At 55.1% G+C, this 57310-nt stretch carries 49 protein-coding genes and 2 tRNA genes; 16 read left to right on the top strand and 35 right to left on the bottom strand.

What is annotated here, in order from left to right:
* A partial coding sequence (locus H8S11_RS12715) for an InlB B-repeat-containing protein (protein ID WP_436233180.1) occupies window positions 1-2220 on the bottom strand: 2220 nt, incomplete at its 3' end.
* A 727-nt stretch (window positions 2221-2947) separates the two neighbouring features.
* Here H8S11_RS12715 and H8S11_RS12710 point away from each other — a divergent pair.
* Window positions 2948-5212, top strand: a complete 2265-nt coding sequence (locus tag H8S11_RS12710) for a glycogen/starch/alpha-glucan phosphorylase (protein WP_186853386.1) — start codon at window positions 2948-2950, stop codon at window positions 5210-5212.
* 41 nt (window positions 5213-5253) lie between these two features.
* Here H8S11_RS12710 and H8S11_RS12705 read toward each other — a convergent pair whose 3' ends face one another.
* The 3 genes from H8S11_RS12705 to H8S11_RS12695 all read right to left on the bottom strand — a co-directional run bounded on the left by H8S11_RS12705 (window position 5254) and on the right by H8S11_RS12695 (window position 9476).
* Window positions 5254-6783, bottom strand: a complete 1530-nt coding sequence (locus H8S11_RS12705; protein WP_186853385.1) for a DUF6056 family protein — start codon at window positions 6781-6783, stop codon at window positions 5254-5256.
* 19 nt (window positions 6784-6802) lie between these two features.
* Window positions 6803-8290 carry a DUF1846 domain-containing protein gene (locus H8S11_RS12700; RefSeq protein WP_186853384.1) on the bottom strand — a complete coding sequence of 496 codons (1488 nt, stop codon included), beginning with the start codon at window positions 8288-8290 and terminating at the stop codon, window positions 6803-6805.
* 136 nt (window positions 8291-8426) lie between these two features.
* Window positions 8427-9476: a sensor histidine kinase gene (locus H8S11_RS12695; protein WP_186853383.1), complete on the bottom strand. Its 1050-nt coding sequence runs from the start codon at window positions 9474-9476 to the stop codon at window positions 8427-8429.
* A gap of 368 nt (window positions 9477-9844) precedes the next feature.
* Between H8S11_RS12695 and gap the strand changes: the two genes are divergently transcribed.
* Entirely contained in the window at window positions 9845-10855 is a 1011-nt protein-coding gene (gene gap / locus H8S11_RS12690; protein ID WP_147573480.1) for a type I glyceraldehyde-3-phosphate dehydrogenase, read from the top strand.
* Window positions 10856-11040: 185 nt separating this feature from the next.
* Window positions 11041-11472, top strand: coding sequence for a hypothetical protein (locus tag H8S11_RS12685; RefSeq protein ID WP_186853382.1), 432 nt, complete (start codon window positions 11041-11043; stop codon window positions 11470-11472).
* A gap of 78 nt (window positions 11473-11550) precedes the next feature.
* Here the strand turns inward: H8S11_RS12685 and H8S11_RS12680 are convergent, their stop codons facing one another.
* The 12 genes from H8S11_RS12680 to H8S11_RS12625 form a co-directional block, all read right to left on the bottom strand.
* On the bottom strand, window positions 11551-14523 hold the full coding sequence (locus H8S11_RS12680; protein WP_186853381.1) for an S-layer homology domain-containing protein: 2973 nt from the start codon (window positions 14521-14523) through the stop codon (window positions 11551-11553).
* A 350-nt stretch (window positions 14524-14873) separates the two neighbouring features.
* Window positions 14874-15683, bottom strand: coding sequence for a P-loop NTPase (locus H8S11_RS12675; RefSeq protein WP_186853380.1), 810 nt, complete (start codon window positions 15681-15683; stop codon window positions 14874-14876).
* A gap of 110 nt (window positions 15684-15793) precedes the next feature.
* Window positions 15794-18094 carry a penicillin-binding transpeptidase domain-containing protein gene (locus tag H8S11_RS12670; protein WP_147573474.1) on the bottom strand — a complete coding sequence of 767 codons (2301 nt, stop codon included), beginning with the start codon at window positions 18092-18094 and terminating at the stop codon, window positions 15794-15796.
* 34 nt (window positions 18095-18128) lie between these two features.
* Window positions 18129-18641, bottom strand: coding sequence for a rod shape-determining protein MreD (locus tag H8S11_RS12665; protein ID WP_186853379.1), 513 nt, complete (start codon window positions 18639-18641; stop codon window positions 18129-18131).
* A gap of 41 nt (window positions 18642-18682) precedes the next feature.
* Window positions 18683-19525, bottom strand: coding sequence for a rod shape-determining protein MreC (gene mreC / locus H8S11_RS12660; RefSeq protein WP_147573472.1), 843 nt, complete (start codon window positions 19523-19525; stop codon window positions 18683-18685).
* Window positions 19522-20121, bottom strand: coding sequence for a Maf family protein (locus H8S11_RS12655; protein ID WP_186853378.1), 600 nt, complete (start codon window positions 20119-20121; stop codon window positions 19522-19524). The genes mreC and H8S11_RS12655 overlap by 4 nt, the downstream gene beginning before the upstream one ends.
* 36 nt (window positions 20122-20157) lie before the next feature.
* Complete coding sequence (locus tag H8S11_RS12650) at window positions 20158-21009, bottom strand: DUF2262 domain-containing protein (RefSeq protein ID WP_186853377.1); 852 nt, start codon at window positions 21007-21009, stop codon at window positions 20158-20160.
* 57 nt (window positions 21010-21066) lie between these two features.
* Window positions 21067-21516, bottom strand: coding sequence for a dUTP diphosphatase (dut, locus tag H8S11_RS12645; RefSeq protein ID WP_186853376.1), 450 nt, complete (start codon window positions 21514-21516; stop codon window positions 21067-21069).
* Window positions 21517-21540: 24 nt separating this feature from the next.
* Window positions 21541-22800 (bottom strand): acyl-CoA reductase, encoded by a 1260-nt coding sequence (locus H8S11_RS12640; protein ID WP_366461180.1) that lies wholly within the window; start codon window positions 22798-22800, stop codon window positions 21541-21543.
* Window positions 22797-23921 (bottom strand): LuxE/PaaK family acyltransferase, encoded by a 1125-nt coding sequence (locus H8S11_RS12635; protein ID WP_186853374.1) that lies wholly within the window; start codon window positions 23919-23921, stop codon window positions 22797-22799. Before H8S11_RS12635 ends, H8S11_RS12640 begins: the two co-directional genes overlap by 4 nt.
* 21 nt (window positions 23922-23942) lie before the next feature.
* Entirely contained in the window at window positions 23943-26027 is a 2085-nt protein-coding gene (locus H8S11_RS12630) for a U32 family peptidase (RefSeq protein WP_186853373.1), read from the bottom strand.
* A gap of 68 nt (window positions 26028-26095) precedes the next feature.
* Window positions 26096-26407 (bottom strand): cell division protein ZapA, encoded by a 312-nt coding sequence (locus H8S11_RS12625; RefSeq protein WP_186853372.1) that lies wholly within the window; start codon window positions 26405-26407, stop codon window positions 26096-26098.
* A gap of 413 nt (window positions 26408-26820) precedes the next feature.
* Here H8S11_RS12625 and H8S11_RS12620 point away from each other — a divergent pair, with 413 nt between their 5' ends.
* The 4 genes from H8S11_RS12620 (at window position 26821) to H8S11_RS12605 (ending at window position 29558) form a co-directional block, all read left to right on the top strand.
* Window positions 26821-27759, top strand: coding sequence for a DnaD domain protein (locus H8S11_RS12620; protein ID WP_186853371.1), 939 nt, complete (start codon window positions 26821-26823; stop codon window positions 27757-27759).
* A gap of 4 nt (window positions 27760-27763) precedes the next feature.
* Window positions 27764-28768 (top strand): ATP-binding protein, encoded by a 1005-nt coding sequence (locus H8S11_RS12615; protein ID WP_186853370.1) that lies wholly within the window; start codon window positions 27764-27766, stop codon window positions 28766-28768.
* A 59-nt stretch (window positions 28769-28827) separates the two neighbouring features.
* The gene (locus H8S11_RS12610; protein ID WP_186853369.1) at window positions 28828-28998 is read left to right on the top strand and encodes a hypothetical protein; all 171 of its coding nucleotides are present in this window, start codon (window positions 28828-28830) and stop codon (window positions 28996-28998) included.
* 131 nt (window positions 28999-29129) lie between these two features.
* Window positions 29130-29558 carry a CBS domain-containing protein gene (locus H8S11_RS12605; RefSeq protein ID WP_147573462.1) on the top strand — a complete coding sequence of 143 codons (429 nt, stop codon included), beginning with the start codon at window positions 29130-29132 and terminating at the stop codon, window positions 29556-29558.
* Window positions 29559-29687: 129 nt separating this feature from the next.
* Here the strand turns inward: H8S11_RS12605 and H8S11_RS12600 are convergent, their stop codons facing one another.
* The 3 genes from H8S11_RS12600 to prfB all read right to left on the bottom strand — a co-directional run bounded on the left by H8S11_RS12600 (window position 29688) and on the right by prfB (window position 32849).
* Window positions 29688-30680, bottom strand: a complete 993-nt coding sequence (locus tag H8S11_RS12600; RefSeq protein ID WP_147573461.1) for a hydroxymethylglutaryl-CoA lyase-like TIM-barrel protein — start codon at window positions 30678-30680, stop codon at window positions 29688-29690.
* 257 nt (window positions 30681-30937) lie between these two features.
* Window positions 30938-31615, bottom strand: coding sequence for a TIGR00266 family protein (locus tag H8S11_RS12595; protein WP_147573460.1), 678 nt, complete (start codon window positions 31613-31615; stop codon window positions 30938-30940).
* Between the two features lie 112 nt (window positions 31616-31727).
* On the bottom strand, window positions 31728-32849 hold the full coding sequence (prfB, locus tag H8S11_RS12590; protein WP_186853368.1) for a peptide chain release factor 2: 1122 nt from the start codon (window positions 32847-32849) through the stop codon (window positions 31728-31730).
* Window positions 32850-33338: 489 nt separating this feature from the next.
* On the opposite strand from prfB, the gene H8S11_RS12585 reads away from it, so the two are divergent.
* Window positions 33339-33425: transfer RNA gene (locus tag H8S11_RS12585), tRNA-Leu, on the top strand.
* A 3-nt stretch (window positions 33426-33428) separates the two neighbouring features.
* Window positions 33429-33504: transfer RNA gene (locus tag H8S11_RS12580), tRNA-Met, on the top strand.
* 221 nt (window positions 33505-33725) lie between these two features.
* Here H8S11_RS12580 and H8S11_RS12575 read toward each other — a convergent pair.
* Together H8S11_RS12575 and H8S11_RS12570 are read right to left on the bottom strand one after the other, a co-directional pair.
* Entirely contained in the window at window positions 33726-33995 is a 270-nt protein-coding gene (locus H8S11_RS12575) for a site-specific integrase (RefSeq protein ID WP_186853367.1), read from the bottom strand.
* A gap of 1147 nt (window positions 33996-35142) precedes the next feature.
* Window positions 35143-36030, bottom strand: a complete 888-nt coding sequence (locus H8S11_RS12570; RefSeq protein WP_186853366.1) for a LysR family transcriptional regulator — start codon at window positions 36028-36030, stop codon at window positions 35143-35145.
* Between the two features lie 150 nt (window positions 36031-36180).
* On the opposite strand from H8S11_RS12570, the gene H8S11_RS12565 reads away from it, so the two are divergent.
* From H8S11_RS12565 to H8S11_RS12540, 7 genes are all read left to right on the top strand, one after another.
* Window positions 36181-37422: an NAD/NADP octopine/nopaline dehydrogenase family protein gene (locus H8S11_RS12565; protein ID WP_186853365.1), complete on the top strand. Its 1242-nt coding sequence runs from the start codon at window positions 36181-36183 to the stop codon at window positions 37420-37422.
* 83 nt (window positions 37423-37505) lie between these two features.
* Complete coding sequence (gene gltS / locus H8S11_RS12560; protein ID WP_186853364.1) at window positions 37506-38705, top strand: sodium/glutamate symporter; 1200 nt, start codon at window positions 37506-37508, stop codon at window positions 38703-38705.
* A 656-nt stretch (window positions 38706-39361) separates the two neighbouring features.
* Window positions 39362-39487 (top strand): hypothetical protein, encoded by a 126-nt coding sequence (locus H8S11_RS14110; protein ID WP_279287590.1) that lies wholly within the window; start codon window positions 39362-39364, stop codon window positions 39485-39487.
* 28 nt (window positions 39488-39515) lie between these two features.
* Window positions 39516-39923: a tautomerase family protein gene (locus H8S11_RS12555; RefSeq protein WP_186853363.1), complete on the top strand. Its 408-nt coding sequence runs from the start codon at window positions 39516-39518 to the stop codon at window positions 39921-39923.
* Window positions 39904-40113: a tautomerase family protein gene (locus H8S11_RS12550; RefSeq protein WP_186853362.1), complete on the top strand. Its 210-nt coding sequence runs from the start codon at window positions 39904-39906 to the stop codon at window positions 40111-40113. Before H8S11_RS12555 ends, H8S11_RS12550 begins: the two co-directional genes overlap by 20 nt.
* Window positions 40114-40185: 72 nt before the next feature.
* Window positions 40186-40350: a hypothetical protein gene (locus tag H8S11_RS12545; RefSeq protein ID WP_186853361.1), complete on the top strand. Its 165-nt coding sequence runs from the start codon at window positions 40186-40188 to the stop codon at window positions 40348-40350.
* 51 nt (window positions 40351-40401) lie between these two features.
* Window positions 40402-40866: a hypothetical protein gene (locus H8S11_RS12540; RefSeq protein ID WP_186853360.1), complete on the top strand. Its 465-nt coding sequence runs from the start codon at window positions 40402-40404 to the stop codon at window positions 40864-40866.
* Between the two features lie 225 nt (window positions 40867-41091).
* Here the strand turns inward: H8S11_RS12540 and H8S11_RS12535 are convergent, their stop codons facing one another.
* The 14 genes from H8S11_RS12535 to H8S11_RS12470 form a co-directional block, all read right to left on the bottom strand.
* Window positions 41092-41760 carry an aspartate/glutamate racemase family protein gene (locus H8S11_RS12535; protein WP_262670027.1) on the bottom strand — a complete coding sequence of 223 codons (669 nt, stop codon included), beginning with the start codon at window positions 41758-41760 and terminating at the stop codon, window positions 41092-41094.
* Window positions 41757-42617, bottom strand: coding sequence for a hypothetical protein (locus H8S11_RS12530; RefSeq protein WP_186853359.1), 861 nt, complete (start codon window positions 42615-42617; stop codon window positions 41757-41759). The genes H8S11_RS12535 and H8S11_RS12530 overlap by 4 nt, the downstream gene beginning before the upstream one ends.
* A 15-nt stretch (window positions 42618-42632) precedes the next feature.
* Entirely contained in the window at window positions 42633-43574 is a 942-nt protein-coding gene (locus H8S11_RS12525; RefSeq protein ID WP_186853358.1) for an aminopeptidase, read from the bottom strand.
* Between the two features lie 12 nt (window positions 43575-43586).
* Entirely contained in the window at window positions 43587-44258 is a 672-nt protein-coding gene (locus tag H8S11_RS12520) for an AroM family protein (RefSeq protein WP_186853357.1), read from the bottom strand.
* Between the two features lie 109 nt (window positions 44259-44367).
* Complete coding sequence (locus tag H8S11_RS12515) at window positions 44368-45453, bottom strand: S-methyl thiohydantoin desulfurase family protein (RefSeq protein WP_186853356.1); 1086 nt, start codon at window positions 45451-45453, stop codon at window positions 44368-44370.
* Between the two features lie 44 nt (window positions 45454-45497).
* On the bottom strand, window positions 45498-46811 hold the full coding sequence (locus H8S11_RS12510; protein ID WP_186853355.1) for a cytosine permease: 1314 nt from the start codon (window positions 46809-46811) through the stop codon (window positions 45498-45500).
* Window positions 46812-46829: 18 nt separating this feature from the next.
* On the bottom strand, window positions 46830-48518 hold the full coding sequence (locus H8S11_RS12505; RefSeq protein ID WP_186853354.1) for a nitrilase-related carbon-nitrogen hydrolase: 1689 nt from the start codon (window positions 48516-48518) through the stop codon (window positions 46830-46832).
* Window positions 48519-48833: 315 nt separating this feature from the next.
* A complete protein-coding gene (locus tag H8S11_RS12500; protein ID WP_186853353.1) occupies window positions 48834-49622 on the bottom strand; it encodes an IclR family transcriptional regulator in 789 nt (262 codons plus the stop codon).
* A gap of 1204 nt (window positions 49623-50826) precedes the next feature.
* The gene (locus H8S11_RS12495; RefSeq protein ID WP_186853352.1) at window positions 50827-52329 is read right to left on the bottom strand and encodes a tripartite tricarboxylate transporter permease; all 1503 of its coding nucleotides are present in this window, start codon (window positions 52327-52329) and stop codon (window positions 50827-50829) included.
* A gap of 11 nt (window positions 52330-52340) precedes the next feature.
* Complete coding sequence (locus H8S11_RS12490) at window positions 52341-52763, bottom strand: tripartite tricarboxylate transporter TctB family protein (RefSeq protein ID WP_186853351.1); 423 nt, start codon at window positions 52761-52763, stop codon at window positions 52341-52343.
* 113 nt (window positions 52764-52876) lie between these two features.
* Window positions 52877-53917 (bottom strand): tripartite tricarboxylate transporter substrate binding protein, encoded by a 1041-nt coding sequence (locus H8S11_RS12485; protein ID WP_186853350.1) that lies wholly within the window; start codon window positions 53915-53917, stop codon window positions 52877-52879.
* 23 nt (window positions 53918-53940) lie between these two features.
* Entirely contained in the window at window positions 53941-54759 is an 819-nt protein-coding gene (locus H8S11_RS12480; RefSeq protein ID WP_186853349.1) for an RraA family protein, read from the bottom strand.
* 44 nt (window positions 54760-54803) lie between these two features.
* A complete protein-coding gene (locus H8S11_RS12475; protein WP_186853348.1) occupies window positions 54804-55634 on the bottom strand; it encodes an RraA family protein in 831 nt (276 codons plus the stop codon).
* A gap of 205 nt (window positions 55635-55839) precedes the next feature.
* Window positions 55840-56601, bottom strand: a complete 762-nt coding sequence (locus H8S11_RS12470) for an IclR family transcriptional regulator (RefSeq protein WP_186853347.1) — start codon at window positions 56599-56601, stop codon at window positions 55840-55842.
* Between the last annotated feature and the right edge of the window lie 709 nt (window positions 56602-57310).

Below are 57310 nucleotides of genomic sequence, written 5' to 3'. Positions count from 1 at the left end.
CCGGAAGCCGGCGGCGGGGCAGGTATCCTGGTGGTCGATCTCCACGAAGGAGGCCTCAATGGTCACCTTGGACCGGGGCATCTTGAAGGTATACTTGCCGTCGCCCTTGTCGGTCAGCTCGATCTCGTCCCCGTTCTTGTCGGTAACGGTCAGCTCGTCCAGCTCATAGCCCTCGTCGGCCTTGACAGTGATGGTCACCGTCCGGCCGCTGGAGGCGCTCTTGGGGGACACGGTCACGCTGCCGTTTTCAATGTTCTTGTCCACGCTGACGGAGTAGCTGCTGGAGCCGCCGCCTCCACCACTGGAGGAGGGGACATAAGTGTTCAGATCTTCAGGGCGCATAGTAGGCGCGGTGTAGTAAGGACCTAGTTGTGTGTTTTCATTTGTCCCTTCTTCTGTCGTGTCATCTCGTACTAGCAGGATCTTTCCCTGGCCTTCGCCAATGATCTCATCAGGATTTAAGCCATTCCAATAGCAATAGCTCAGGTCGATGTCCTGCTCCGCGCCCAGCTCGGTGACCTTGATGATCTCCTCCTGCATGGTATCGCAGATAAAACTGTTTTTGGTAATATCCAAGGTAGTGGCGTCGGACAGATTGGACAGTCTCATCGCGCGGCCGTCCCTCTCGCCAGTGCCATGAGTGGCCCACTGGTCAAATTTGTTGTCAGAGATAACAACAGTTTTGATTCCGTTAGAACCTGATAGGGTGATTCCATTGAATCCCATATTCGCAAAAATGTTATTCGTAATTGTAGCTGTGCCGCAGACTGTGGCATACACGCCGCCGTTTTTAGTGCTATCCTGGGCACCGCTGAATTGATTTTGGGTGATGGTCAGCCCGCTGATAGGAGAGTCGCCATTATTGATATGGATGGCATAGATATTGTCGCCGGTTATATTCCGGAACTCATTGTCACGGAAAACCAAAGCCCCTACCTGGTCCAGATCGGTGGTTTGGGTCCAGGCCGTCAGGCTGATTCCTTTGCCGTCGAATACCAGGTCCTCGATGGTCATATTCAGTCCACTGGCCGACCCTCCGGCGAAGGAAATACCGCCGGTCAAAATGGCTGTATGGTCCTCCGGGCCCTGCACTGTAATGTTTGTTAAGGGCATAGTGATAGCTTCCGAATGGGTGCCAGGCAGGATCTGGACCGTGTCTCCGTTCTGAGCGGAGTTAAGTGCCAGCTGCAGACTAGCATATTTTACATCGTCGCTCTCCGCGAGCCAGGAAGTTCCATTGTTGGATACGACCACATTCTCATCACTTCCAGAGAGATTGTCATAGGCGTAAAGCGATTTGCTGGGGGCCTCTATCTGGTCCAGTGTTGTAGTGGAAATGTTATTTACAGCATGTACTTGCCGTTCAGGGATATTGTCGCCCACCGGGATCTCTGTAAACTGCAGGTTTCCAATGATGCCGCCCGCAAATGTGCTGGAGGAGATAGACTCCGCCCAGTTTTCATTTCCAGACACCACAGCGGAATTATAGACTGTACCTACGATGCCACCACCATCGTTTCCGCCGTCGATGCTGCCACTGTTTATGTTATTCATAATCTCAATGACTGCTTTTTTAGGATAGCTGGCAGCTGCGCCGTTATAACGCACCCAGCCCACGATACCGCCTGTACCATAGGCATCTGCATTGTTGTTGGTGATGTCAGCGGTATTCATACAGCCAATCACACTGCCATAATTCTGCTGTTCCGCAACGATACCTGCAACATCAGCCCCATTCCCCTGGATAGGTGCAGCGTTGGTACAGTTGCTCACCTTAGCAGAAGACAAGCCCGCAATGCCGCCTACGGCACCCGCGGTGCCGGTCACAGTACCATAGTTGTGGCAACCGATGATACTCATTTCACCGTCTTCAGCAGTATAGTAGGCAGCACCGACAATGCCGCCTATATTGGCGCCGGTGCCGGAGATTGAGGCGTAGTTCGTACAGTTAGAAATCGTCCCGGACTTGGTCATACGACCGACGATGCCACCATTTCCGCGGGCTGCCGCAACTTGAGAGCTATCGCTGTCCGCAGTTCCTATGGTACAGTTGCCTACAGTACCGCCTTCGCAGAGCATACCAACTATGCCGCCCGCCATCTCGCTGGTAGGCACATTAATAGTTACGTTGGTCAACGTCAAATCCTTGATCTGTCCACCAGCTACAATGCCGAACAGTCCAATGGCGTAGTCCGCCTCATTTGTAGCGTTGATTGTCAAGCCGGAGATCGTATGGCCATCCCCGTAGAAAGTACCTCTAAAAGGGTTGGCATTTTTATAACCAGCCCCGTCGCGAGTTCCTGTGCCGATTGGCGTCCAGTTACTTTCGGCAGATAGATCAATATTATTGCTCAGAAGGATTGTCTTCCCCTCAAAGGTATTACCTCCATTGACCATCTCGCGGAACGCGACGAGGTCCTCAGCTGACGCAATGATATACTCTCCATTACTGTCAGGAGACAGTTCAACTGCAAAGATATATGTAGGAAAAATAAATATTATCATCATTAAAGCCATTATCTTTGCCAATATTCTTTTTTTCATCGTATTCAAATTCCTCCCCAATCCGATTTAAAAATGTGTACTTTTTGGAATCGAAGATTATGATAAAATTTGTAGCTAAATAGTTGCTTTTTCCTTGCGTGAATGCTATATTTTCTATTGAGAAGGTGTGCTTCCTCAAATTTGGAAAAGTACACTTTTTTATTTTTTGCGTTCTACTCCTTAAAATATCCACAAGACCAGCGCCATGGATTTCTCATAAAAAATTCCATCTGCAAGGTGTTGATTTTCAAAAATAGGTAGAAAGTTCTAATATCTATGTAAAATTTGGGAAAAATCTTTTCAAAAGATTTGACGTGCCATGGTTCTTACTGATATACTGTTGGCCGAATTGGAACTTGTTCCCATTTCCGGCCCCCCTTGGGGCCAGAGAGGAGATCCTATCATGGAATTGAAAGAGAGGTTTTGGCAGCTGACACAAGAGCGGTTTGGCCGCGCCCCGGACCAGTGTGACGACGGCCAGCTCTATGAGGGGCTGCTACTCCTTACCCAACAGATGGCTCAAAGCCTCCCCGCTCCGGACAGCGGCCGGAAGCTGTACTATTTTTCCGCCGAGTTTTTGATGGGCAAGCTGTTGTCCAACAATCTGCTGGCGCTGGGCCTCTATGACCCGGTGAAGAAGATACTGTCCGACCTGGGCCGTGACCTGGGGATCATTGAGTCTATGGAGCCGGAGCCCTCTCTGGGCAACGGCGGCCTGGGCCGGTTGGCTGCCTGCTTTCTGGACTCTATCGCCGCCTTGGGGCTGCCTGGGGACGGGGTTGGACTCAACTACCACTATGGCCTGTTCCGGCAGAAGTTCGTCCATAACAAGCAGGCGGAGGAGCCGGACCCCTGGATTCAGCCGGACAGCTGGCTCATCGCCACCGGCCGGACCTTCTCTGTCCCATTCGGTGGTTTTGATTTGACTGCGGTCCTCTATGATATCGTCGTTCCTGGCGCGGGCAGCGGGTGCGCCAACCGCCTCCACCTCTTCGACGTGGAGCGGCCCGCTCCTCAGCCCTGGGTAGGCATCAGCTTCGACAAGGAGGACATTGCCCACCGCCTGACCTCCTTCCTCTATCCCGATGACAGCGACGAGGCGGGCCGGCGGCTTCGGGTCTACCAGCAGTACTTCATGGTATCCGCCGGCGCCCAGCTCATACTGACGGAACTGGAGGAACGGGGCTTTTCTCCCCGTCAGCTCTCTGATCATGTGGTCATCCAAATCAACGACACCCACCCCTCTATGGTCATCCCGGAGCTGATCCGCCTGCTTACGGACCGGGGACTGTCTATGGATGAGGCCATTGATCAGGTGTCCCGCACCTGTGCCTATACCAACCACACAATTTTGGCGGAGGCACTGGAAAAGTGGCCCCTTTCCTTTCTCCAGGATGTGGCGCCTCAACTGGTCCCTATTATCCAAGAGCTGGACCGCCGGGTCCGGGAGGACCATCCAGATCCCCGTGTGGCCATTCTGGACAGCCAAGGGCTGGTCCACATGGCACACATGGACATCCACTACGGCTTTTCCGTCAACGGGGTGGCCGCTCTCCACACCCAGATCCTCAAAGAGTCTGAGCTGAAGCCCTTTTACGACCTCTACCCCCAGAAGTTCAACAACAAGACCAACGGCATTACCTTCCGCCGGTGGCTGGAGGCCTGTAATCCCAGCCTGGCGGGCCTTATCGACCAGTGCATCGGCGGCGGCTGGCGGAAGGACCCCCGGCAGCTAGAGGACCTGTTGAACTTCGGGGACGATCCGGCGGTGCTGGAGCGGCTGCTGGCTATCAAGCAGGACAACAAGAATCAGCTCTGCCGCCTGTTGTGGGCCGAGCAGTCCATCGCCCTGGACCCACAGTCTATCTTTGACATCCAGATCAAGCGGCTCCATGAGTACAAGCGGCAGCAGATGAACGCCCTGTATATCATTCGGAAGTATCTGGATATCAAGGCGGGCCGGCTGCCCCAGCGGCCGGTGAGCGTCCTCTTTGGGGCCAAGGCCGCCCCGGCCTATACCATGGCAAAGCACATCATCCATCTGATCCTCTGCCTCCAGCAGCTCATCGAGCGGGACCCCCAGGTCCGCCCATGGCTCCGGGTGGCCATGGTGGAGAACTACAATGTGACCTGGGCGGAGCGGCTGATCCCCGCCTGTGATATCTCGGAGCAGATCTCCCTGGCCTCCAAGGAAGCCAGCGGCACCGGGAACATGAAGTTTATGGCTAACGGGGCGGTCACACTAGGAACGATGGATGGAGCTAATGTAGAGATCGCCCAGCTGGTGGGGCCAGAGAATATCTACACCTTCGGCGTACAGAGCGGCCAGGTCATCCAAATGTACGATGAAGGAAGCTATCGGCCGCTGGACCTCTACCACCGTCCGAGCATCGAGGAGCTGGTGGACTTCCTGGTGTCCCCGGAGCTGCTATCCATCGGGGACCCTGCCTGCCTGTCGGCCCTGTGGAATGATATGAAGTGCAAGGACTGGTTCATGGCGCTGCTGGACACAGAGGACTACATCGCCGCCAGGGACCAGTGCGTGGGTGACTACGGCGACCGGCAGGGCTGGGCCAAAAAGATGCTGGTCAACATCGCCAGGTCGGGCTACTTCTCCGCTGACCGGACCATCCAGGAATATGATCAGGACATCTGGCGCCTGAAATGAAAGACCGCTCCCCCGGCATTGCTGGGGGAGCGGTCTTCCTCTTAGGGCAAGGAGGGGGTGTAGTCCTTGGAGGGGAAAAATTCCAGCCTCCGTTCCCACTGTTCCGGGTCAACATCCGGCCAGCACTCATAGGAGCCGGCGGGCAGGATGACCAGCGTTACCTGGTCGGGGATGTGATAAAACTGGCGGTAGTAGTCGGCGTACTCCACATTCCAGGGGTTTCGGGTGTGCCAGACCACCCTCTCGTACCGGTCGGTAGGCAGGATCAGGGTGTCGTTTCCCTGTTCCACCGCCTGGGAGGTGAGTTCCTCCCGCAATGTTGTACAGCCCAGCACTGTCCAGTGCATCCACCCCCAGCAGATCATCAGAGCCGCCAGCGCCCCACTGGTCAGGAGCTGGACGGGCCAACGGGCGAGCAGCGGGGCGGCCATATCGGCGGCGGTCAGAATCAGCATGGCCATGGGGAAAAAATACAGCCGCTGGCCCAGGGTAGTGGTAGCGGCCAGGGGGAGTAAGGACAGTGGGGCGGCCAAGCAGAGGAGGAACCGGCCGAGCTTTACACTAGGTTCTGTCCGCTGAACCAACGGGGCCAAAAGGACCAGGGCCCAGATCAGGGCGCTGACGGCGACTCGAACGGGAGTGTCGTATTCCTCAGTCTGGAGGAGCAGCCCGTGGTAACCCAGCGGCAGAAGCCCCAGAAGCGCCAGGGGACGGAGCCGGCTGTTCCAGAAGCCGAGGGCAAGGATGACCGCCGAGGGCAGGGCGATATGGGGCCCCCGCAGGAAACTGATAGGCAGCAGGCGGACGAAATACTGTTCCAGGATACCAGTCAAAGCCGCTGGGAGGCCCCCAGACCAGTCGAAGGTCAGGTCACGCAGACCGTTGAGGGCGGAGCCTTCCAAAAGTAGCTGGGAAAAAGAACCGCCGCCAAAGATGATGGCCGCTGCCAGGGCGGAGCCTAAGAATCCCGCCCACAGGGGCAAACGCGCGGATTTGTTTCCCAAGGAGCAGAGGGCGGTCAGCAGAGCGGCCCCCAAAAACAGCAAGGTCAAATTTTCCACGAACAGCCCCATAACCACCTCAAGGGCAAGGAAAAGAACAGCCCAGAGCAGACGATGTCCGCCCCTATCCACGATGCGGCGTACCAGAAGCAGCCATACCAGAAATAAGAGGGTGGGCACTACATAGTTGCCAAATCCGGACACCCATGCGTAGGTCTCCTGCCACATGACGGGCGGCATGAGCAGCAGCCCCGCGCTGGAGGCCAGATAAATGGGCAGGAGGGACCGCTCCTCCCCACGAGCCGCCAGTCGGGCCATTAGGAGAGGGATAGCGAACATGGTCAGCCCCATGATCAGAGTTTTGACCAGCGGAGAATGGCACATGGCAACGGCAAAGAAATTACCCACATACCGGCTGTTCAGCGATCCCTGGAGCCACCAGCGCAGCCCCTGGTCCATGCCCCACTGCAGATCGTCCGTGGTACTGTATGGCACCGACCAGGCAATATACAGATAGAATACCAGCGCCCCCAGAAGGAGCGCTGTCTCTGCTGAACTTCGTTTGGACAAGCCAACGCCACCCTTCATGTTACCGGTGATAGAGTTTGTTGGTCTGGTACTGGGGCTCACAGGTGAGCTGAAGGCCCAACTTTTTATAGGTCACCGCGTCGGCGGGGGAGAGGATGACGGTGCAGTGGGCCTGACATCCCCCTAATTCTTCCAGATGATCCAGGGCCCTGGCGGCCTTGGGATCGGCGTTGGCCGAGGAGGCCAGGGCGATAAGCACCTCGTCACTGTGGAGACGGGGGTTGGCTGAACCCAGATGCTTGACCTTCACGGTCTGGATGGGCTCGATGGCGGACTGGGCAATGAGATGGATTCCGTGGCCTCCCGCGCCGGATAGATATTTCAAGGCGTTAAGCAGGGCGGCGGCGGAGCAGCCCATCAGCTCTGAGGTCTTTCCGGTGACCATAGTGCCGTCTGCCAGCTGGATGGCCATGGCGGGCTCGCCGGTCTCCTCGGCCATGTGGGCGGCCGCTGCCACCACAGGGCGGATATCGGGGGTGACGCCGGCCTGCTGCATCAGAAGCTCCAGCTTGTATACCGTGTCCTCCGAGCCACGGCCCTGGCGCTGATCGCACAGGGCCTCATAGTAGCGGCGGACGATCTCCTGACAGGCGGCCTCCCGGCACACCGGATCGTCAGTGATGCAGTTGCCTGCCATATTCACCCCCATATCAGTGGGGGACTTATAGGGGCAGCTTCCGGTAATCTTTTCAAACATGGCCGCCAGAACGGGGAATACCTCCACGTCCCGGTTGTAGTTGACGGTGGTCTGCCCATAGGCCTGAAGATGGAAGGGATCGATCATATTCACGTCGTCCAGGTCCGCGGTCGCCGCCTCGTAGGCCAGGTTTACCGGATGCTTCAGCGGAAGGTTCCAGACGGGGAAGGTCTCAAATTTGGCATAGCCGGCCACAATGCCCCGCTTGTGCTCATGGTAGAGCTGGGAGAGGCATGTGGCCATCTTCCCGCTCCCCGGGCCGGGGGCGGTGACCACCACCAGGGGATGGCTGGTCTCCACATAGTCATTTTTTCCAAAGCCCTCGTCGCTGACGATCTTTGTGATATTATGGGGATAGCCGGCGATGGGGTAGTGGCGGTACACTTTGACGCCTAACTGCTCCAGCCGGGACTGGAAGGCGTCGGCGGCAGGCTGGCCGGTATACTGGGTCACCACCACGCTGCCCACGAACAGGCCCCTGCCCCGGAAAATATCGATGAGGCGCAGTACCTCGCTGTCATAGGTGATACCCAGGTCCCCACGGACCTTGTTCTTTTCGATATCGCCGGCCTTGATGGCAATGAGAATCTCCGCCTTGTCCTTCAGCTTCTCCAGCATCCGGACCTTGCTGTCCGGCGCGAAGCCGGGCAGGACGCGGGACGCATGGTAGTCGTCGAAGAGCTTGCCCCCGAATTCCAGATACAGCTTGCCCCCGAATTGATCGATCCGGTCCTGGATATGCTGGGACTGGAGCTGCAGATACCGCTGGTTGTCAAAGCCTGTCTTGCTCACAAAAGACTCCCCCGTTCTTTCCTAATACAAACAAGATATTTTACCCCTGGGCGGCGGGGACCGTCAAGGGGTTTCGAGAATTATCGGGCATAAAAGGGGCCCGGAACTCTTATTCCGGGCCGTCCGCAAAAGAATTTTAGTCCAGCCCTTCCTGACCAAAGAGCTGAGGGGGCAGCACGTCGGACAACTCTACCAGCAGTGGGGATAGGCCGCCATCCTGCTGTACCTCCGGTGTGCGCACCGCAAGCCGCTCCTGGGCACCAGCAGGCAGAGAGATGAGAATGACCGGGGCCTTCTCACCCCACTCCACCAGCATGGTCCCCCTGTGGAGGGCTGCGATGTGCCGGACTACCGACAGGCCCAGTCCGGCCCCCTGGCCGGGCTTGGGGATAGCTTGATCAGTGTCCTGCTGCAACAGGGCCGCCAACTGCCGGTCAGAGGGCCGCTCCCCGCTGTCTGTGAGGGAGAGTACAGCGCGGTCACCCTGACGGCGCAGAGAGAGGAGCACCACACCACCCCTCATCGTCTGTACCGAGTTGGAGATCAGCCCCAGCAGCATACGCTGAAGGAGGGGGATATCTCCCTGGATGAGCAGAGAGGGCAGGTCAGAGCGGTACTCCAGGTGGGTGTCCTGCTGAAGCAGTTGGCCCGCGTCCCGGGCGATCTGGCGGCACAGCCCAGCCAGGTCTAATACGGACGGTCGGAAGGGGATGCCGTCCGGCCCGGCAGCCGAAGTGACAAAATCTAGGTTGTTCAGCAGTCGGAACATCCGGTGGTAGCTCTTGCTGAAATTCTCCCGGGCCGCGGTAGAGAGCTTCCCCTCTCCCCCCTCTGTCATGGGTCCGATCTGGGTCAGAAATTCCGCCATCAGCTGCCGCATCTGCCGGATAGTCCCCTCCAGCTGCAGGTCTGTCAGCGACGTCTGTGGGGCGGGGTGGAACAAAAATAGCTGTCCCTCTCCTGTGTCTGTACGGCTGAAGGCATAGGTGGTCCGTCCGGCGGTAAACGTGCCAACCCCCTTAGGGCCATACCGGGGCAGGTCCAGATAACCGGGCACCGGTCCGTCGATCTCCAACTGGGGCAGATAGTGGGCCGCCATGGGATTGATGGCCGTGATCCGTCCCAGCACGACATAGACCGCCGCCTCTGGCAGATTTTCTAAAATAGACAGGTTTAATTCGATCATGTCGCATCCTTTCGGTCAGGGTTTCTTAAGGCGCGTACCGAAGATAGCCGCACGGTTAGGATGTGCTGCCTGCGCCGCTATCATGACGCATTTCCAGTATATCAAAAATTTCCACTGGCAACAAGAGAAAAGTCGAAAAACAGCCTCTTTGGGGAAAGCGGCGGATAAGCCCCGCCTTAACGCCAAAGAACCTCCGAAAATCCTACCTAGTCCTCGCTTAACTTGTCGAATTGCCAATTTTATCGGAAAAGTATTAGAAAATCCTCCCGAAATATATGAAAAAAGTCACTATCAAAAGGCATTGAAACGGGGTATAATACCAGTGGAAGCAATAGATATTGATTCTTTGAAAAAAAGGAGTTTTCAACATGAGCATCAAAGTTGGCATCAATGGGTTTGGCCGCATCGGCCGTATGGTGTTCCGCGCCAGCCTGAACCACCCCGAGATCGAGATCGTTGGCATCAACGACCTGTGTCCCGCCGACTACCTGGCTTATATGCTGAAGTATGATACGATGCATGGCCACTGCCAGGCCGAGATCGGCTACACTGAGAGCGCCATCATCGTCAATGGCAAGGAGATCCCTGTCTCCGCCGAGCGCAACCCCGCTGACCTGCCCTGGGCTAAACTGGGCGCCGAGTATGTGGTGGAGTCCACCGGCCTGTTCCTGACCAAAGAGAAGGCCCAGGGCCACCTGGATGCCGGCGCCAAGAAGGTCGTTATGTCCGCCCCCTCCAAGGACGACACTCCCATGTTTGTCTGCGGCGTCAACCTGGATAAGTACACCCCCGACATGAAGTTCGTGTCTAACGCCTCCTGCACCACCAACTGTCTGGCCCCCATCGCCAAGGTTCTGAACGATAACTGGGGCATCACCGACGGTCTGATGACCACTGTCCACTCCACCACCGCCACCCAGAAGACCGTGGACGGCCCCTCTCTGAAAGACTGGCGCGGTGGCCGCGCCGCCTCCGGCAACATTATCCCCTCCTCCACCGGCGCCGCCAAGGCCGTGGGTAAGGTCATCCCCGAGCTGAACGGCAAGCTGACTGGTATGTCCATGCGTGTTCCCACCCTGGACGTGTCCGTGGTGGACCTGACCGTTAACCTGGCCAAGCCCGCAAAGTATGAGGAGATCTGTGCCGCTATGAAGGCCGCCTCCGAGGGTGAACTGAAGGGGATCCTGGGCTACACCGACGAGGCTGTGGTGTCCAGCGACTTCCTGGGCGATCCCCGTACCTCCATCTTCGATGCCGACGCCGGCATCGCCCTGACCGACACCTTTGTGAAGGTCGTGTCCTGGTACGACAACGAGATCGGCTACTCCAACAAGGTCCTGGAGCTCATCAAGCACATGTACTCTGTGGATCACAAGTAAGATTTTTCTGATTCGATCAGGGCGCCGCAGCCGCGGCGCCCTTTTTCTTTTTTTGAATATAGAAGTATTATAATTTCCAAAAAATGTATGAAACCGTCCCACTCCGGGGCGGTTTTTTGTGTTAGACAGAGGGAAAGGCCTCACGCCCCAATCAAAGATTTCAAACACAGAAAGGACGATGGACTATGGCAAGCAGTTACACGGAACATTTCCAGCTCAATCAATGGGCGGCGGAAGACCCCGTCCTCCGGGAGGACTTCAATGCTGACAACGCAAAGTTAGACAAAGTAATTCCAAGAATCGTCACCGGGACCTATACCGGCGACGGGACGGCAGACCGGACAATCTATCTGGGGTTCCGTCCCAAGGCGGTGCTTTTATTTCCAGAAGATGGAACGACCTGCTTTTACTACTGTCCACCAAACTATTTTACCTGTCAGGGCGGCTTGATCTTAGACGGATACCCTCTGCGGTTAAAAAATGACCGCTGCAACATCATTTGCGCGGAAATCACGGACACCGGGTTTGCCGTCAAAATTTTCTCGGACCAGAGCAAGGCTGCCAATATTGCCACCAACCGAAATGGGACGGTATACCATTACCTTGCACTAGCCTGATATGAAAGAATCGCCCCCAGGCCAACTGGCCCAGGGGCGACACGTTATGGTTGTCTTAGATTGCTGACCAATAAAAGCTTAGGAGAAGATCATGGCGCTGGAACCGGTCAGAGTATAGGTGTTGTTGTCCATGCCCTGGAAGGTGACAACGACAGTAGCCTGATAAGTATGGCTGCCGGAGATAGCCACATTGGGCAGTGCGCTGTCGTCGAGGGAACTCAGAGTAGCACCAAGAGAAACCTTCTCATCCTTAGCGCTGCTGACAGTCTTAGCGAAGTCTTTCCCGTCAACAGTCAGAGTGGTCTTCACAGTGACATTCTTGGCTTCCCAACCAGAGATGTCCTTGCCATCAATGGTAGGAGCGGTGATGGTCATAGCCAGACTGCCGGAGTTCGTCAGCCCGACGGTCACAGAACCATCGGTGGTCACCACGGGGTCCTTGCCGCCCTCAGTGATGCCCTTGTCGTCGGGTACGACAACCAGGACAGTCTCGGCCAGAGGAGCCTGGTCATACTCGTTGTCCACGGTCATGACATACACGCCGGTGGTGTCAGCGGCGCGAGTGGTATCGGCCTCGATATCAGAGATATCGCCGGTGCGCAGCAGGTCCACATCGCCATTGGCCTTCAGCTCCACCACCACGAAGACGGTGTTGTCGTCATAGGCAAAGGTCTTTTTGGCGTTGCCGCCGAAGGTGATGCCAGTGTTCAGGGTCAGCACGCCGTCCTTGGCGGCGGTAGCCCAGTTGGCAGCGGCCTTACCGGCGTTGCTCTTCAGATCGAACTTGGCGGTCCAGGTCTGGACATAGTCATCGCCATCGCGCTTGTCGATCAGGTACATAGCCTTCTTGGCATTCTTAGCCAGAGTCTCGCTGGCGGTATAGAGGTCTTCGACCTTCTCGCCGTTGGCGTCATAGGCGTCGATGAAGCGATAGACGGTCTTGTTGTTCTTGTCCTTCTCAGCCTGATAGCCGGTGCCCTTTAGGATGATGTAGTCCTCGGCGTCGGCATCGCTGGTGAAGTTACCATAGATGAAGACGACCTCAGCCACGTTGTCGCTGTTCAGAACCAGCTTTACATCAGCGCCGGTCTTGCTGGATACGTTCTTGTAGCCGACCCAGGAGTTGTTATTCTCCACGTCTACGAACACGGTATTGTTGTTGGTAGCCTGCCCATTCGCAGTGCCGGTGGCGGAGATGGAGGGAACATCCTTCTTCACAGTGGCGCTGGTGCCGGCCTTCTCGGCGACGACCTCCAGGTCATAGCTGCTGGAGCCCTTGGTGAACTTGTAGATGGTCTTCTCAGCAACGGTCTTGGTGGTGCTATTGTCGCCACCATTCTTAACGGCGTCATAGGACTTGCCGCCGTCGATGATCTGGTCCACGGTGATGGTGTCCTCAGTGCCATCATAGAAGACGACCTTGGCAGAGGGCTCGCTGTTGAAGACAGTGCCCACTTCCTTCACGAACAGGTAATCCTCGGCAGTAGCGGTATCACCCTCGAAGGCCACGGCGTAGCCGTAAGCATCCAGATACAGGGTGGCTTCCTTGTCGATGACGGGGTTGGCGTCGGCGACGCTGTCCTCCAGGTTGTACAGGCCGGTGCCGATACCGTTGGCGGCGACAGCCTTGGTGTAAGCGTAGTTGTAGCTGTACTTGGTGCCGTCCAGAGTGGCGTAGTCGGCGTTCTTCACAGCAGTGACCTTGCCGGCTACAGTTTCGGCTACAGCCAGGGACTCGATCTCGCCGGAGGAAACAGAAGCGGTGTAGATGACGATGTCGTCCTTCTCAAACTTCTGATCGGTGGTGAACTTGTTGTCGGGGGTGTAAGCAGAACCAGCGCCGTTGTTTACCTTGGTCTTAAAAGACACGGTGACCTCGTAGTCGCCCTCGTCGCCGGTGACCTTGGTGACCTTGGCTACGCCGGTGTCGATCAGGGTCAGAACGACGGTCTCCTTGTCGGAGTCCACGAAGACCTCAGTCAGGACGCCCTTGTCAGCGGTCAGCACGCGCTCGCTGCTGGTCTTGCTGTGAGCGATAGCCAGGTCGCGGGCAGCGTGAGGGGCGGCGTTGGTGTCCTCGGCAACCAGGCCGCCGTTCTGGTAGATGGCCCAGTCGTAGTTATCAAAAGCGGCGGAGCCGACAGCCTGGTACAGAGCCTTCTCGGTGACCTTGACAGTCCAGGTCTGCTCGGCGGAGTCGGCATACTTGCCGATCTCGCTGGACTTATAGGTCCAGACGTTGGCGGGACGGTTGAAATCGTCGCTGCCCTCGTCCTTTTTCAGGTCGCCGTTGTACAGCTTCTCGCCCAGTTCCACGATGGAGCCCTTAGTAGAGCTGGTGGAGGAGGTGGGCTGCAGATCGCTGATGGCGCGGGCATAAGCCTTGTCGCTGGTGACATAATTGTAGGTGACCTTGCCGGCCTCTACGATCACACCGTCGGCGTTGACCTTGATGGTGTCGTCGTCAGCCTCGACCATGCCGGACTCCAGAGCGTTCAGAACCAGTTGAGCCAGGTCGTTGCGGGTCATGGCCTCGGTAACGCCGGAGTCCACATCTTCAAACAGCTCGATCTTGCCAGCCTGCTTGATGGTGGCGAACTGCCAGTCGTCCTCGAAGTCGGACTGATACTGGAAGTAGCCCAGGGCCTTCATCAGCATCAGAGCGGCCTGGGAGGTAGTGACGGAGTCGCTGCCGCCGAAGGTCTTGGCGTCGTAGCCGGCGATGATGCCGTTGGTGTAGCAGGCGGCCACATAGGGTTCAGCCCAGGAGGGCACATCAGTGAAGGGGCTGGTGCCCTTGTAGTTGGCTACGCGGTAGTCCAGCAGGTTGGACATGACCACGGCCATCTCGTTGCGGGTGACCTTAGCGTTGGGGTTGAAGTTGCCGTTCTCGTCGCCGGTCATGATGCCGACTTCCTGGAGAACTTCGATGGCTTCCTGATTCTGCTCGGAAGACACATCGGCGTAGCTCGCGCCGGTGCCGACTACCATCAGGCCCATGACCATGACGGAAGCCAGAGCCAGGCTAAGAGCCCGTTTCAGGTTTCTCATTCGGGATTCCTCCTTAAATTTTTTCGGGGACTTTTCTGACAAAATCCCCATTTTTTCGAGGCTTTGAGGACTTTTTAGGGCATTAGCCCTGTATAACGCCCCTTGCACAGCAAAAAAGGTGAGGAAAACCCGCTAAGAGCAAATAAAAAAGGGCGCTTTTCCAAAGAAAAAGTGCCCTTGGTAGACATCTGGTAGACACCCAGAAAATGGAAAAGCGGGAAAGCCACGTTTCCCAGCGCTTTCCCGCTTTTTTTGGTAGACATTTGGTAGACATAGCGCGCCTACCAGAAAAAAACGCCGGTCCATAGGACCGGCGGACAAAGGGATTCTGTATGACATTTTACTTGACCTTAGCCATCCAGGCGGGCCGCAACGTCTTCCAAATAATTCCGTTCGACCTGTTCAATCTTTCCGGTGTCAAAGGCGGCGGCAAGGCTGGGATCAATAGGCAACTGGGCCAGCACAGGAATCTCCAGTTCCATCGCCACTTTTTCCAAATGGCTGTCCCCGAAAATCGCGTGCTTCTTGCCGCAATCAGGACACTGAAAATAGCTGTAATTCTCTACCAGCCCAAGGACGGGAATATCCATCATCTTAGCCATATTTACAGCCTTTGTCACGATCATGGATACCAGATCCTGAGGAGAAGTGACGACAATAATACCGTCCACGGGAAGGGACTGGAAAACAGTTAGAGGCACGTCGCCAGTGCCGGGGGGCATATCCACGAACATATAGTCCACATCGCCCCAGACCACTTCTTGCCAGAACTGTGTGACTACGCCGGCAATGACGGGTCCACGCCATACCACGGGGTCCGTTTCATTTGCGGTGAGCAGGTTCAGGGACATGAGCTTGATGCCGCCGGCCGTGACGGCGGGGTCGATGCCGGCGTCGCTTCCTGTGGCCTTCTCATGGATGCCAAAAGCGGTTGGGATAGAGGGGCCGGTGATATCGGCATCTAAGATGGCTACCTTACGGCCCTTTCTGGCCATAGCGACGGCCAGACTGGCGGTGACGGTGCTCTTGCCGACGCCGCCTTTCCCGCTGACAACGGCGATAACCCGCTTTACACTGGACATGGCGTTGGCAGGGACACGCATATCCCGGGAGGAGCAATCGGCGTTGCAGCTGGAGCAGTCATGAGTACATTCAGACACTTGGAACATCTCCTTACAATCATACGGGCCGGGCCCGAGTATAGTCGTTCTCTCAAAGTGTACCCCTTTTCTCTCCGCCCGTCAAGACAGAGGCAAAAAAGGACCGGAAACTACCGGATCAAAGTATTTTCCATGGGGATCTCATCCATGCTGCCCTTGGTTGAGAAGTAATAGGAGAGAATATCGGCTGCCATGGCGCCCAGTTCTGAGCCGCTTCCGCCGTGTTCCACCACCATGGCCAAGGCGATCTCCGGGTCATCATAGGGGGCGAAGCAGACGAAAACGGCATTGGACTCCGTCTGGGCGCTGACCTGGGCGGAGCCAGTTTTGGCGCCCACCTGGACAGGCAGGTCCTGAAAGTAGCGGCGTACCGAGCCGTCAGTGGTCAGGGCCAGCATTCCGGCCTTGACAGCCTCTAGATTTTTGTCCTGTATCTCAATGGTGCTGAGGACCTCCGGCTCATAGGTTTCCACGATTTGGGAGTAATCGCTGGATTTGATTTCCTTCAGCAGGTGGGTGGACTTTCGGGTGCCTCCATTGACCAGTGTGGAGATATAGCTGGCAAGCTGGATAGGGGTAAATTGGCTGCTCTCCTGGCCGATGGCCACAGATAGGACCGAGCCCTCGTACCAGGTCCCGCCCATGCTCTCAGTATATTCGGGGCCAGCCATGACGCCCGAGGACTCCTCCAGCTCAATGCCCGTCTTTTGGCCAAGGCCAAAGCGGGTGGCGTAGTCTACCAACAGGTCGATGCCAAGCCGCCGTCCCACGTCGTAGAAAAAGTAGTTGCATGATACCTCGATAGCCTCGCTGACGTTGATGAGCCCGTGATACTTGCCGTACTGGCGGTAGTACCAGCACTGGGGAGGAGTGCCGGGGTAGTAGGTGTAGCGGCCCAGGTCCCGTATTTGGGAGTCGGGAGTGATAATGCCCTCCTCCAGTGCTCCGATAGCGGTGACCATCTTAAAGGTGGAGCCGGGGGCGTAGGTGCCTGTAAGTGCCCGGTTGACCAGGGGAGTGAGGGGATCTGTAGAATTTTTCTCCCAGTCACGGGAGTAGTTGGCCAGGTCGAAGGTAGGATAGGAGGCGGAAGCCAATACATCAAAGCTGTTTACATCTAGCACCACGCAGGCCGCGCCCTCCACCTCCTCACTGACCAGATTGGGCAGGGAGGAGGCCAGAGTGTCCTCCACCTTTTTCTGCAGGTCAATATCGATGGTGAGCACAATATTGTCCCCTGGCTTTGGCTCGGTGATCCAACTCTCTGACAAGATCTTTCCGCTGGTGTTCCGATCCACGGCCCGGATCCCTGGGGTACCCCGCAGGAAGGACTCGAAGGCCTTTTCCACCCCCTCCTTACCTACGGTATCGTCCATCTCGTAGTCGGGCTTACCGTCCCCGTCCTCGTCCAGCGAGGTATAGTATTCCACCTCTGAACGGTTCATCAGTCCTACCCGCCCTAAGATGTGGGCGGCGTACTGGGTGTGGTACTGACGGACGGTAGTGGGCTCGATGACCACTCCAGGCAGAGAGAGCTCTTTGACACGGGAAATGAAATCGATATCCACGCCCTCGGCAAAGACATAGGGAGTCCAGGTGACCTCACGGGAACGCAAGTACAGCTCATACAGCAGTCCGGCGATGGCCCGGGCATCTGCCGGGTCCATGTCTCCGATATTCAGGTCGGGCACCGCCTGCCCGGATGCCTCCGCAGACTTCTTGTCCACAGCGCCCTCGCCTGCGATTTCAAAGCTGGCGCACATTTTACCAAGCAGCTGCCGGGCGGTAGGAAGTGAGCTATCCTTCTCCTGCACTGGTGTCTGGACCTCTTTCTGGGGTGTCTCTCCAGTAAAAAATCCGGTGATCCTGTCCCAAAGCCCAGGCTCCTCCTGCTGTACAGGGGCTGTTTCTACTGGCTCGGGCTCTTTGGTGGGGTCGGTGATCCATTTCATTTTGACAGCCAACTGGCCCAGGCGGGTCAAAGTCTTAGAAGGGGTCCCGTCCTCATTTTGTGAGAGGGTAAAGTAGGGGGACTGCTCAGTGAACACAAAGGGCTCATCGGCGGAGATGGGCAGGGTGTCGCTCCATTCTACCCCAGAGGCCCGAGCCGCGTGGACGAGGGACAGAAGGGTCGCGTTGCGCTCCTCCGGCTCCTTTCCCATGTGATCCAGGTCCAGCGTCACCTGGTAGACCACCCGATTAGACACCAACACACGGCCATTTCGGTCCAGAATGTCTCCCCGGTCTGCTTCGACTATCTGGGTTTCTGCGATCTTGTTCTGAGATCGCTCATACAGCGCCTCACCCTGATTGATCTGGAGGTCGTACAGTGTGGCCCCCATGGCGGTAAGACACAGGGAAAGGAGCAAGGCGATGCACAGGACCCGACGATGAAATTGTTTTACATCCATGGAATACCTCCATCCTGGAGAAGAAAAGGGCGAATCAGGCCAGCTTGGTCCCGCCCACCCGGCGAAATATGGCCCGGAACAGGAGATAGACTACCGGAGTCCAGGCCAAGGAATAGAGAAATTCGGGTACGGCCACCTGGAGCAGCGCCGGGAGGGAGGCCGCGTGGGTGATGAGCCCCCGCAGCACCCGCAGCAGGTCCAGCAGAGCAAGGATAGCGGCGGAACAGAGCAGGCAGCCGGGAAAGGACTGGCTCAGGGCATACTGGGCGAGGGCCCCAATGGCCATGCCGGCCAGGGCCATCCCAAGCACCAGGCCGCCAAAGCCTCCGGGGTAGGCCAGCTCCCACAGCAGGCCGACCGCCATTCCAAAGCCCGCTCCGGCATAGGCCCCCTCCAGCACCGCCACAGCGGCTGCCGCCACAGGCAGCAGCATGGGTGTTACGCCAAAGAGGGGGTACCGAGGCAGGATATAGTCGTCCAGCAGCCACAGGGGCAGCAGGCCCAGGGCATAGACAAACCACTTGTGGATCAGGTCACGTCGGGTCAAATGAAACGCTCCTTACTGGGTAGGGCGGCCACAGGCCGCGCCTACTCCTGGATATCAAAGTCTTTGATGACGAATACCTCAACTAAGGAGGACAGGTCGGCGTCAGGGACCACCACGGCATAGCGGGTCATCCCAGAAGGGTCGGTAAAGACGCCCTCCACCTGACCCACCACCAGCCCGGAAGGATACACGTCCCCCTTGCCGGAGGTGAGCACCTCGTCCCCAGACACCAACTGAGCGCTGTGGGGGAGGTAACTCAGCTTCAGACGGCCCTGGCCCATCAGGGCAAAGTCTCCCTCCAGCACCCCGGCGCTGTACGTTCGGGTGACGATGCCCCCAATCTCAATGTCTGTGTTGATAATTGTGGAGACGGTGGACCAGTTCAGCCCCACCTTGGACACAACTCCCACCAGCACGCCGGTGGAGGTCACGACGCAGTCGCCCGCCTCCACGCCGGCGGAGGTGCCTTTGCTGATGGTCAGTGTGGATGCCCAGTTGTCAGTGGAGCGCCCAGTAACCCGCGCGGACTCAAAGACGAAGTCCTCACGTTTGGCCTGGAGGTCCAGCAGCTCCCGCAGGCGCTCGTTTTGCTTGGCGGCCTCCTGCCCCTCTCGAACCTGGTCCTCCAGCTCGGCCACCTGGGCCCGCAGGCTGTCCAGCTCCTCCTGGATCTGGCCATAGCGGAATACATAGTTATATACTCCCTCCGCCCAGTCAGCGGCGGCAGCAATGCCATTTCGTATGGGGCTGGTGACCGTGTTCACCACGTTGGACAGGGGGTCGGCATTGCCGCCCATAAAGGCGGTGCCCACCCCGATCAGAATGGTCAGCAGCAAGGCGATGATGACCAGCAGGATCCCGTTCTGGCGGAGAAAATCTTTCACGTTCCTTGCTCCTTTTTCGCGGCCATGGACAATGTGTCCACTCCAAACCGGGCCAGCATCCGGCCCAGCCGGCAGACCGGCAGGCCCATCACATTATAGTAGTCCCCGGAGATGCCCTCTACAAGCACACTGCCGTACCCTTGGATGCCGTAAGCCCCAGCCTTGTCCATGGGCTCTCCAGTGGCCAGGTAGTGGTCGATATCCCCTTGGGACAGGGGGCGGAAGCGGACAGAGGTGGCCTCGTGCTCCGTGGCGGTCCGGCCACCGGAAAAGAGGGTGATGCCGGTGTATACCATATGCTCCCGACCGGACAGAGCGGAGAGCATTCGGACCGCCTCCTCCCGGCTGTGGGGCTTGCCCAGCACCAGCCCGCCCACAGATACCACCGTGTCAGCGGCGATGACCAGGCCGTCCGGGTGGGCGGCGGCGACTTCCGCGCACTTCTGGCGGGACAGCTCCTCCACCAGCCGGTCCGGAGACAGCGAGGGGTCCATGACCTCCTCCCCTTGCGCAGGAATGATATCAAATTCAGCGACCCCCATCCGTTCCAGCAGCTCCCGCCGCCGGGGGGATTGAGAGGCGAGGATGATACGCATAACAAAACTCCTTGGTGAGAAAATAGGTGGGAGGACTCATCCCTCCATCTGGGCCTCCTCCGGCCCATTTGTCAGAGAGCCGGTGACGTGGATGGAGTGCCCCCAGAACAGGTCCCCGTCGTTGAACCAAAATTCGAAGGCTCCGTCCTCATAGATCTGAATGGCGTCCAGTTCCATGCGCTCCATGAACTGCTCCTGGGTGATCTCCGCCGCCTCCCGGTCCTCCTCCGACTCCTGAGCCCAGTCGTTGGCCAGGTCAAGCAGCTTTTCCGCGGCCAAGGCCCGCACCCTCTGGTCCCACTCCTCCTGACGCTCCATCAGGGTGTGAAAATGCGTCAGACAGTCCGCCCGGTTTTCGTCCCGGTCGAAGTCCAGGCGGGCAGGCTGGCCCAGCCACTCCGCCTCAGTCTCAAACCAGCCCACCGAGCGGTTTAAGGTAAAGGTGCCCAAGCCGTCCTCCCAGAAGGATACAGGCTTTTTCTGCTCCTCCAGGATGGCTTTTAGGTCCGGATCAAAGCCCGGCTCCGGCAGGTCCAGTAAGAGGAGCCTCCGGCCATCCTCTGACACCCGCGCCGTGAACTTGATGATAAAGTCAGGCCGGACCCGCTGGCGGAGATAGTTCCGCAGGGTATCGTCGGCCAGAGAGACTAGGCTGGCCTCTCCCTGGTGGATGTCAGGGCTGTCCTCCTCCATCCAGGCGGTCAGGCCGATGCCCACCCGCCAGAGCTCCTGCTCCGGTTCTTTGACAGAGCCGAAGCCGCTGGCGTCCGTGACAGCCACAATAGACAACTCATCCGGCAGGAAGGGGGTGGCGAACTCCTTCCACTCGTCCCTCTGTTGGGAGGGAGGCTCCTTGGGCGCTTCTTTCTTTTTGAACAGTCCAAACATACTGCTTCCTCCATGCTCGTCACACTGGGCCTGGTTAAAGGGGCCCGTGTTTGTCGCTTATTTTCCGGTAGAGCCGAAGCCGCCGGCGCCCCGCTGGGTGTCGTCCAGCTCATCCACGATTTTCAGCTCGGCCTGGACTACCGGGGTGACCATCAGCTGGGCGATGCGCTCACCGGGCTGAATGGTAAAGTCCGTGTCCCCGGAATTTTGCAGGCCCACCAGGATCTCTCCCCGGTAGTCGCTGTCGATGACGCCCACACAGTTGGCGGGGGCGATGCCATGTTTGATGCCCAGCCCGCTCCGGGCAAAGACCAGCGCCACATAGTCCGGCGAGGGCAGGGCGATGGCGATGCCAGTTGGGATGACCTTCCGGCCGCCGGCAGGAATGACCACCGCCTCCTCCATACAGGCGTGTAGGTCCATGGCCGCCGATCCGGGGGTGGCGTAGAAGGGCAGGGGGATGTCGCTCCCAATTTTAGGGGAAACTGCTTTGATCTTCAACTCCATAATTGTAAACTCCTAATCCTTTTTCTATTCGATATCCACGATGCGCACATACCGGCGCAGGGGGTGCTCCCCGTCATGTCCCGCCCCTGGAAATGGGGCGGACATAGTGCCGGCGGAGGTGATTCGGGTCAGTCCCGCCCGGACCAGAAGGGCGGTCAGCTCCTCCCGCTCCTCCGGAGGGCAGAGCAGTCCGGCGGTCTGAAGCCTTCCCTTCTGCCGCCGAAGGACAGAAAAAAGCTGGGAACGGGGCAGCCGTTTTACCAGTATGTTTCCATGGAGAGGCGACAGCTCCAACTCCTGGTCGGGACAAAGGGTGACCGAGCAGCCCCGCCCCAGAAAGACCTGGGCCCCAGTGTTTCTCACCGTCTGCTCCAAAAAATGCTCATACCCGTGGAGAGTGGCCTGGGCCGCCTGTCCGGGGGGCGGGTGACAGGCGGCGGCCGCGCGCTCCAGGATAGGCAGGAAGCTATGGCAGAACGCCCTACCATCATCCAGGCTGTCGGTGTCCAGATAAATCACCTGGCAGGAGGAGCACAGCAGCCCCCCGGTGGACAGGATATGGCGGGCCAGGGCATACCATTCCTCCTCCGGCGGACGGCCAGATACATAGGCGAAACTGAGCCGGTGGCTCCACTCAATCAGCTTGCAGCCGGCGGGAGCCATGCTCCGGGCGGCCCGGACAGCCTCATCCCCGCCCCAGGTGACGATGCCGTCCGCCAGGCTGGCCAGGACCTCCAGGGAGGTCCGGTCGGCAGAGGGGATGGAAAAGACATAGAGGTAGGGGGCCAGATCGGGCTGGGTGTCTGTCAGCAGCTTGAGCAGAGCCAGGGACAAGCCCGTATCTCCAGAAGGCAGCTTCAGCAGGTTGACGTTTCCGGTCAACAGGCCCTCCAGGGCGCTGAAGGCGGGAAGGCCCTCTATGTTGCCGGCGGCAATGTGGAGCAGGGTGCCCAGGGGCAGGACCACAGAGCGGCCAAAGGGCCGGGGGCGCTCCCCTGTCCAGAGACCGTCCAGCTCTACGGCCAGTTTATAGCGCAGGCTCTCCGACTGGAGCATGTGGCGGTACCTCCCCAGAGTATCCAGAAGCTGTGGGGTGGCAAACCGGGACAGGAGATGGTCCAGCTCTCCCTGATCCAGCCGGTCCAGCAGCGTAGCGCAGGCGTCCACGACGGCCTCCGCTTCCAAAGGGGAGGCGCTTCGGGTGTGGTTAATCTCCGCCTCCAGACCGGAGAGCACCTTTGGCAGGTCGCTGTCCGGGAGAAGGGCTCCATTGGCAAGAATCACGGCATCTCCCCCTTCCCAAGCAGTTCCGCAGCTCCGGCGGCGCAGGTCTGGATCTCCGCCAGCCCCACCCGGCCCAGGATGGTCAGATAGGGGGAGCGGAGGCCGCAGCCACATTCCTCCCCCGGCGTGAGATAGCCCAGATCATCCGTCATGACGCTGGTAGCTGGGGTAGCCCGGAGGAGGGGAGAGACCAGGTTGATCAGCCCCACCTTCCCCATGGGCAGGGGCTCCAATGTATTCACATCCCGAATGATGACGCGGGAGTAGACGGGGATGTGGAAGTGGTGCTCTTTGCAGGCGTTGAAAAAGATGGGGTGCTCTACCGCCCCGAAAAACTCATTGATATTCGCCTCTTGGATGCCCAGTATCCGACCGGCCAGGCCATAGAGGACAGGCTTTTCCACCTGCTGGGCGTAGTGCTGTTTCCAGCCTCCGGCCAGGAGGATGCGGGAGCCCTTCGGCAGCTGCGCCCGCAGGCCCAGCTCCTCCATCCGCTTCAGACCGAACCAGAGGTAGGAGGGAAAACCGATGATCCGGGTGGGAAACCGGGAACTGCCCAGCTTTTCCAGGGCCTTCGCCACATGGTCCAGGTCGGGGACATAGCCGCCGTCCCCATAGCGCAGGGCGTAGGTCCGGCTGATGGGAGGGGCAAACCAGGTCAGGCCGAACATGGTGCGGGTGACACCTGTTTTATTCTGGCGGTGGGGCTGATAGCCCAGAATCACATTGTGAGCGGGCCTGGGAGAGATCAGGCCGTGCCGCCAGCCCAGGCGAAGGACCATGGGTACCTCCGCCAGGAGACAGCCCCAGTCAAAGCCCACCTGGCTGAACCTGCCGCTGGTGCCGGAGGAGGTGACCCGCATGGCCATTCGCCACCGGGGCATGGAAAAGACGGCGTGCCGCTTGTAAAACAGGGTAGGCAGGACGGGGAGCCGGGCCAGGTCAACTATGGTCTGTATCTGCTCTGGAGAGAAGCCGATGTGGTCCGCAATGGCCCGGTACTCCGGGCAGCGGGCCATATGGAAGGCGCAGTTATCCCGCACCGCCCGAAGAAAGTCCGGGTCGGAGCCCTCCAGGTCATAGGGCTGGTGGAGCCAAAACAGGCGCTGTCGGCTGAACACGGCGTTTCCCCCTAGTCTCTGTTACTCCACGTCTCGGTAGTAGAGTCCCCGAGTATACTCATTTGGCTGGTATGACCCCTGCCCCAGATAGCGTTCCAATACCTGGGCGCACTCCATGGCGTTTTCCGTGGTAAACATCAGCCGGGCCGCCCACAGGCCCAGACGGCCATAGTCCTGGGTCCGGTCAGCCAAAAACAGCTTTTTGGAGTTCAAGATCTCGTTGCGGCAGCCATAGGCTTGGACCACCGGGAACCGCTCCCCCTTCCGGTCGGTGAGCAGGTTCACGTTGGAGCAGGTGTGCTGGCCGGAATGGTTGTGGATAATACAGTTTTCTGTAATCATCAAAGGTAGGCGGCCATAGGCGATGAGCTCCGTGGGAATAGCCTTAGACAGGTCCCGAATCTGGGCCAGCTTCAGCTCGAAGGAGGCGGTAGCGGAGATGAGTCCCAGCCGCTTCAGCTCTTTCATGGTCTGGCTGTTATATACCCCAAGGCCGTAGTCTCCCCGGACCGAAAAGCCCAGCTGGGCAGCCCGGCGGACAGCGCCCAGTGTGCCGGCCAGCACCTGGTCTACTCCAATGCGGCGCAGGGCAGCCAAATCCTCCTCCAGGGCCAAAGTTTCCCGGTCGCTGTACACACGGGGCATAAGGGCGGCGACGGGGACACCGGCCTCTTGGCACCGCTTCACCACCTCCGGGTGGGCAGCGCCCTGGTCGGCGGGTAAGTAGATCAGAGCAGGGGACAGCCGCAGCAGCTCTCCACTGATCTGGGCCGCCTCCCGGACAGAAATTGTGTATACAGGCGTCCCCCTGGGATTCTCATACCTCACACCCGGCCGGAAGGGCTCCACCCTCCTCTGGGGCAGGGCCTGCCGCTGGACGGACAGATCCTCCAGGGCCCGGCGGCGCAGGTCATTCAGGGCGGACAGGGGAAGGGATAGGCCCTCCTCTACTTTGGCGGTCACCTTCTGACAGGAGTAGGGGGTGCCTCCGGTGCGGGACAGCTGGCCCTCCACCTTTTCCCGTGTCAGGGGCACGTTTCGAGCCGCCTCGGGCACCGGCCCCTCCCCATGGACCATCCGGCCCTCCTTGTCCTCCACGGCGATCCGGGCTGGCTGGTCGGCCTGGATCATGGCGTATATTCTCACCGGCTCCTTCCGGTTCTCGCCGTTTTCATAGGTGGCCCGGGCCTGGGCATAGAGCTCCTTGGGCTCCTTTCCCTCCTGGCGCGTACCAAACATTTCGGGGCCCTTTTGACCCATGAAGTAGCTGTCCGTAAAGCCCTGGCGGGAAAAGACCTGCTCCAGGGCATCCAGCTCCGCCTGGGTGGGGGAGCGGCCCTCCTTCAGAGCTCTGGCGTACACACCGGTGACCACGGCCACATACTCCGGCCGCTTCATCCGGCCCTCCAACTTCAGGCAGGCCACCCCCATGTCCTGAAGCTCCTTCAGGTGGCTCACCAGGGACATATCCTTTAGAGAGAGAGGGTACTCGTCCGCCCGGCCGTTCCAGCCATACTTCAGCCGGCAGGGCTGGGCGCACAGACCACGGTTGCCGCTCCGCCCCCCAATGACCGAGGAGAAATAACACTGGCCGGAGTAACACATACACAGCGCCCCGTGACCAAACACCTCGATCTCGATGGGGGAGTTCTGGCAGATATAGGCGATCTGGTCCCGGTTCAGCTCCCGGGACAGCACCACCCGGCTGATGCCCAGGTCAGCGCACTGCTTTACCCCGTCCAAAGAGTGGACGGTCATCTGGGTGGAGCCATGGAGGGGCAGGTCCGGGACGGTCTGCCTTAGCATACGCAGCACACCCAGGTCCTGTACAATGACCGCGTCCACGCCGATGCGACTGGCGTGAGCGGCAACCTCCGCCGCCCCCGGCAACTCCCGGTCAGTAAGCAGGGTGTTCAGAGTTAGATGTACCTTGCAGCCCCGGAGATGGCAATAAGAAACCGCCGCCGCGGCCTCTTCCTCAGAAAAATTCTTGGCGTTGCGGCGGGCGTTGAAATCTCCATATCCAAAATAGACGGCGTCGGCGCCGTTCTGGACGGCGGCCGTCACCGCCTCCATAGAGCCGGCCGGCGCGAGCAGTTCCAACATGGGATACCTCCTGGAAAATCAAAGGCACGGGACGGACACGCGGCAAAAGTCGTGTCCGCCTCCGGCGGTTATTTGCGGGTCTGAAGCTTGAAGATCTCCCGCTTGGCCTCAGACAGCTCCATCTTCAGCCGGTTGGCCTCCTCCAGATTCTCCTTGATCTGGCGGCGGAGATTCTCGGCGGCATCCTGTTCCTTGAAGTACAGGTCGGCCATATTCATGGCGGCCAGCACGGCGGCCGTCTCCTTGGGCAGCTTGTTGCTCATGATATCACGCAGCTGGCTGTCCACATAGTCAGCGCACTTGCGGACATAGGCCTCGTCCTCTACCGCCACCATGGTATACTCCTGTCCCGCGATGGTCACTACCACTTTGTTCTTCATCGGAGCTCCTCCCCTTCTTCTATCTTTTGTATGCCAAATGGGCATACGAATCCAACTTACTCATCATTATACCACAGAAGGGAACATTTGAAAAACAAATAATCCATGAATTTTTCCAAGAAGCGCCGACCCGCGGCGAACAGCGGGGATGGACCGGAGCGAGGGCGCGAAACCGAAGCCGCATAAGCGGCTGTTTCCAGCCCGAGACGGAGGGAAGCCACGCGTCGTGAGCCGGGGAGGCGTGACAACCAGAAGCGCCGACCCATAGCGAACAGCGGGGATGGACCGGAGGCCTCCGCAATTTCCTGTTTACGCCGGGCGGTTTTTGCGGTAAAATGAAGAAACACAGCCACGGTCCCTCCGCCCTGCCTCGGGTCGGGAGCGGGACCGTTTTTAGAAAGGAGGGCGGTAGTATGGCCCAAACATTGCTGCCCGGAAGCGTCCTGGCCATGACAGACCAGGCGGCCGACCGGCTGTTGAGACTGGACAGCGGCGATGCCGCCCTGCTCTATCTCCATTTTCTGCGCCACGGGGATCTGTCCCATCTGACCTGGTCCCAGCAGCGTCTGGACACAGCTCTGGACCAGTTAAAAAAGCTGGGTATGGCACCGGAGCAGCCCCCCGTCTCCGCCCCCCCTGTCCCGGAAACTCCTCCCCCGGAGTATTCCCTAGAGGATATTACCGCCGCCCTGAAAGAAAATACATCCACCTTTCCCGCCCTGTGCGACGAGGTGGAGCGGCGGCTGGGCAAAAAGCTGTCCGCCAACGACCTGCGGTCTTTGTACACACTCTATGACCATCTGGCTCTGCCTGCCGAGGTTGTTTTGATGCTGGTGGGCTGGTGTACCGAGGAGATGGAACGAAAATACGGGCCGGGACGGCGGCCCTTCCTGTCCCAGATCAAAAAGGAGGGCTTTGTCTGGGCCCGCCAGGGCATCGACACGATGGAGCGGGCCGAGGCCCATCTCCAGCGCCTGACCCACCTCCGGGGTCGGGAGGCCCAGGTGCTCCGGCTGCTGGACATCCCGCCGCACCCCTTGGTGTCCCAGGAGCGGACTTATATCGCCGCCTGGGACGATATGGGCTTTGACGACGAGGCCCTGCGGATGGCGTATGAAAAGACGGTGCTGAAGAAGCAGTCTATGGATTGGGGCTATATGAACGGTATTCTCCGCCGCTGGCACCAGAAAGGCCTCCACACCGCCGCCGCCATCCAGGCGGGCGACCGGGACCCCAGGCCCCTGCGGGCTGGCCAGCCGCCTCAGGGGGCTCTGGCGGACCAGGAGAAGCGGACACGGGAAAACATGGAGCGGATGCGCCGTATGCTGGACCAGATGAAGAAGGAAGGGTGAACCTATGGCATATGATCCCAATGTGCTTCGCCGGGCTGTGGACCGGCTGGAAGGGGAGCGGCGCCGAAGAAGGGTGGAGCTGGACCGGCTGCGGGACAGAGCCTACGGCCGGGAACCTCGCCTGGCCCAGTTGGACCGGCAGCTTCAGGGGACCATGGCCCAGTTGGTCGCCGCCACCCTGCGCCAGGGAGGGAACCCCGCCCAGGCGGTACGGACGGTAAAGGAAAAAAATCTGGACCTGCAGCAGGAGCGGGCTGTCCTGCTGGGCGCTATGGGACTGCCCGCCGATGCCCTGGAGGACAAGCCTGCCTGTCCTCTGTGCGGAGACACCGGCTGGAGGGGAGCTCAGATGTGCGATTGCCTGAAGCGGTTGTGTGCCCAGGAGCAGATCCGGGAGCTGTCCAAGCTGCTGGACCTAGGGGAGCAGTCCTTCGACTCCTTCCGCATCGACTATTACAGTCAGACTCCCTGGCCGAACCGGGGGATCTCCCCCCGGGAAAACATGGAGCTGATCTACGAGGTCTGTCTGAACTATGCGCAGAAGTTCGGCAGGTTCCACTACAAAAATCTGTTCCTCTCCGGCGCTCCGGGGCTGGGCAAGACCTTTTTGTCCGCCTGTATCGCCCGTACGGTGTCAGAGGGGGGACGCTCTGTGGTCTACGATACCGCGGGAAATATCTTTGCCCAGTTCGAAGCCAAGAAGTTCCTCCGGGACAGCCAGGACGGCCAGGAGGCCAGGGATGAGACCCGCCGCTATCTCAACTGCGACCTGCTGATCTTAGACGATCTGGGCAGCGAATTGACTACCCAGTTTACCCAGTCTGCTCTCTATGAGCTCATCAACTCCCGGCTGGTGGCGGGGCTGCACACAGTTATCTCCTCCAACCTGACCATGGAGGAGGCGGCCCGGCGATACTCACCCCAGATCGCCTCCCGCCTGGATGGGGAGTATCACCTGCTGGAGTTTTTCGGTGACGACATCCGCCTGTTGAAGAAAGGTAGACTGTAATACCCTGAATTTCGAAACGGTTTCCATAGAGAAAAAGTGATGGAAGATAGGTGGTTATCATGCGTTTCAGAAGGTCGCTGCTGCTGGTTATGGCGCTGATCGTGGGCGGCGGACTGGGCGCTGTGCTGCTGCCCAAGTTTGAACCGGTCAAGATCATTTTGTTTTTTGCCATATGCTCTGTGCTGGGTGAGGTATTTTGCCGAATCGACCAGAGAATATCCAAAAAGTGATCTCTGTCCGTAGGAATGAGAGCGGCGATTTGTCATTCGGGAGATAAATAGGATTCAGGAGACAGAATAAAAAACCGCCTTTCCGGACAAACTGGTGCAAGACCAATTTTTACCGGAAAGGCGGTTTTTACATGGAAGTAAGAGAACTGATGAATCCCAGCGTGGTCACCATCGAGCCAACCTCCTCGGCCTCCCTGGCCGCCCGGCTCATCAGCCGGCACAATGTAGGCTCACTTCCGGTCTGCTCCAGCGACGGCCGGCTGCGCGGAATGGTGACGGACCGGGATATCGTCCTGCGCTGCATCGCCGCGGAGGAGGACCCGGCCCAGACCATGGTCCGGGATATTATGACCCGGAACTGTGCCACAGTAGCTCCGGGAGATGACTGCCGGGAGGCCACCCGGCTCATGTCCACCCAGCAGGTCCGTCGGCTTCCTGTTGTTGAAAAAGGCAAGCTGGTAGGCGTCATCTCCCTGGCGGATCTGGCCCGCAGCCACCGCTTCGACATGGAGGCGTCCCAGGCTCTGTGTGAGATATCGGAGAATATAGTGGTGCGGTAAAAGCGGTAAAAAATGTGCGTCCATGTTCAGCATGGACGCACATTTTTTAAACGTTCTTTGGATATAAATGTATCTCCTCTAGGGAGCGGAAATCGTCCGGATTTGAAGCGAATATAGGACTGTTGGAAATCAGACCAGATCCGCGGCGATCTGGCGGATCAGTTCCTCGCTGGGGGCCTTCTGGTCCCGCTTAGATACTTCTACGATCAGTTGATACAGAGGCACGCCCATTTCATCGGCAATGTTCTGAAACCGCTTGGTAAAGCTGGAGTGGCAGCCCGCCAGACCCAGGATCAGGTCAAAGGGCTTAACTGCCACGTGGTAGTTGTATTCCTCCATGGCAGGGATTAACTCACCGTCCAGAAAGGCCAGCAGCTTGTAGAGGTCAATGTCCTTAAAATAGCCCAGCCGTTGGAAAGTGGCTACCAGAAGTTCAGTGGCGCAGTTGCCGGCGCTGCGGGCCATGCCCAGCAGGCCGCAGTCAAAGACGGTGGCCCCGGCCTCAGCGGCGGCGATGGCGTTGGCTACGGACAGTCCCAGGTTATTGTGGCCGTGGAATGCCACAGGGATATCCACAGCAGCGACCAGCTCTTTGGTATAGGCCTCTGTCTCATGGGGCATCATGGTACCGGCAGAGTCCATGATAGTGATCTCATCCAGTCCGCAGTCAGCTAGCATCTTGGCTTCCTCTGCCAACTCCTTGGGGGACAGGACATAGGCCTTCATCAAAGAGTAACGGCACTTCATGCCGGCAGCCTTTACCCGCCGGATTCCCTCGCAGGCTCCTGCTCCGTCGCCGGCGTTAGCGCCGATGCGGAGAAATTTCAACCCATATCTGGCAGCCAGATCCACATTGGGCTGGGTGGCGTTCTTATAGCCCAGAAACATACCGATTTCAGCCTGGGACAGATAAGGCTGTATCAGCTGGAGATACTCCTCGTCTGTGCAGGGGGCAATAGAACCATTGGCCTCATATGCGCCCAGACCCAAACAGTTTCCCATTTCGATGGTGGTGATACCCGCGGCGATCATTCCCTCGATCATCATTTTGGTCAGCCGGGCATCGAAGCCCTTGCCTACCACATTGGCCCCATCTCGCAGGGTGCAATCCATTACTAACATAGCGCTGCTCCTTTATTGTTTGTACATTTTTTGTAGACAAATCATAGATCAGGACATAGGATTTCTGGACAAGACCTCACCATCCTTTGAATGGACCCCAGTGCCATGCGGATCAAAGCTTCTTGACCGCTGGTCACTGCATGGGACGCCATACTCACATTTTCTATCAGAAGTGGGACGATGTCAAGAGGGGGCGGTACACAGGGCCTGAAAGGGAAAAAGATTCCGGGAGATACACCTGACAGGGCAAAACGATTCTATCCCTTGGTGGGCAGCACCGAGGAGATAGCCCCGGCAAAGGCGCTGATGGGCATGGTTTGGAGCGTGATGTGCCCCGGACCGGTGACAACGGTGTTGAACAACCCCTCACCGCCAAAGATCATATTTTTGACTCCTTTTACGGATTGGATGTCAATGGAACAACTGGTGTCCATAACAGCGAGATTTCCTGTATCTACAATCAGTTGCTGTCCGGCCGCCAGATCGTATTCCACACCATAGCCGTCGATCTCCAAAAAGACGGTTCCGCGGCCAGAAAGTTTCTGCATAATAAAGCCTTCGCCGCCGAAAAAGCCGGCCCCTAACTTCTTTTGAAAAAAGACGGAGAGCTCCACCCCATCGGTGGCCGCCAAAAAGGCAGATTTCTGGACCACGATGGGCCGATCCGGAGTAATCTCCACAGCCCGGATAGCGCCTGGAAAGCTAGACGCAAAAGCAATCATCCCCGGACCGCCCTGGGCTGTATAGATGTTCTGAAAGATGGATTCTCCTGAGAACATCCGACCAAAGGCTTTTCCCAGGCCTCCTGCCGAGGTCTGCATCTCCATATTAGGGCTCATCCAAACCATAGAGCCTTTTTCGGTGATCATACTTTCCCCCGCGCTCAGTTCACAGATAACTACCGGGGTGGGCTCACCCTTGATCTCGTATTTCATAGTATCCCGCCTTTCTTTTTATTGGTGGTACCTCCAGTATATCAGAAGCGGGAAGCTGATACAACCAGGATATAAAAAAGCGGCCTGCCAGAGAGCTCCGGCAGGCTGCTTATTATTTGGTGGCCCAGTTACCTGTGGCCTCCGCCGTGAGATAGGCATTGATAAAGCCATCCAGATCGCCGTCCATTACGGCGTTGATGTTGCTGGTCTCATAGGCGGTGCGGTTGTCCTTCACCATCTGGTAGGGCATGAAGACGTAGGAGCGGATCTGACTGCCCCACTCTATCTTCAGCTGGACGCCTTTTAGATCGGAAATCTTCTCCGCCTTCTCCTGCATCTGCAGTTCCACCAGCTTGGCCCGGAGCATCTTCATACAGTTGTCCTTGTTCTGGAATTGGGAGCGTTCCTGCTGGGAAGCTACCACCACGCCAGTTGGCTTGTGAATGAGACGGACTGCGGAGGAGGTCTTGTTGACGTGCTGGCCGCCGGCGCCGCTGGCCCGGTAGACCTGCATCTCAATGTCCTCAGGGCGGATTTCAATCTCCACATCCTCGGGCAGGTCGGGCATGACCTCCACGGAGGCAAAGGAGGTCTGCCGCCGGGCATTAGCGTCAAAGGGGGACACCCGCACCAACCGGTGAACGCCGTGTTCTCCTCTGAGGTAGCCATAGGCGTTGCTCCCCTCAATCATGATAGTGGCCGATTTGATGCCGGCCTCGTCCCCTTCCTGGTAATCCATGATCTGATAGGTGAAGCCGTGGCGCTCGGTCCAGCGGGTGTACATCCGGTAAAGCATCTGTGCCCAGTCCTGGGCCTCAGTCCCGCCGGCGCCGGGATGAATGGTCAGGATCACGTTGGAGCGGTCGTACTCGCCGGTGAGCAGCGTCTCCAAACGGGCCGTCTCCATATCGGCCTCCAGATGGGCGAAGCCATCCTCGAGCTCCGGGATAAGGGATTCGTCCTCAAATTCGTTGCCCATCTCGCACAGGGCCATCAGGTCGTCCCACTGACTCTGGCGCTTTTTTTGGCTGTCCACCTTGTCCTGCAGGTTCTTGATCCGCTGCTGGACCTTCTGGGCCTTGGCCAGGTTGTCCCAAAAGCCGTCGGCGGCAGACTCAGCCTGGAGCATATCCAGCTCGCGCTCGGCCCCATCCAGATCAAGGGCCTGAGCCAGCTCCTTCAGGGCGGGGAGCAGGTTGTTCAGCTTGACTTTATATTCATCAAATTGGAGCATGCGGTCCTCAACTCTCTCTCGTAAACTCCCGGAATAGCCGGGGACAAGTTGGTTTTAGGCCCAATTATTATATATGAGCTGGAAACAAAAGTAAAGGAAAACCTGCCCTCGCCCAGAAAGGAATCAATGAGGGCCGTTCCAGACGTGAACGGCCCCCTAACGATCACTGGCCAGCCAGCCCTCTCCGCGGAAGATCAGATCATCCAGGTCGTCCTTGGGGGCGGAACGCTCAGGCAGCTCTAAAATAGGGGTCTTGTGTTCATCCATAATTGGTTCCTCCAGTTATGTCTCTCCCCAGTTCATCAGCAGATGGCGGGGAGAAGGGATATACATATCAGTATATGCGGGCCCTGTGGGGATATGTGTCCGTTTTTGTACATCCAGCCGAGGGGAACTATGGGGAAAAGAAAAGATATTTTTTGACTTGACATAGTCCATTTCATATGGTAAACTATTCTAGCCTTCAAAAGAAGATCGGAAGCCACCCATGCCGGAGTGGCGGAATTGGCAGACGCCCGGGACTTAAAATCCCGTGGGAGCGATCCCGTGCCGGTTCGATCCCGGTCTCCGGCACCATATCGCGGGATAGAGCAGTTGGTAGCTCGTCGGGCTCATAACCCGGAGGTCGGAGGTTCAAGTCCTCCTCCCGCAACCAGAAATCCGCTGGAATCATCTGATTCCAGCGGATTATTTTTGCTTTCTGCGACTTTTTTGTGAGCTTTATTTTTGGCTTTCAAATCTGACCTAGGTTCCGGCCCATACGGAAATTTGGAGTGTTCAGGGTGGACCCGGCAGAGAGGTGCCCCAGCATCCCGGACACCGTTTTTCATATCTACCCCGTTTTGCGGGGCCAGGGTAGCGAAGATATACCGGAGATCATGGAACCTGACTTCTGGGTAGTCCTGCCCGTTTCAGCACCCGGTGGAGCATGTGCAGGACGCTGTCTGGAGAGATGGGACCGTCTGTGGTACTAGGGAACACCCAGGGGCCTTCCCTGACTTTCTTTTTCTGCTGATTCAGAATGTCTACCATATCCTTTTCCAGAGGCAGGGTGCGGTAGGCGTTTTTTGTTTTGAGTGGGGCCTGCACCACCTCTCCATTAATATGGGCAATTTGCCGCCGTATCCGGAGGTCGCCCTGTTCCAAGTCAAGGTCCTCCCACCTTCAGACCTAGAAGTTCACCTCTCCGTACTCCGGTGGCCAACTCCATGAGTAGAGTTCGAACACACCGATGTCCCTTGCCTTCCGCAGAAAGTAGCCCAGCTGCTCCACCGGGGGGGTGTCATCTCCCTGTACTTCCCCTTGGGCATGGCGCAACTCTAGGCTGGGCCAGCGAAAGTTGATTCCAACTCTTTTGTCAGCTTCATAGCTGAGGTAATAATCTGGTGGAGGTTTCTGACCGTCTTGGCATGGCTGGCTTTTGCTCTTGCCCCGATTCACTCGGCCGCTGTTTAGCAGCCTCTTGCGGAACTTCTGTAGCTCTAAAGAGGCGAGCTTGCCCAAGCGAGATCTTCCTAATGTTTATCTTGATGTAGTTGTCAATATAGCCCCGGTCTCCAGGGGTCGGCTGGCGGTGTACTGTCCCTCCCAACGGCCATCCTTCCGTTTCTGGAGATTGCCCTTCCTGTCGGCTCCGTGTTTTCCCATGTTGTTCCATCTCCTTTGTAACGACACACAATACCAAGGAAACGGGAAATAGACGGGAAATGGCGCAGAGTCATCAAACGATTCAAATTTTTGGGTTTTCGCACATTCTCTTTGTTAAACGTCGCTCTTTTGATCCCAGGGAGAACTTTTATCTTTGATTAGGCGGCGCAATTTTGGGGATGAGGTGTCCAGTCCGAAAAAGGTATCTCTTATAGAAAAGGACAGACAGATTCCCCTGCTTTTTCTTTGTGACAGTAGGTGTCCGGGGGATGACGATCGCAGAAGTGATATCACAGGCCAAATTTTGCCCCCGCTTTTGATACACTGTGAAAGCTCTCGTAACTGCCTGCACTGCGAGCAGAAGTAGTTCCTGCGGTGGCCGTCTGAGAACCTGCCTTTATACTGCACTTTTTTCAACCCCACGGTTCGTCCTGCCGTTTGTCAAATTGGCAAGGCCGCCGGATACTGTGCGCCGGCTATGTTCTTTTTGACACAGTTACATTTGAGACGCAAAGGGAAAAGTGCAGTTTGTCGTTCTAAAATGTCTTTTTCTACCCCACCACTCAGTTTCTGCTCTTACGGGGCAGAGATCGCAAAGGCTCATACGGTCCACAAAACGGAAAAACGAACTGAGCATAAAATACGGTTAAAGTGTATGCTGCTTTCGGATCAGATCTATAAAACCCTTCATAAAGGATGCCACCCACTTTCCGCGGTGGTAGATGATTTGGCTGAAATAAATTTGCGGTGCAACGCTGACGTTCAACTTGACCAGAGTGTTGCTCTCTATATCACGCCTGACTGAATATTCGGGAAGGAAAGTCAACCCCTCACTGTTTTTTAATATTTCGGCAATCGCCTTTGTATTGTCCACCACCAGTGAATTCTTAGGCAGCATCCCGTAAGAATATGCAAGGCGTTGCAGTTTTCGGTAAACGATGCCGGATCGCTCTGTCACGACCAGGGGGTACGAGAAAAAATCTTCCAAGGCTATCTGCTCACGACCGGCCAATTCGTGGTTGGGACTGGATACAAAAGCCAGTGTCTCCTTATGCTGATAAGCACAGAAAAAATCCGGATCAGAATTTAAGTCGTCAGACAGGTAAACCATATCTAATTGGTTTAGCCTGAGCCACTCTTGGAGGTCCTTTGTCCGACCCATTTTAATTTGAATCTCAATATTGGGCCATTGGCTGGCATAATGCGGCAATATGTTGACCAATGTGCTGAATAACAGCGATTCCAAAACGCCCACACGAATGACACCGTGTATTTCTTTGTCCGATTTTCCTAACATGACAGATCGATGTATATTTTCTAAAATCGAATCAGCATAGGAACGGAATTCCTGACCGAGGGAGGTCAGGTAAATTTTTTTATCAATTCGGTCAAATAACGGAAATCCCAGCTCGCATTCTAACTGCTTGATTTGATTGCTGATGGTAGATTGCACATAGCCGAGCTCGGTTGCAGCCTTTGTGAAACTCTTTAGATCCGCTACTTTTGTAAATGCACGAAGTGTACGCTCATCCATAAGCTATCCTCTATTTAATCGAAAAATCGAATGAACTTCATCTAAACTATTCGTTTTACAAATTAATATTAGCACTATATTATTGAATTTGCAACAAAATAATGATGCCATTTTAAAAAAATTGTAACTTATGAAAGGATGAGGCAAGATATGAGTAAGATGGAGTATTTGCAGGATATGCCAATTGCGGTACTGGGCGGGGGCGCCGTGGGTAAGACCTGCGCAGCTGACATGAAACTGGCTGGTAAGGAGGTACGCCTCTATGACGCTATGCCCTTCGCCGCCACTTCCCTGAAAGACGTGGAAAAGACCGGCATCCTTCTGGACGGTGTTCAGCGCAACAAGTACTGCTTTGAGCGCTCTGGGCGGGCCTTCTTCGACTTGGTGACCAGCGACATCGCCGCCGCCGTAAAGGGTGTGGGCCATATTGTTATTGCTATGGGCTCTTGGGGGCATGAAGCAACCTTCCGGGCCTTAATTCCCCATCTAGAGGATGGTCAGGTAATCAATATCTTCGCCGACAACTTTGGTTGCCTACTTCTACGCCGCCTGATGCAGGAAATGGGCTGCGCTAAGAAGGTTATCGTGGGTGGTTGGTCCTCCGCCCCCTACGGCACCCGGATTGAGTCCATCGGTAAGTTTCAGTTCCCCCATGTAAGTGCCAAATACCGCGCCATCACGTTGCGGGGTGCTGCTCTGCCTATGAAGGACACCGATGATTTCTTGGAGGCCTCCAAGTATCTGCCCTGCATGGATGCCGTAACTCGAGGCGACGGCCCCTCCAAAGCCAACACCATTCTGGACGTTGACTTTGCAAACGTCAACCCTGTCATTCATGTCCCCGCCACTGTGCTGGGCGTGTCCACCATGGAGAACTGGGGCGTTATCTTCTGCGGCAACGATAAGACCACCTACTCTATGTACTCCCACGGCTTGTGCCCCTCTATCTGCGAGGTGCAGTATCAGTTTTATAACGAAGAAATTGCCTTGGCCAAGGCAATCGGCGTGGGTTGCCCTGAGTACAAGTATGAGATGTTCTTCTCCCGCCGCAGCGTACTGACTCAGGAGTACATGGGCCTAGACGAGAACGGCAACGACAACGTGGTCTTCCCGCTGGATCAGCCCTCCAACGAGGGTAACACAGGCCCCAACACCATCCATCACCGTTACATGACCGAGGATGTGCCCATTGGGTGCAAAATTTACCACGACTTGGGCGTACAGTACGGCGTGCCCACACCCATTATCGACTCCATGATTGTCTTGGCCGGCGCCATGCACAAGAAGAACTTCTTCCAGGACAGCCGCTACACCTTGGCCTATCTGGGCATTGACAATATGTCCAAGGAGGACCTGCTAACCTACTTAAATGAGGGCACCCGCCTAGTCTGAACGATATCGTTCAATCCCTGCGACGTTTCATGCTACAGGGATTGAGATTCGGATTTTAACCGTATTATGAAAGGAGATTCCATATGACAATCCCCTTGGATATTTTACAAACTTTGGCCGTAGCCGTGATCGTTCTCTTTGCCGGCAAGGGTATCAAGCGCTACGTTAAGGTGCTGGATCGGCTGTGTATTCCTGACCCTGTGGTAGGAGGCATCCTGTTCTCGCTTGTTGTCCTTTTCGGCCACCAGTCAGGGATGTTTCTGCTCGAACTGGACACCACCCTACAAAATGTTTTTATGACGGTGTTCTTTACCGCTGTCGGCTTTACCTGCGATGTAAAAGTATTGCTGAAATACGGAAAGCGCGCCATTCAGTTTACTGTTTTGCTGACACTGCTGGTAATCTTCCAAAACGCTATCGGAGTTGGACTGGCCAAGCTGTTCGACATCGACCTTCTTCTGGGGCTGTGTACCGGCTCGGCATCTATGACCGGTGGACACGGTACTGCAGGTTCCTTTGCTCCTCTATTTGAAACGAATTATGGCTGTGAGGGGGCGTTGGTAGTTGGTTTGGCCGCTGCAACCTTTGGCCTGGTCAGTGGCGGACTTGTTGGCGGTCCTGTGGGCAACTTCCTGGTCCGCCGTCACGGATTAGCTGAAACTGCTGCTGCCCGCCGAGAGGACCCGACACAAGCGTCTACCCATGAAATGGAGATCCCACTGAGTGCCAAAGGTATGGTTTCCGCAGTGAATCAGATCATTTTATGTATGGGCGTGGGCACTATTATCTACTTGCTGCTGAAGATGGTGGGCATCACGTTCCCCTCCTATGTAGGAGGCATGGTCATGGGTGTGGTGCTACGCAATGTCAGCACCTACACCGGAAAATTTGAAACTCCTCTGCCGGAAATTGATTGTCTGGGTAATATTAGCTTATCCCTTTTCGTTTCTATGGCGCTGATGTCTCTGAAACTGTGGCAGCTAATTGATTTGGCGGTCCCCATGATCGTCACCCTGGCCACGCAGGTTGTGTTCATCGCAATCTTTATGATTTTTGTGGGCTATTACATCTTGGGTCGTGATTATGATGCGGCCGTGATGGTAACAGGTTTCTGCGGTTTTGGTTTAGGGGCTATGCCCAATGGAGTATCGAATATGCAGGCATTTACAAAGAAATGGGGACCTTCGCCCACTGCGTTCTTTGTTGTGCCAGGCGTTGGTTCCGTGATTATCGATGTGGTCAATGCATTGATTTTAACCGCTCTGATGAATCTTCTTGGATGAGCGGAGAATGTTCCTCCAACGTACACAAAAACCAAGGCCGTAGAGTTGCTACGAGCGGGGGCCCATCGTCTCCGTGTGCTTTCCCTTGCATTTTCGTACAGAATTGCACACAAGGTTTTACCAAGGAGAATGAGGAGGGACTCTTGGTGACCTGCGTACCTCGAAAACCCTCTTGACAGTCTGGCCGCTTGGAGTTTAGATAGAGCAGAGAGAAAACCAGCTATTCTGGATATTGGTGCCCTTGCTTTGATAAAACATTTTTTGGTTGTTCTGTGATCCTTTCTTTGTCTTTTTTATAGAAGTTTTTGCGTTGCTTGACATCTTCTGACCCGTAACTTGAACCAGAATAGGAAAAAATCAATGGAGGCAACGGGGCAAAGAGACTTGGAGAGTACCTGCCTTCGGTTGGGACAGGCCCGGAAAGCGCTGAAAAGGCCCAAACTGAACTTCAGAGCGTAGCTCACGTAGGTTCAAGTCCTACTCCCGCAACCAGAAATCCGCTGGAATCGCCTGATTCCAGCGGATTATTTTTGGCTTTCAAATTTTGACCCATACGGGAAATTTTCTGGGTTGAATAAGGTTATAGATTGGCGGAGAGGGCGTTTTTCATCATCTCCGCCGCCTGCCGTTGAGCCGAGGCGGTCATGCGGGCATAGGTGTTCGGGGAGCGCGAGTTCTGCGACGCCTTCGGTCTGACCTACCCGGGTCCGGTGAAGTTTACTCCGATGGCTACCATCTATCAGGGCAAAATCAAATACAATGCCATCGAGATGGATTTTTAAGGAGGAACCAAGTACGCCGTTTTATCGTATGTCCATGCCCAAGGGGCTGGACGACCTGGCGGTGGAGAAGTCCCTGCGGGAAATCACAGCCGCCACGGCGGACATTCTTGCGCCCCTCATGGTGCGCATCGGGATCTACGAGTCTGACCCGGAAAAAATCTATGAGGACGGCAAGTGCAGAGGCCATCTGCCCCCCACAGTTGTCTTCAACTGCGGCCCCGGCCGTAGCCTGGAGGCCAAGAACATGCTGATGAACTGGGTGACGGAGATCCTCAGCGAAAACCTTGGGTGCGGCAAGCGGGACGTTCGATGCCACCTGCTGGACAGATGGGAAGGCCCCCATTTGATGATTGACGGAAAACCTAAAGATTTTTCAAAGAAGGTGAAACAAGATGCCCTACATGTGCAACATTCAGATGCCCAAAGGCAAGCCTAAGGAGGTCATCGAGAAGACCATGGTGGAGATTTCTGAGATTATGATCCGGAACTTCGACGCCAAGCCCAGGCAGGTCCGGGTCATCGTGGACGAACTCCCCCGGAACCGGTATATCGTGGGCGGAGTCATGACCGCTGAGATGCCGGAGTTTGAGGAGAAAAAGCCGATGGAGAAGGCCTTGGAAGAATAAAGCGATTTGCACTTGGAAGATACTGTACCAAAGAAAGTTTTTGTATGGATATGAGAAGAGAGGAGATTATTTATGAGAAAGTCAATCGTAAAAGCTTTTGCCTTTGCCGCATCCTTGACGGCAATCCTCACCGCCTGCTCCCCAGGTTCCAGTTCGAATAGCAGCGCTTCAAACCCCAACACCAACAATGATTACCCGTCTCAACCCATTCCCCATGCTGGCGCTGTTCCTGCATGACACCTAGGATGAGGCCATGGAAATTGCTCGGGCCAACCTGACCACAGTGTGGTGATCCACTCTAATACTCAGAAGCACATTGAAGCGGTCCCCGGCGTGGTAAATGTGTCCCGCTATGCGGTCAACCAGGTGGGTGGCACTGCTCTGGGCGGTGCCATGGACAACGGCCTAAACCCCACCACCACCTTGGGCTGCGGTACCTGGGGCAACAACATCATCAGCGAAAATCTGTGGTACACACACCTGATGAACGTGAGCCGCATTTCCTATCGAGTGCCCGATTATACATCCCTACGGATAAAAAGATTTGGGCTGGCTAAACGATCCCCCTTTTTGATTTCACGACACAGAGGTGCGGCTTTGCGGTCGTACCTCTGTGCCTATTCAAAGGTGAAATTTTTGAAACAGAGGGAGAACATTGTGGTACATAAGGAGAAAATCAACCTTATTATCCCCGAGGCGGCGGCCCAGACAGTTTTTTCTCGTCAAAGGCCCTGCGCCAACAGTATTCCTTGAAAGTCGCTCCAAGTTGCCCTCTGATCCATTGATAAGGAAGATTCTGCCAAGCGCTACAGTCTGGTACATAATTGCCAACAAGGAATAAAACTGGGGAATTGCCAGCATACCGTTCGGTGTTGTGCGCTAATTTTTGATATGTCTGTTTGCTGCTCGTGATACCGATTCTGAAACAACGGGTGTGGGCATCCAATCGCAGAAAGGTGGTTGGCAGAGACGCATAGTTTAGATTTCTTTTCGCAGCAATTCAAATACTGTTAATAGTCCTTCGCACATAACAGGATCTAAAACAGGAATTCCCACTGCTTTCTCTATCGATGAGGCAATTTGGATACTGGACATTCCAGTGCAGCTTAAAGCAATTACATCAGCCCCCAGTGCTTTCTGTGCAGCCGCCTTTTCCATAGTAGCCTCGTACCCCTTGGCTGTCATCAAGTCTAAAATATTCTCCACCCCATCTCCCTTTGCATTGTTCACAATTCGATCACCCAATATCCGATGGTAGCTCTCTGGTACATCTTCAGTAATACCTAGGACAGCTGGATAGCTGCCAAAAAATGTGCTCAGTGCGGCAGTGCTGGCACCGCCTCCAATAACCGGAATAGGCACTGCCTGTTTTGCCTCTGCAACTCCCGGGTCACCAGCACAACTGACAATAATGGCTTGGCACCCTTCCTGCCACAACTCCACGGCAAGCTTCACTACCTTGGGTACACCAGAAGTAAATGTCACATCATCATGAATTCCCTCTGGTTGATCGGGAATGCATCGGGACACTACTTGCAGCATGGGGAAATAGGATTCGATAAGCTTTCCGTGCAGCTGTAGCAGTTCCTCGTCTTCTGTGGTCAAGACCCGAATCAGGCCCACTTTATATGTTTTCAATTTATTCACTCTTTTCCCCCAATTTTGTGGAAAATATTTTGCCGGCCAGAATATCCGCAACTGTGATGGGATCCGCACTCCGAGCAAGGAAAATTACACTCATCTAGGCTGTCGTGATCTACTGGCGGTTCCTCTGGTAAGGTCTTTATATACTCTACCAACGTAAGAACTCGCTCCACTTGATCCCGCTCTCCCTGAATCTGAATAGCTGTTGAATCCTGGGCGCCGAAAAACCCGCCCTTTGCAAAAATCTGAGCTTGCACCTTTGCAAAAAATTGAATAGCCTCAATTTCTGTTATAATCTCCCCAGGAATAGGGGCAAGACTGCAGGCCATGCCATAAGAGAATCCACAACGCCGCATAGACACATGGCCCATGATCTGGGTCAAATCGCCCGGAATCAGCTTCAATACGCTGGACAGGATTAATGTTTGGATACCCTCTGTGTATAGATAGGGCATGCAGATGCCATAGCCGCCCCCACTCGGGCTTCCGATGAGCAACGCAGCGTGACCAAAAGCATCCAAGGCATTTGCTCCGGTAATAAATAGTGTCTCCGGACCCAGGCCTTTCATGGTCTGCTCCAAACAATCATCCACTTTTTGAGCTTTCCCCTGCCGATATAGCATGAAATGAGCCCCTTTGCACTTATGCAACGCCCCTTTCATGCCGTTTTTTGTCCACCGCCCGCAGATACGAAGGGTGTCACCTGTCACCAGTTTAGATAGGCAGGACACTGTTGAAGAACCCTTAAATAGAATTTGGCCATGCTCCAGATAGGGGGTCAGAATGCCACTTGTTGCAATGCAGTGGGCAATCATTTGCTGACACTGGCTTCCCCATAGAGTAAACTGGGCTGTTTCCATAGCATAACTATCCCTTCAGATTTGGAATACTCCGTCCAGCATTACCAACTTGTCATCCAGATATAATGTGGGATTTTTAATAATGCCATCGATATGGCAGTCTGCCTGATTGTTGCCACCAAATCCCACATTGGTTCCAAAGGCGATATGGACAGTCTGATAGGCCTTTTCGTCCTCCAGGATGATGCCAACCAGTCCAGCAGCATAGTTGGTACCAATTCCCAACTCACACAATGTAGCATTATTTCTGCTTTTCAAAAGGATGTCCAATTTTTCCGCTTCTTTGCCCCGAATGCTTTGCAGGACCCCGTTTTTTACTTCTACCTCCAGAGGTTCTTTTAGCAGACCAATTCCAACCACGGAGCCGTCAATCACCATGCTGCCGTTGGCCCCTGTCTCTACTGGAGCAATATAGGCCTCTCCCGAAGGAAGATTTCCCGCCTGCCCTTTCTCTCGATAGATGCCGGGGCTGGATACGCCGGGCCGGCCCCGGAGATCTAGTGTCATAACACGCCCCTGCTTCTCGATACGAGCCGTGCTGGCCTTAGTTAACAATTCTGCCACTCGCTCGGTGAACTCCATGACCCGCCTATAATCAGCAGTCATAGCACCCTTGGTAAACATATCTTTTGTGATACCTGGCATCGTGGCAATCCGCGCTCCCGCCGCCGCAGCCTCGATTTTGGCCCGGGTGTGGGTAATGGATGTACTCATAGGGCAAAGGACCACATCTGCAGCCTTCATGGCGGCGGCCACCGCGGCGGGTGGCTCCTGACCCGACACTGCCCGAGGAGACATGGTCATCAGCATAGCCTCCGATCCCAACACCTTGGCCGCCTGATACAGCGCCTGGCCAATAGCATACTTTTCATCGTCAGTTACCACCAGTACCTGCTCCTTTGGCCGAACATTCATACAACTGGTCAATATATTTTTTCCGATCTCCACTAGCTCCATCTTTTTTCCTCCTTACGACAGTAGTTCCATCATGACGCGAACCGCTAGGGTTCGGGACAAAATTACCGGCTTTCTGGATAATTTCTGAAACCGTTCCTTCGTTCCAGTGTGATAGCCAATACAGTCCATCACTACTAGATCTACATCTAGCTCTGATACGGTCCGGGCAGCCTCATCCAGAGCCTCCTGATCTCCGTAAGGCGAGGCAGGAATTGTAGTGCTCTCTTGGACGTATTGTTTCCACTTCTGCTCCGACTGTGCCACCTGCTGGGGGGTGGGAACCACAACAGCAATCTTTCCACGGCTAGCCAGTGCCGGCACAAGGCCGTTGAGTACCTTACAGGGGAAAATCAGAGGCACTTTGGAGTGAAACACGTCAGGAAAATCCCCGGTGCACAAAAACAGTATCAGCTCCGCTCCCTGCTCCTCTAGGAGTTCGATGCACTGCTGTAACCTGGGTAGGATATACCGCTCGGCAAACATTACGGGGCTCCCATCCTGCAGTTGTGAGATCAGGACATAATCCTCCTGCCCCGGTGCAAAGGCACGAATATCCTCTCGGGTGAGCCCATCCAACGCTCCTGCCTGAATTAATTCCACCCGATCATCCATCAGGGGAAGCAGGTCTTGAATTACGTCCTCTCTGGGCGACTGTCCAATGGTAATGGCGCCAACTTTCATCATCTTGTCTTCCTCCGTCCCATATTTATTCGATCTATAAAACCCCCGCCGCCAGTGATCCGGCAGCGGGGGTCGGTCAGCATTGCTTTTTTCCTGCCCCCAAATTTTTTTGTCAGAAAGGAACGTGTTCCACCATGGGGCGGTGAATAATGTTTTCCACTCCGGCTAGCAGATCTTTGTCAAACATGGGGGCGGCCAGTTTCAAATGTTGATACCCTACATGGATTAGGTAGACCTCCTGGCCAAGTCTCAGGTCAGAGGTTGGGGTCGGTCGGCCAGTCTGGCTGTCAAAGGTCATGATCAAATCAGGGAAAGTGCCACGGCGCTGTCCGTCCGGCCCGTCTACCGTCATGTACTCATTCCAGAAAGACATCTCATATCCGCAAATCTTGACAACACCCACATCAAAGCCACCTTCACTGCGCAACTGATACTCTTCTACCGGGCCATGAGCTAGGATCTCGCCGCCTAAAAACTCACAAACCTCCTGTACGCCTGCCTGTACAGACTGCTCCAGACCCCTAGCATAGCGGTGACCCGTCTCAATAGCCTGGGACAGCCCGCCCACAGCACTATTTTTTTGCAGGAGAGAGGCTTTTACTGGATTGCGGATTACAGCTACTAGGCCACCAGCCTCCACTGCAGCCGCTCGAACCAGCTTGGAGCAGTGGTCGATGGAACCAGTCACAGTGCATTCCACATACCGTCCCAATTCTTTCCGACCACCGACACAGGTCATAGTGGTGACGTAGGTAGGATCGCGGTGAAGATTCAGGCTGCCCATCACGCCTGTAGGGTGAGCACGACCGTTGCACGGGGCGTCCAATAAGGGAATTCCCAGCACGGATGCCTCCAGCCAACCGTTGAACGTAGAACCACCGCCATTTTCGTTAGTGATGATGCCACCGGGCCGAATTCCTGTGCTCTTGATAAACAGCTCCACACAGCGCATCATATCTGCGGGAGAAACAAACTTTTCCTGGGCCGCAGGAGCCCCAACCATGGAGGCCGTGACAATCACAGTTTCTGGATCGATTTGATCCAGCGGAGTCAGCTCCAGGGGGCTAAACCGCACAGCCAACTCGCCGGTTTCCGCCCCGGTTACCGCCGATCCTCCTCCACCGCCGCCCAGAATGGCTCCTCCCAGAGCTGCCCAACGGACATGTTGCTCGGTCAGCTTAATCCCATTGCGTTCCATGATTTTTCTTCCTTTCTGTTATCTGCTCCACAATTTCCCTGCACTCAATGTTTTTTGTTAGACACCAGATTGAATACTACGTGTAGGACAACGGTAGCCACCATGCCATTGACGGCTTGGATACCTGGGGTGAAAATGGCCACTACTACACCGCAGCCCCACGCCAGAACTGACGGCCACTTGATAAGAGGGAGCTTTTCATAGGAGATATCGTTGTAGTTATAGTCGTGCTTGATCCCAAACAGGGGGAGCACCAGATAGTCAGCCACCATGACTGCGGCCATGGGAGGAATCACGATACCCAGCCAAGTCATATAGGGCACAAAGTAGTCCACTACGCCACAGAAGCCCAAAGCAATTCCGATGACGCCTAAAATAATAGTAATGGGGGCCTTTTTCTTTACTTCAATGATGTTGCAGGCGGCATTGGCTGCGGAGTAGAGATTCTGCTGATTGGTGGTCCAGGCTGCCAGGGTAATGAGTACAGCACCAATCAACCCGGAACCGGTGGCTAGCACGCCGATGTAGTCGGACACCACGCCAAAGTCCCACGTTTCCAAGTGCAGGGCGGCGGCAATGCCGGCGATGGGCAACAGGAAATGGCCGAAAAACAGACCGCTAACCCATACAATAGAAATTTTTACAATATCGGTCTTTGCAAACCGGCCGCAGTCGGGCACGGTGGCCATGCCAGCAGCCCAGCTGCCGATGACCGTGGTCACGCCGGTGGTCATAGCGCCGATTTGATTGCCGGTAGGGCTATAGGAGAACAGAGAATCAACACCGATGAGACGTACACAGTTGACCAGAGCCAGAACAATGAACAGTAACAGGGGGATGGCGGCAAAGGTGCTCAACTTCTCCATTCCTTTAAATCCTTTGATTGCGGTGGAGGCCATCATGATTCCCCCCAGTACTGCCAACACCGGCACACTCAGGGGGATGTACTTGGTCCAGATCTGCCCAAAGAAACCTAACTGCGTGGCGAACCAGCCCACGGAAGTAAAACAGATAATCGCCGAGAAAATATAAGTTCCTACCCGGCCCACAGTAAATCGGATTAGGGACATAGCCGCCAGTCCGGTTTTGGACCCGATATACACAGTCATAATCATGACTACCACTAGGATAATATCGCCGATAGACAAGGCAATGAGGGCATCCCGAAAGTTCATGCTGGAGCCTAGTGCTGTACCAGTGGCCAGATCTCCCACCACCACATTCCAGCACAGCCAGACAAAAAACATCTTGATCCAGCCGTACCGTTTATTTTTGGGAACGGGAGTATAGATATAGTCCTGTTCTTCCACACCACCCTCGGTTACCGAAGTGCTCACATTATGTTGCTTGTCACTCATAGCTATCTCCTTTCTTTGTTACAGCACACAATCCGTTTTTTCTATCAGCCGGTCATACCAAATGGTATGTCTAGTGCCTAGCATAGGTTTTTCTCGGACTACGTTTACCGCCGGGTGGCCCTGTATATCCGTCAAAATAAAACGTGTATCCAGTTTCATTTCCCTGAAGCCTTTCTCTCGGAGTAGTACCTCATCTCTGGGCTCAAGAAACATATCCGGTCCAAATATGCCGCTTATTCCCTCTTGGACGGCAAAGGCTGTGTAGGTATTGTTTTCGTTGGCACGTACTCTGGCAGGGTGATAATTCTCTCTCGCCTGCTGGGCTTCCGGGCAGCCGGAGAGACAGTTTGGATTTTTAACCGCCGGGACAGCAAAAATGTCACACCCGCTGTTGGCCAGCAGCCGGGGTACCTCCATGACCATAATTTCACTCCCTAACAGTATGCCGATTCTGCCATAGGGGCGGTCAAGAATCAGCCCGGCCTGGTCCCCCGCTTCCGCCCACTGTGCCTCCCGGCGAGTCAGGTGACTCTTACGGTAACAGTGTCGGGAGCCATCCTCACACAGACATTCCGCTGCATTCCAAAGCTTCCCGTTCTCCTCCAGAACAAAGCCCAAGATTACATCGACATGGTTCTCTACAGCCAAATCAGACAGTTCCGGCCACACTGGATCATCTGCCCGGATAGCGATACGCTGTGCCTGCTTCAGGTTTTCGGGAACGCCTCCTAGTACCAGCTCAGGCAGTATCAACAAGCGGTTCCCTCGCTTTCCGGCCTGGCAGATGGCCTGCTTTATATTGGCCAGATGTCCCTCCCGGTACTCCGGTTCCATGCTGCATACCGCTACAGAAAACAGGCTGCCTTGGAGCAGAGGATGCGGAGCAAAGATCTGATAATACTGACTCTGGAACCAAGGATAGCGCTGCAGCTGCAATTCACGGTAGAGCTCCGGGCGGCGCGGAGGGATCTCACTCCTATCCGTCTGAGTATCCAAGTCAATCTCGGCCAAAGCAATACCGTTTCCGTAGGGGTGACATGCTAGTACCCTGCCGTCCGGGCCAATGATACCGCTTCCACCGCAGAAGGAAAATCCCTTTTCCTCTCCGTGTCGGTTTGCTGCAATGACATACATCCCATTTTCCTTGGCACGGGTTATCCAGATACTGGAAGGGACAGATGCCTCACTCCAATTCATAGGGGAACATAAAATCTGCGCCCCCATTAGGCGGCTCAACCTGGAGGCTTCTGGGTAGCTTAGATCCATACAGATCTGTATGCCAACGACTCCAATGGGGGTGTCAAATACAGCTACCGGCTCATCTCCCGTCTTGGCCCAGGTGCTGTCAGGAGTGTAATGGTGCATTTTCCGGTGACGGCCAATTAGGCCTCCTGGCCCCACGAGGACGGCAGTGTTGTAAAGTCGATCCCCCTCCGACTCAGGGAGCCCGGCTACCAAATAACAGTCCAGTTCCCGGGCTAAGTCCTCCAGTAACCCTACCGTCCGCCCGCCGATCACATACTCCGCCATCTCCGATGCCTGATCCATGCTGTCAAAGTAATAGCCTGTAGCGCACATTTCGGGCAAAACTATGAGCTTTGCCCCCTGACCGGCTGCCTGTCGTATCAGACCGGCCAGCTGAGACAGGTTTTTCTCTTTTTCCATGAAACGACAGTCGAATTGGATTGCCGCTCCCTTGTACTTCATGGTCCTTACCCTCCTTTTATTGTCCCGAATCTTCCCGACGATTCCACTTCTTTCAACTGAATATTTTTTCTCAAGATAGTCATCCGATTTTTGCAAATATTCCTATAATAGAAATAAAAAATCTTATTATGGAATATTGTAATTATAGTAGCACTACACTTAGCGTTTGTCAAGATAGAAGCCGGTAAAATACACAGGAAACATTCTGCTTGCTTAATTGGCTTTGGTCAAAATGTAACAAGCCAGACGGGGGTTGTTTTCTCCCCGCCTGGCTTGTTTTTGCGCTATTTTCCTGAATCTTTCAGTATAAAATCATCAATAGATCAAATTGCTGTAATAATTGGAGCCCATTTGATTGTTAATTTCCACAGCGAGCTGGCGGCCTTGCTGAACGAATTGCTCCACTGCATCCGGCCGGGCTGGGTCATCCACTCCACCCACACTCAGGCCAGCTACCAACTGATTGGAGGAATTATAGATGGGAAAACCAACGGCAAAGAGTCCCTCTGTAAGTCTGTTATGGGTAAAGTCATAGCCGCGGGCTTGCGCTTGCTTCAGATCTTCGGCCAACTGAGCCATTTCCTCCTCTGGCAGTTCCAGGCTGCGCAGATATCCGCTTTGAAACTGGGGGGAGGCAAAAGCCAGCAGTACCCGGTTGGTAGCCCCGCAGAACAGTGGATATACTCCGCCTACAAACACGGTGCTCAGACGCCCGGTACTGTCGGAGACCACCCGATCCACACATAGGCTCTGGTTTCCACAGGGAATGGTGAGATAGGTGCTGATTTTTGTGCGCTCATGAAAATTCCAGAGAAAGTCATGGGCAATCCGTTTTACATCCTGCCTCTGCACTGCACAAAAACCAAGCAGAAGTACCTGTTCTCCTAAAGAATACTGCTTAGTAAGAGGGTCCTGCACCAAAAAGCCTTCTGTCATTAAGGTATGTACCAACCGGTATGCAATGGTCTTCCCCACGCCCAGCCCGCTGGCAATAGCAGGAAGAGACAGGGTATTCTCTTGCCGAAACATTTTTAAGATAGACAATGCACGGCCTGCTGTCTGCAGATAGCTCATGTCATCCCGCTTATCCAAATCTTCTTTCACGGTGTACCACCTTTATTAGATAAATCGTTTAAAGTGTACCAATTCTCCTCGCCTCTGTCAACCGGATAGGTTAAATTGCTGCTACTTACTTTTTTGTTTTATGGTTTTTACCTCGTCTTTACCTGTATGAGAATCAAGCGTGAATCGGCTAATCCGCCCTGTTTCAAAGCGATGTCCATCTACTTCAGGTCAGCAACTTTCTCGCTAATAGAGACATATGGTCCATTCCGGAGAATACGGATTAAAGGTGCCGCTCGGTCACCTTACTCAGCAAAAAAACTAGGCCCGCAGTTTTTACCGATCTATGGATTATCCTGAACGGGTGAAAATTTTGCATCTCGCCTTCAGCTTTAGTGCAAAATTTTTGGTTCCTTTATCCAAATCCTAAAACAGTGCCATAAGAAGTCCCTGATTCCCTTGAAAGACTCAGAATAGACAACAGGAACGTATCATATTTTTCTGTTTTTTGTTTTGCCAAGTGTAGAGGAACAGTTGTAGTATGAGCTCTTTTACTCGATATGCAAAAGATTCAATGCCTCCTAGCCTACAAAGACTCCCACATAGAAGTGTTTGTTGAGGAGGTTATTCGACCATGATCGGGGGCTTCAGTCCTGGCCGGTACACGGTTTTAATGAGGTCGTTTTAGCCTGCCCCAAACTGTGATACACGAGGGTCAGACAGAACGGAACCAATGGAGCAAACAGAGACAGACAGCACACAAGCTCCTTGCAGAAAGGGTACAAAAGCCCCCGACAGAGCAGAAATCATATCCGAACCGCAATTCATAACCCGGAGGTCGGAGATTCAAGTCCCTCCTCCCGCAACCGAAACTCCGCTGGAATAAGCTGATTCCAACGGGGCTTCTCTGCTTTTTATTACTTTTCTAGCTTGATGATTTTGTTGAGGCGTTAGTCTGACTAATTTCCTGAGCCGTACGAAAATTTTTCCGGGGAAGAGAGGGCTATAGACTACCGGAGAGGATGTGCTCCATAATCTCTGCCGCCTGTACTGCGCTTTGGTAGTTGCATGGGTTTCGGTGTCGGAGGTAAACTTGGTGGGGAATATGCTGCACAATAGGACCGCTGAAACTTTCAAATGACCGCTTCTAAGTTACAGTAGGGGTCAGCGGTCCAATAGAAAAAACAGGGGAATGCCTCCCTTGATCAGACGCATTCCCCTGTTTGAGATGGGCTTTGAAGAAAACTTACGATGTCTGGCTCTTTTTCTTGGCGCGGTATTGAGAGATATAAGGATAGCTGACTGAGATTACCATACACAGAAACAGCACGATACAAATTGGTCTGGTCACCATAGAGGTAAATACGGCAGAGATGGAATTGTTGTTTAAAAGTAGTGCCTGGGATAGACCGGCTTCAGCGATGGGGCCCAAAATCAAGCCGAGTACAATGGGGACCACATTGTATTTATATAGCTTCAAGAGATAGCCGATCACGCCGAACACCAGCATGAGCAGAATGTCCGCCACGCTGCCCCGGATAGCATAGGTTCCGATAACGCTAAGGAACAGCACGCAGGCGTTTAAAATATTTTTGGGGGCTAGAGTAACCCGGGCAAAGTATTTAGCGCCCCAGATGCCGATGGCCGCCATCATTACATTTGCAATAAATAGAGCGCAAATAAAGGGGTAGGTGATTTCTTTTTCTGTGGTGAACAGGCCGTAGCCAGGAGTTAAGCCCTGGATGGTAAGGGCGGACAGTAGCACTGCTGTGGTGGCGTTGCCAGGGACACCTAGAGTCAGAGTAGGGATCAGAGTGCCGCCTGTGACCGCATTGTTGGCCGCCTCACACCAAGCGACACCCTCCCGGGAACCGTTGCCATAATCCGGGTCCTTCGTAAACATATGACCAGTGTTGTGGGCTACATAGGAGGCCACATCCCCCCCGGTGCCGGGAATAATACCAACAATCAGACCAATGACAGAAGACCACCAATAGATTTTGGGGTATTTGAAAATATCTTTTAGTTTCAATTTACTGCTCTTGTACTGCACCAGAGAGTCCTTGCTTGCCACCTCAAGAGGATCTTTCAAAGAAGTGAACACCTGGGACATACTGAACAGGCCGATGACCACCGGGATCATTTGAATGCCACCCATGAAAAAAGTGCTGCCAAAGGTAAAGCGAATGCTGCCCTGGACAGGGTCGATGCCTATACAGGCCAAAACCAGACCAACACAACCCATCATCAAGCCCTTGAGTACGCTTTTGGCGGTCAAAGAGGCTATGATGGTCAGACCAAAGAGAGCCATCATGAACCTCTCTTGGGGGCCGAATTGGAAGGCGAAACGAGCCAACGGGGGAGCTAAAAACAGCAGGGCTACAACACTGAGGATACCGCCCCAGAAAGAGGACATTGCGGACTCCACCAGAGCTTCGTGAGACTTCCCCTTCAAAGTCATGGCATAACCGTCCATGGCGGTGGCGGCCGCGGCACTGGTACCAGGGGTATTGATTAAAATAGCGGAGATGGAGCCTCCGAACATGGAACCACAATAGATGGCCCCTAAAAATACCAGAGCGGTAGTGGAGTCGATGGTGTAGGTTACCGGGATAAGCACTGCGATGCCCATGGTAGGAGTGAAGCCGGGCAGAGCCCCCACGATGATTCCCAAAATCGTGCCGACAAGGGCAAAAATCAGATTACCTGGAGAAAATGCGGTGGCAATATAGCCTAAAATTTCGGTCATGGGCGCCTCCTTCAGATCAGGATCCCTCTGGGGAATCGGATGCCCAGAAGAGAGAACATGGCGAACAGGAAAACAGAGAAAAAGATAGTCGCTATGATATCCCGGACGATATGCTTTTTATCTTTGACCGGCTCAAAGATTAAAATAGTAATTCCAGTAAATAACATGGAAGAGCTCAAAAAGCCAACCCGTGGGATCGCAAAGATCCAGAGCGCGGCGATAAATGCGAGGATGATGCCGCGCTTGATTTGCCCTGAATTTAGAGGAAATACCGTCGCCTGGTCCCGCTCTTTTTGCCACTTCACACCGGAAATCACGATGTTAGCGGCAGACAAAGCCATGCCGGTCACACAGATAAACTTGGGCCAAAGGGCCGCTGCGGGCTGGAGCTGAAGACTGTAAACATAAAATAAAATGAAAAATGCCAGCACCAAGATTCCGGTGATACAATTTCGTTTATTCAAAGGTTTCACCTCGAATGTCTAAAATGAAGCTGGACCGGACCGCTTCCCCAGACAGGACGCGGCCGGTCCAGCATCGTGAGAGCTTACTGGAGGGACTCCAGGACAGGAACTGCCAGCTCTGCAGCATTGTGTACCTGCTGGGAGAACTCCTCATGGTCAGCATATCTGTGCATAAAGTTGGACTCCGCTGCCGCAGCTTGGAATTCCTCGTCCTCAAGGGTGGCCTTGACTGCTGCGTCAAAGGCATCTACATAGGTCTGATCCACGCCTTTCATGTAGTAGAAGCCGGCAAAGGCGTTGGTCTCATAGCCCTCATAGCCCAGCTCTCCTAGGGTGGGTACGTCCTCGAAGCCTGGGGTGCTGGACTTGGAGCCCAGATTGATCACCGGCCGGATGTCAGAGCGGCCGGTCAGCTCGGACTCACTTACTGCATAAGACATCACATGACCACCCATCACCGCCGTGTAGCAGTCGGAGGTACCGCCGGTGAAGGGGACGCTGAGGGCGTCCAGCCCCTCGCCTGACAGGAAAGAAGCAAAGGCCACATGGGCGATACCGCCGTTACCGGCATTGGCGTAGGTGAACTGGCCGGGGTTCTCCTGGATATATGTGAGGACGGACTGGGCATCAGGGAATTTGTCGTTCTCTCCGGAAACTGCCAGATAGAAGGGATCTGCGGTGATCCGGGAGACAGGGATCAAGTCGTCCACCGTGTAGGTGGTTTCGCCGCTAGCGGGGCGGTAGACAGTAGGGGTAGGGAGGCTGAACAGGATGTTGCTACCGTCCGCCGCCTGAGAGACAAAAGCGGTGGTGCCGATGACGCCGGAGGCGCCGCCGGCGTTGTTGACTACCAAGGTAGCGCCAAGGTGTTTCTCCAGGTAGGGCTGGATAAAGCGCATCTGGATATCGGTGTTGCTGCCAGCATTGAAGGGGACAGTGACCGTAATGATTTCAGGGAATTCCACTTGTGGAGCTGTACTAGAGTCACCCGAAGTGTTTGCGCTGGATCCGGTGTTGGAACTGGTGCTTCCGCCGGCGGAGGTGCTGGAGTGATCGCCACCGGAGCAAGCTGCGAGAGAGAGGAGCATGGCGAGAGACAGAACGGAAGAAACAAGCTTTTTCATATCAAATTCCTCCTAAAGACTACTTAGGTGTTCTCGGTGCTGGGTGCGTCGTCGGTGTAGCGCTTGCGGAAGAGCTTTTTAATTTCTGCAATGGGGGCATCCCGTTCAATGAGTTCCCGCATGACTTCCTCGTCAGGCAGGATTTCCTGGCATTTTTTCAGTATATAAGCTGCATGCTGAGGAGGTACGGCACAGATCCCTGAGTCGTCAGCGATAATCAGATCGCCAGGATTGATCTGGACACCTGCAAGCACCACAGGGCCGTTGATCTCAATGGCCTCAATACGGCACTTGCCTGTCTTGGGGGTGACACCTCGGCACCAAGTGGGCATCTGATACTTGCGGATTTCGCCAACATCTCGGACCGCACCATCGATGACCACACCCTCCAGTCCACGAATCTTGGCGGAAACAAAGGATTGACCACCCATGCTGCTCATATCCGTCATACCGCCGGCGTCACCCACCAGTACATCGCCGGGTTCTGCCAGATAATTAACCTCTCGAGAGGCCATTTTGATGAAATCGTGGTCCATCAGGCCTTTAGTAGTGGTCTTTTCGATGGGGATGCTACGCAGGGTCACCGCAGTGCCAACAATCAAGTGGCCCGGCTCGATGGGCTTCAGTACAGAAGCGGGGATCACTTTGTTGTAACCCAGTGCGTCCAGAAGGTCGCTGACAGTTCCGGTCAGGTCGTCCTCCAGTGCCTTGAAGCCATCGACAATCTCCTTTGGCACTCGGGGGAACTTGATCATCTTGATGTTCTCCTTGTCGATTACGCCCCAGATACGTCCTGCCGCCTTATATTCTTCATAGTCAGCGGCAACTTTCGGATCTATCATATCAAAAACTCCTTTCCGTTTCCGGCAAAGTGAAATATGGGCTCTTATTTATACCGTGCCCGGAACAGAGGCCGCAATTCAGAAATAGGAGCCTTGGATACGATCAGTTGGCGCATCCGCTCCTCGGAGGCGGCGATCTTTAGGCACTCCTCTAGTACAGGCTCTGCCAGTTCATAAGGGACGATGCACACACCGGAGTCGTCCGCCACCATTAGGTCGCCGGGGATGACCAGTTTGCCGCACAGAGTGACAGGACCGTTCATCTCGATGCACTCCATGCGGAACTTTCCGGTGATCTGAGTGGTGCCGCAACTGAATACGGGGTAACCCATCTCTCGGATGGAGGACACATCCCGGCAGCAACCGTTGACAATATTGCCGGCAAAGCCGCAGCTTTTGCCAACGGTGCAGCTCTGGCCGCCCATGTTGGATACATCCAGGTTACCGCCAAAGTCGGACACCAAAACGTCGCCTGGCTCTCCTAGGTAGTAGATATCCCGGGTAGACATTGCGATGAAGTCATGGTCGTGGGCGCCCTGGGTGGGTGTCTTACGGACCGGAATGTTCCGAATAGTTACCGCGGGACCGCAGATTTTGCTGCCGGGAATCACTGGCTTCAAATAAGAAGTGGGGATGGCCCCGTCGATCCCGTAGGAGTCCAGTACATCAGAGACAGTGGTGCTCATGTCCTCCATGGATAGGTAACCGTCGATAATTTGCCTGCTGACGCGAGGAAATTTGATCCGAGTGATCCGCTCCCGGGGGACCAGACCCCAGACTCGTCCAGCTGCCTCGTACTCTGCGTAATCCTTGTCGCGCTGGGCGCGCAGGGCGGCAACCTCTTCATTAGCCTTTTCCACTTGTGTGATATCCATAACCTATACTCCTTCTTAATGATATTTCTAAATAGGAAACTTATTTTCTGAATATAGGATATCATAAGAAAGAAAAATATTCAATATATACAAGAAAATCAAAGAAAATTCATCAATATTCCACATTTATATTGGACGATTTTTAATAAAATCCCCGATACTGTTTCCTAATAGGAAAATGAGTACGGGGATGTTTCCTGCGTTGTCACAGTGAATTTCCAATGGCGCCGCTGCTCAGATCCTTGGACATCTCCTTTGCGATTTCCTTGACTAAAAAGATGTACCGTTCTAGTTTGGTCTGATCCACCCGCAGTCGGGGAGCGCCGATGGAGATAGCCGCCCAGACGGTCCCGGACTCATCCCGAATGGGGGCGCTGATGCCGATGGTCTCAATACTCAATTCCCCATCGCTGATGGCATATCCCTGTGCGCGAATTTTAGCGTACTCCTTCAAAAGCTCATCTGGAGAAATAATAGTGCGCTCAGTCAGTGGTGTAATGGGTTCCTCCATCAGACGGCGACGGATGACCTCGTCGCTCTGAAAGGCCCCCAAGACCTTCCCGTTGGCACCGGCATACAGGGGGCGTTCTTGCCCCACACTGCCAGCCACCCGGACGGCTTGGAGACTCTCCTCCCGGTAGACCAGGTTGGCCTTTCCGTCAACCAACATACTGAAGGAGGCGTTCTCCCCGGTGAGATCACGTAGCCGCACCAAATACGGCTTAACCATTTTGGATAAGCCGATGTGATCCTCATAAGTTTTTCCTAAAATATATACCACCGGTCCCAGAGTGTATTTTCGATCTACAGTTTGGGTAGCCAATCCGCTTTTTACCAGGGCCGCTAATAGTTTGCATGTTCCGCTCTTTGTGCATCCAATTTTTTCTCCCAGTTCAGTAACACTGTGGACATAGGGAGCCTGCCCAAGTAATTTCAACAGTGAAACGGTTTTTTCACCAGATGTCATATAGTATCCCTCCCTCTCGTTCTTTTGCTATTGTAGCGGGGGTCTCAACGCATGTCAATTACCGGTTGGCAAATTAAAATTGCAGGGCAACCATGTTTTGCCAAGTGGGGCGTTTTAATTTATACCCGACTCAATTTTCTACTTATTACCTGCTCCAGATCCAGAAAAGCCAGAGATAAAACGGGGCTTACACGACCTCCAGCTTTTGACCAGTTTTTATAAAAATTAAAGAACTGTGCCATAATGGGGGACCCCTGCGGCACAGCTCATGATTGAATTTTGTTTGTAGTTTTTCTTACAGTAAGGACTACACTTTTGTATATACAACGTCTACGAGGCATGGCTATGCCAGCGGTGAACAGGATGTTGCCGCAGAACAGAAAGAGAATGATGGAGGAATTTCGCGGTCCATACCGCTTTGGGCCCTGGAGTGAGACTGATTTATGTCTGTTTCCCAGGTGGGAGCATAGTCTTTTCTTCCTTGATAATTTGCGCCTTTCCCTCATACCTAGAATCAAGCGAAGTCCTTAATGGGAATGGGGCCGCTGAAATCCTAAAAGCATGATTGAGACACAAAAGAGGCTATATATAGGGGCGGGCCGCCCGGCCGTCGCGTGTGACGACCGAGGCGGCCCTAAAAGTCAGCGATATTACTTCTTGATGCCCCGCTTCTTCATCCAGTCAGGCAGTTGGTCAGGCTGCAGGCCAT

Origin of the sequence: Flintibacter hominis, assembly GCF_014287965.1 — a bacterium.
Classification (GTDB): Bacteria; Bacillota; Clostridia; order Oscillospirales; family Oscillospiraceae; genus Lawsonibacter; species Lawsonibacter aceti.
This window is presented reverse-complemented; position numbering and strand designations above follow the sequence as displayed.

Bases quoted from the DNA above. Each gene is read 5' to 3' on its own strand.
- H8S11_RS12710 (WP_186853386.1), top strand. From the start codon at position 2,948: ATGGAATTGAAAGAGAGGTTTTGGCAGCTGACACAAGAGCGGTTTGGC.
- H8S11_RS12695 (WP_186853383.1), bottom strand. From the start codon at position 9,476: ATGATCGAATTAAACCTGTCTATTTTAGAAAATCTGCCAGAGGCGGCG.
- gap (WP_147573480.1), top strand. From the start codon at position 9,845: ATGAGCATCAAAGTTGGCATCAATGGGTTTGGCCGCATCGGCCGTATG.
- H8S11_RS12685 (WP_186853382.1), top strand. From the start codon at position 11,041: ATGGCAAGCAGTTACACGGAACATTTCCAGCTCAATCAATGGGCGGCG.
- H8S11_RS12680 (WP_186853381.1), bottom strand. From the start codon at position 14,523: ATGAGAAACCTGAAACGGGCTCTTAGCCTGGCTCTGGCTTCCGTCATG.
- H8S11_RS12670 (WP_147573474.1), bottom strand. From the start codon at position 18,094: ATGGATGTAAAACAATTTCATCGTCGGGTCCTGTGCATCGCCTTGCTC.
- H8S11_RS12655 (WP_186853378.1), bottom strand. From the start codon at position 20,121: ATGCGTATCATCCTCGCCTCTCAATCCCCCCGGCGGCGGGAGCTGCTG.
- H8S11_RS12650 (WP_186853377.1), bottom strand. From the start codon at position 21,009: ATGTTTGGACTGTTCAAAAAGAAAGAAGCGCCCAAGGAGCCTCCCTCC.
- dut (WP_186853376.1), bottom strand. From the start codon at position 21,516: ATGGAGTTGAAGATCAAAGCAGTTTCCCCTAAAATTGGGAGCGACATC.
- H8S11_RS12630 (WP_186853373.1), bottom strand. From the start codon at position 26,027: ATGTTGGAACTGCTCGCGCCGGCCGGCTCTATGGAGGCGGTGACGGCC.
- H8S11_RS12625 (WP_186853372.1), bottom strand. From the start codon at position 26,407: ATGAAGAACAAAGTGGTAGTGACCATCGCGGGACAGGAGTATACCATG.
- H8S11_RS12620 (WP_186853371.1), top strand. From the start codon at position 26,821: ATGGCCCAAACATTGCTGCCCGGAAGCGTCCTGGCCATGACAGACCAG.
- H8S11_RS12615 (WP_186853370.1), top strand. From the start codon at position 27,764: ATGGCATATGATCCCAATGTGCTTCGCCGGGCTGTGGACCGGCTGGAA.
- H8S11_RS12610 (WP_186853369.1), top strand. From the start codon at position 28,828: ATGCGTTTCAGAAGGTCGCTGCTGCTGGTTATGGCGCTGATCGTGGGC.
- H8S11_RS12605 (WP_147573462.1), top strand. From the start codon at position 29,130: ATGGAAGTAAGAGAACTGATGAATCCCAGCGTGGTCACCATCGAGCCA.
- H8S11_RS12600 (WP_147573461.1), bottom strand. From the start codon at position 30,680: ATGTTAGTAATGGATTGCACCCTGCGAGATGGGGCCAATGTGGTAGGC.
- H8S11_RS12595 (WP_147573460.1), bottom strand. From the start codon at position 31,615: ATGAAATACGAGATCAAGGGTGAGCCCACCCCGGTAGTTATCTGTGAA.
- prfB (WP_186853368.1), bottom strand. From the start codon at position 32,849: ATGCTCCAATTTGATGAATATAAAGTCAAGCTGAACAACCTGCTCCCC.
- H8S11_RS12570 (WP_186853366.1), bottom strand. From the start codon at position 36,030: ATGGATGAGCGTACACTTCGTGCATTTACAAAAGTAGCGGATCTAAAG.
- H8S11_RS12565 (WP_186853365.1), top strand. From the start codon at position 36,181: ATGAGTAAGATGGAGTATTTGCAGGATATGCCAATTGCGGTACTGGGC.
- gltS (WP_186853364.1), top strand. From the start codon at position 37,506: ATGACAATCCCCTTGGATATTTTACAAACTTTGGCCGTAGCCGTGATC.
- H8S11_RS12555 (WP_186853363.1), top strand. From the start codon at position 39,516: ATGTCCATGCCCAAGGGGCTGGACGACCTGGCGGTGGAGAAGTCCCTG.
- H8S11_RS12550 (WP_186853362.1), top strand. From the start codon at position 39,904: ATGCCCAAAGGCAAGCCTAAGGAGGTCATCGAGAAGACCATGGTGGAG.
- H8S11_RS12545 (WP_186853361.1), top strand. From the start codon at position 40,186: ATGAGAAAGTCAATCGTAAAAGCTTTTGCCTTTGCCGCATCCTTGACG.
- H8S11_RS12530 (WP_186853359.1), bottom strand. From the start codon at position 42,617: ATGGAAACAGCCCAGTTTACTCTATGGGGAAGCCAGTGTCAGCAAATG.
- H8S11_RS12525 (WP_186853358.1), bottom strand. From the start codon at position 43,574: ATGGAGCTAGTGGAGATCGGAAAAAATATATTGACCAGTTGTATGAAT.
- H8S11_RS12520 (WP_186853357.1), bottom strand. From the start codon at position 44,258: ATGATGAAAGTTGGCGCCATTACCATTGGACAGTCGCCCAGAGAGGAC.
- H8S11_RS12515 (WP_186853356.1), bottom strand. From the start codon at position 45,453: ATGGAACGCAATGGGATTAAGCTGACCGAGCAACATGTCCGTTGGGCA.
- H8S11_RS12510 (WP_186853355.1), bottom strand. From the start codon at position 46,811: ATGAGTGACAAGCAACATAATGTGAGCACTTCGGTAACCGAGGGTGGT.
- H8S11_RS12505 (WP_186853354.1), bottom strand. From the start codon at position 48,518: ATGAAGTACAAGGGAGCGGCAATCCAATTCGACTGTCGTTTCATGGAA.
- H8S11_RS12495 (WP_186853352.1), bottom strand. From the start codon at position 52,329: ATGACCGAAATTTTAGGCTATATTGCCACCGCATTTTCTCCAGGTAAT.
- H8S11_RS12485 (WP_186853350.1), bottom strand. From the start codon at position 53,917: ATGAAAAAGCTTGTTTCTTCCGTTCTGTCTCTCGCCATGCTCCTCTCT.
- H8S11_RS12480 (WP_186853349.1), bottom strand. From the start codon at position 54,759: ATGATAGATCCGAAAGTTGCCGCTGACTATGAAGAATATAAGGCGGCA.
- H8S11_RS12475 (WP_186853348.1), bottom strand. From the start codon at position 55,634: ATGGATATCACACAAGTGGAAAAGGCTAATGAAGAGGTTGCCGCCCTG.
- H8S11_RS12470 (WP_186853347.1), bottom strand. From the start codon at position 56,601: ATGACATCTGGTGAAAAAACCGTTTCACTGTTGAAATTACTTGGGCAG.